This is a genomic window from Proteiniclasticum sp. (assembly GCF_032054185.1).
Lineage (GTDB): Bacteria > Bacillota > Clostridia > Clostridiales > Clostridiaceae > Proteiniclasticum.
Genome location: NZ_DAMBTF010000012.1, coordinates 1 through 57671, shown reverse-complemented (window position 1 = coordinate 57671; position 57671 = coordinate 1). Strand labels below are relative to the sequence as shown.

54 protein-coding genes and 1 riboswitch (1 of these 55 running past the window's edge) are annotated in these 57671 nt (G+C 43.1%); of the genes, 3 read left to right on the top strand and 51 right to left on the bottom strand.

Annotated features, from left to right (window positions below):
• Positions 1-1017, top strand: the 3' portion of a protein-coding gene (locus RTX25_RS08490) for a M20/M25/M40 family metallo-hydrolase (protein ID WP_312652694.1). It extends 630 nt beyond the left edge of the window; only the last 1017 of its 1647 coding nucleotides appear in the window; its start codon lies beyond the left edge, outside the window; the stop codon is at positions 1015-1017.
• Positions 1018-1118: 101 nt separating this feature from the next.
• Here the strand turns inward: RTX25_RS08490 and RTX25_RS08485 are convergent, their stop codons facing one another.
• From RTX25_RS08485 to RTX25_RS08300, 38 genes are all read right to left on the bottom strand, one after another.
• On the bottom strand, positions 1119-2105 hold the full coding sequence (locus RTX25_RS08485) for a permease prefix domain 1-containing protein (protein ID WP_312652693.1): 987 nt from the start codon (positions 2103-2105) through the stop codon (positions 1119-1121).
• 2 nt (positions 2106-2107) lie between these two features.
• Positions 2108-2437 (bottom strand): PadR family transcriptional regulator, encoded by a 330-nt coding sequence (locus RTX25_RS08480; protein ID WP_397428535.1) that lies wholly within the window; start codon positions 2435-2437, stop codon positions 2108-2110.
• 147 nt (positions 2438-2584) lie between these two features.
• The gene (accA, locus tag RTX25_RS08475; protein ID WP_312652692.1) at positions 2585-3385 is read right to left on the bottom strand and encodes a carboxyltransferase subunit alpha; all 801 of its coding nucleotides are present in this window, start codon (positions 3383-3385) and stop codon (positions 2585-2587) included.
• A complete protein-coding gene (accD, locus tag RTX25_RS08470; RefSeq protein WP_312652691.1) occupies positions 3386-4252 on the bottom strand; it encodes an acetyl-CoA carboxylase, carboxyltransferase subunit beta in 867 nt (288 codons plus the stop codon).
• A gap of 6 nt (positions 4253-4258) precedes the next feature.
• Positions 4259-5593: an acetyl-CoA carboxylase biotin carboxylase subunit gene (accC, locus tag RTX25_RS08465; RefSeq protein ID WP_397428534.1), complete on the bottom strand. Its 1335-nt coding sequence runs from the start codon at positions 5591-5593 to the stop codon at positions 4259-4261.
• A gap of 9 nt (positions 5594-5602) precedes the next feature.
• Positions 5603-6025, bottom strand: coding sequence for a 3-hydroxyacyl-ACP dehydratase FabZ (gene fabZ, locus RTX25_RS08460; protein WP_312652689.1), 423 nt, complete (start codon positions 6023-6025; stop codon positions 5603-5605).
• On the bottom strand, positions 6022-6507 hold the full coding sequence (gene accB / locus RTX25_RS08455) for an acetyl-CoA carboxylase biotin carboxyl carrier protein (protein ID WP_312652688.1): 486 nt from the start codon (positions 6505-6507) through the stop codon (positions 6022-6024). Before accB ends, fabZ begins: the two co-directional genes overlap by 4 nt.
• Positions 6507-7733, bottom strand: a complete 1227-nt coding sequence (fabF, locus tag RTX25_RS08450; protein ID WP_312652687.1) for a beta-ketoacyl-ACP synthase II — start codon at positions 7731-7733, stop codon at positions 6507-6509. The genes accB and fabF overlap by 1 nt, the downstream gene beginning before the upstream one ends.
• Before the next feature lie 13 nt (positions 7734-7746).
• Positions 7747-8478, bottom strand: a complete 732-nt coding sequence (gene fabG, locus RTX25_RS08445; protein ID WP_312652686.1) for a 3-oxoacyl-[acyl-carrier-protein] reductase — start codon at positions 8476-8478, stop codon at positions 7747-7749.
• Positions 8468-9400 (bottom strand): ACP S-malonyltransferase, encoded by a 933-nt coding sequence (locus RTX25_RS08440; protein ID WP_312652685.1) that lies wholly within the window; start codon positions 9398-9400, stop codon positions 8468-8470. The genes fabG and RTX25_RS08440 overlap by 11 nt, the downstream gene beginning before the upstream one ends.
• 39 nt (positions 9401-9439) lie before the next feature.
• Positions 9440-10366, bottom strand: coding sequence for an enoyl-[acyl-carrier-protein] reductase FabK (gene fabK, locus RTX25_RS08435; RefSeq protein WP_312652684.1), 927 nt, complete (start codon positions 10364-10366; stop codon positions 9440-9442).
• Between the two features lie 10 nt (positions 10367-10376).
• Positions 10377-10601, bottom strand: a complete 225-nt coding sequence (gene acpP / locus RTX25_RS08430) for an acyl carrier protein (protein ID WP_312652682.1) — start codon at positions 10599-10601, stop codon at positions 10377-10379.
• Between the two features lie 54 nt (positions 10602-10655).
• Positions 10656-11621, bottom strand: a complete 966-nt coding sequence (locus tag RTX25_RS08425) for a beta-ketoacyl-ACP synthase III (protein WP_312652680.1) — start codon at positions 11619-11621, stop codon at positions 10656-10658.
• Between the two features lie 313 nt (positions 11622-11934).
• Positions 11935-13251: an O-antigen ligase family protein gene (locus RTX25_RS08420; RefSeq protein WP_312652678.1), complete on the bottom strand. Its 1317-nt coding sequence runs from the start codon at positions 13249-13251 to the stop codon at positions 11935-11937.
• Between the two features lie 215 nt (positions 13252-13466).
• A complete protein-coding gene (locus RTX25_RS08415; RefSeq protein ID WP_312652676.1) occupies positions 13467-13841 on the bottom strand; it encodes a YbaN family protein in 375 nt (124 codons plus the stop codon).
• A 135-nt stretch (positions 13842-13976) separates the two neighbouring features.
• Positions 13977-14258, bottom strand: a complete 282-nt coding sequence (locus RTX25_RS08410) for a hypothetical protein (protein WP_312652674.1) — start codon at positions 14256-14258, stop codon at positions 13977-13979.
• 127 nt (positions 14259-14385) lie between these two features.
• Entirely contained in the window at positions 14386-15141 is a 756-nt protein-coding gene (locus RTX25_RS08405; RefSeq protein WP_312652672.1) for a MerR family transcriptional regulator, read from the bottom strand.
• A 102-nt stretch (positions 15142-15243) separates the two neighbouring features.
• Positions 15244-15948: a hypothetical protein gene (locus RTX25_RS08400; protein ID WP_312652670.1), complete on the bottom strand. Its 705-nt coding sequence runs from the start codon at positions 15946-15948 to the stop codon at positions 15244-15246.
• Between the two features lie 281 nt (positions 15949-16229).
• Entirely contained in the window at positions 16230-19097 is a 2868-nt protein-coding gene (locus RTX25_RS08395) for an SH3 domain-containing protein (RefSeq protein ID WP_312652668.1), read from the bottom strand.
• 307 nt (positions 19098-19404) lie between these two features.
• On the bottom strand, positions 19405-20256 hold the full coding sequence (locus RTX25_RS08390; protein WP_312652666.1) for a metallophosphoesterase: 852 nt from the start codon (positions 20254-20256) through the stop codon (positions 19405-19407).
• Between the two features lie 17 nt (positions 20257-20273).
• Positions 20274-21056 (bottom strand): CAP domain-containing protein, encoded by a 783-nt coding sequence (locus tag RTX25_RS08385; protein ID WP_312652755.1) that lies wholly within the window; start codon positions 21054-21056, stop codon positions 20274-20276.
• 165 nt (positions 21057-21221) lie between these two features.
• Positions 21222-22232, bottom strand: coding sequence for an HAAS signaling domain-containing protein (locus RTX25_RS08380; protein ID WP_312652664.1), 1011 nt, complete (start codon positions 22230-22232; stop codon positions 21222-21224).
• Positions 22229-22573 (bottom strand): helix-turn-helix transcriptional regulator, encoded by a 345-nt coding sequence (locus RTX25_RS08375; protein WP_312652662.1) that lies wholly within the window; start codon positions 22571-22573, stop codon positions 22229-22231. Before RTX25_RS08375 ends, RTX25_RS08380 begins: the two co-directional genes overlap by 4 nt.
• Positions 22574-22695: 122 nt before the next feature.
• Positions 22696-23400, bottom strand: coding sequence for an MgtC/SapB family protein (locus RTX25_RS08370; RefSeq protein WP_312652660.1), 705 nt, complete (start codon positions 23398-23400; stop codon positions 22696-22698).
• A gap of 243 nt (positions 23401-23643) precedes the next feature.
• Positions 23644-24333, bottom strand: a complete 690-nt coding sequence (locus RTX25_RS08365) for a hypothetical protein (protein ID WP_312652658.1) — start codon at positions 24331-24333, stop codon at positions 23644-23646.
• A 4-nt stretch (positions 24334-24337) separates the two neighbouring features.
• The gene (locus tag RTX25_RS08360) at positions 24338-24661 is read right to left on the bottom strand and encodes a PadR family transcriptional regulator (protein ID WP_312652656.1); all 324 of its coding nucleotides are present in this window, start codon (positions 24659-24661) and stop codon (positions 24338-24340) included.
• A gap of 855 nt (positions 24662-25516) precedes the next feature.
• Positions 25517-27550 carry a penicillin-binding transpeptidase domain-containing protein gene (locus RTX25_RS08355; protein ID WP_312652654.1) on the bottom strand — a complete coding sequence of 678 codons (2034 nt, stop codon included), beginning with the start codon at positions 27548-27550 and terminating at the stop codon, positions 25517-25519.
• A gap of 41 nt (positions 27551-27591) precedes the next feature.
• Entirely contained in the window at positions 27592-28482 is an 891-nt protein-coding gene (locus tag RTX25_RS08350) for a phosphotransferase (RefSeq protein ID WP_312652652.1), read from the bottom strand.
• A gap of 179 nt (positions 28483-28661) precedes the next feature.
• On the bottom strand, positions 28662-30335 hold the full coding sequence (gene hcp / locus RTX25_RS08345) for a hydroxylamine reductase (protein WP_312652650.1): 1674 nt from the start codon (positions 30333-30335) through the stop codon (positions 28662-28664).
• A 165-nt stretch (positions 30336-30500) separates the two neighbouring features.
• Entirely contained in the window at positions 30501-31871 is a 1371-nt protein-coding gene (locus tag RTX25_RS08340; RefSeq protein ID WP_312652648.1) for a condensation domain-containing protein, read from the bottom strand.
• 28 nt (positions 31872-31899) lie between these two features.
• On the bottom strand, positions 31900-33273 hold the full coding sequence (locus RTX25_RS08335; protein ID WP_312652646.1) for a condensation domain-containing protein: 1374 nt from the start codon (positions 33271-33273) through the stop codon (positions 31900-31902).
• Between the two features lie 32 nt (positions 33274-33305).
• The gene (locus RTX25_RS08330) at positions 33306-36539 is read right to left on the bottom strand and encodes an FtsX-like permease family protein (RefSeq protein WP_312652644.1); all 3234 of its coding nucleotides are present in this window, start codon (positions 36537-36539) and stop codon (positions 33306-33308) included.
• A 2-nt stretch (positions 36540-36541) separates the two neighbouring features.
• A complete protein-coding gene (locus tag RTX25_RS08325) occupies positions 36542-37246 on the bottom strand; it encodes an ABC transporter ATP-binding protein (RefSeq protein WP_312652753.1) in 705 nt (234 codons plus the stop codon).
• An 86-nt stretch (positions 37247-37332) separates the two neighbouring features.
• Positions 37333-37872 carry a 4'-phosphopantetheinyl transferase superfamily protein gene (locus RTX25_RS08320; RefSeq protein WP_312652642.1) on the bottom strand — a complete coding sequence of 180 codons (540 nt, stop codon included), beginning with the start codon at positions 37870-37872 and terminating at the stop codon, positions 37333-37335.
• Between the two features lie 32 nt (positions 37873-37904).
• On the bottom strand, positions 37905-38135 hold the full coding sequence (locus RTX25_RS08315) for a phosphopantetheine-binding protein (protein ID WP_312652640.1): 231 nt from the start codon (positions 38133-38135) through the stop codon (positions 37905-37907).
• Positions 38119-39837 carry an AMP-binding protein gene (locus RTX25_RS08310; protein WP_312652638.1) on the bottom strand — a complete coding sequence of 573 codons (1719 nt, stop codon included), beginning with the start codon at positions 39835-39837 and terminating at the stop codon, positions 38119-38121. Before RTX25_RS08310 ends, RTX25_RS08315 begins: the two co-directional genes overlap by 17 nt.
• A 468-nt stretch (positions 39838-40305) precedes the next feature.
• Positions 40306-40788 carry a hypothetical protein gene (locus RTX25_RS08305; protein WP_312652636.1) on the bottom strand — a complete coding sequence of 161 codons (483 nt, stop codon included), beginning with the start codon at positions 40786-40788 and terminating at the stop codon, positions 40306-40308.
• A gap of 114 nt (positions 40789-40902) precedes the next feature.
• Entirely contained in the window at positions 40903-41457 is a 555-nt protein-coding gene (locus RTX25_RS08300; protein WP_312652634.1) for an HDIG domain-containing metalloprotein, read from the bottom strand.
• A 258-nt stretch (positions 41458-41715) separates the two neighbouring features.
• Here RTX25_RS08300 and RTX25_RS08295 point away from each other — a divergent pair, with 258 nt between their 5' ends.
• Entirely contained in the window at positions 41716-42948 is a 1233-nt protein-coding gene (locus tag RTX25_RS08295; RefSeq protein ID WP_312652632.1) for an aminopeptidase, read from the top strand.
• Between the two features lie 108 nt (positions 42949-43056).
• Here RTX25_RS08295 and RTX25_RS08290 read toward each other — a convergent pair whose 3' ends face one another.
• The 5 genes from RTX25_RS08290 to RTX25_RS08270 form a co-directional block, all read right to left on the bottom strand.
• Positions 43057-43320 carry a metal-sensing transcriptional repressor gene (locus RTX25_RS08290; RefSeq protein WP_312652630.1) on the bottom strand — a complete coding sequence of 88 codons (264 nt, stop codon included), beginning with the start codon at positions 43318-43320 and terminating at the stop codon, positions 43057-43059.
• A 13-nt stretch (positions 43321-43333) separates the two neighbouring features.
• Positions 43334-43564, bottom strand: coding sequence for a heavy metal-associated domain-containing protein (locus RTX25_RS08285; protein WP_312652628.1), 231 nt, complete (start codon positions 43562-43564; stop codon positions 43334-43336).
• 63 nt (positions 43565-43627) lie between these two features.
• Positions 43628-45919, bottom strand: a complete 2292-nt coding sequence (locus RTX25_RS08280; protein WP_312652626.1) for a heavy metal translocating P-type ATPase — start codon at positions 45917-45919, stop codon at positions 43628-43630.
• Between the two features lie 73 nt (positions 45920-45992).
• Positions 45993-47051 (bottom strand): magnesium/cobalt transporter CorA, encoded by a 1059-nt coding sequence (corA, locus tag RTX25_RS08275; protein WP_312652624.1) that lies wholly within the window; start codon positions 47049-47051, stop codon positions 45993-45995.
• A 116-nt stretch (positions 47052-47167) separates the two neighbouring features.
• Positions 47168-47821, bottom strand: a complete 654-nt coding sequence (locus tag RTX25_RS08270; protein ID WP_312652622.1) for a DUF6977 family protein — start codon at positions 47819-47821, stop codon at positions 47168-47170.
• Positions 47822-47975: 154 nt separating this feature from the next.
• Here RTX25_RS08270 and RTX25_RS08265 point away from each other — a divergent pair, with 154 nt between their 5' ends.
• A complete protein-coding gene (locus tag RTX25_RS08265) occupies positions 47976-48932 on the top strand; it encodes an NADP-dependent oxidoreductase (protein ID WP_312652620.1) in 957 nt (318 codons plus the stop codon).
• A gap of 121 nt (positions 48933-49053) precedes the next feature.
• Here RTX25_RS08265 and RTX25_RS08260 read toward each other — a convergent pair whose 3' ends face one another.
• The 8 genes from RTX25_RS08260 to RTX25_RS08225 all read right to left on the bottom strand — a co-directional run bounded on the left by RTX25_RS08260 (position 49054) and on the right by RTX25_RS08225 (position 57477).
• Entirely contained in the window at positions 49054-50076 is a 1023-nt protein-coding gene (locus RTX25_RS08260; RefSeq protein ID WP_312652618.1) for an ATP-grasp domain-containing protein, read from the bottom strand.
• A gap of 274 nt (positions 50077-50350) precedes the next feature.
• A complete protein-coding gene (locus RTX25_RS08255) occupies positions 50351-51091 on the bottom strand; it encodes an amino acid ABC transporter ATP-binding protein (RefSeq protein ID WP_312652616.1) in 741 nt (246 codons plus the stop codon).
• 4 nt (positions 51092-51095) lie between these two features.
• Positions 51096-51851 (bottom strand): amino acid ABC transporter permease, encoded by a 756-nt coding sequence (locus RTX25_RS08250; RefSeq protein ID WP_397428537.1) that lies wholly within the window; start codon positions 51849-51851, stop codon positions 51096-51098.
• A gap of 92 nt (positions 51852-51943) precedes the next feature.
• A complete protein-coding gene (locus RTX25_RS08245) occupies positions 51944-52768 on the bottom strand; it encodes a transporter substrate-binding domain-containing protein (RefSeq protein ID WP_312652614.1) in 825 nt (274 codons plus the stop codon).
• Between the two features lie 160 nt (positions 52769-52928).
• Positions 52929-53109, bottom strand: a riboswitch (Lysine riboswitch).
• Between the two features lie 155 nt (positions 53110-53264).
• On the bottom strand, positions 53265-54611 hold the full coding sequence (locus tag RTX25_RS08240; RefSeq protein WP_312652612.1) for a metallophosphoesterase: 1347 nt from the start codon (positions 54609-54611) through the stop codon (positions 53265-53267).
• Positions 54612-54660: 49 nt separating this feature from the next.
• Positions 54661-55392, bottom strand: coding sequence for a DUF3307 domain-containing protein (locus RTX25_RS08235; RefSeq protein WP_312652749.1), 732 nt, complete (start codon positions 55390-55392; stop codon positions 54661-54663).
• Between the two features lies 1 nt (position 55393).
• Positions 55394-56059: a SatD family protein gene (locus tag RTX25_RS08230; protein WP_312652611.1), complete on the bottom strand. Its 666-nt coding sequence runs from the start codon at positions 56057-56059 to the stop codon at positions 55394-55396.
• A gap of 263 nt (positions 56060-56322) precedes the next feature.
• Positions 56323-57477, bottom strand: a complete 1155-nt coding sequence (locus RTX25_RS08225) for an AI-2E family transporter (RefSeq protein ID WP_312652609.1) — start codon at positions 57475-57477, stop codon at positions 56323-56325.
• Between the last annotated feature and the right edge of the window lie 194 nt (positions 57478-57671).

Genomic DNA, 57671 nt, shown 5'->3' with positions numbered 1-57671 from the left:
CTTCTTGACCCTAACCGTTATCTCTATGCCGGAACGGTCGGAAAGCTTATGCCGAGCTTTCTTGTTGTGGGTAAGGAGACTCATGTTGGAGACCCATTCGGAGGGCTGGATTCAAATGAACTGGCAGCTAAGCTTGTGGAAAAGATCAATCTCAGTGTAGACCTGTCCGACGAATATATGGGGGAAACCACAGTACCTCCTGTAACCCTCAGACTCAAAGACTTAAAACCGGAATACTCGGTTCAGACAAACCGGGAAACCAGTGTCTATTTCAATTTCTCCACCCATATCAGCACACCTGATGTGGTCCTTAAGAAGCTCAAAAAAGTTGCTGAAGAATCCTTCGAAGAGGTCATAAGAAAGCTCAATCTAGAATACCTCACCTTCACGAAGAAAATGAATCTTCCCCACAAGCAGCTGCCCTGGAGGTCTTCAGTCTATACCTATGATGAGGTCTACGATGCAGTACTTAAAACTGAACCGATGCTAAAAAGCCTACTTGATGATGAAGCCAGGAAGATCATGAAAAGCGGTGTAACCGATGAAAGAGAAATTTCTCTTCATCTGGTCAGAAAGCTTCATACCCTCTGGGGAGAAAAAGACCCTATGATGATCCTCTACTTCTCACCTCCCTATTATCCACATATGGCGGTAACCGGAAAAACGCCTGAGGAAGTCCGGCTTCTAAAAATTCTGGATGATCTTGCTGTGGAAAGAGATGTCCATCCCATAAAGGCAAGAAAGTTCTATCCGTATATCTCGGATCTCAGCTACTTCTCTCTTCCTGAAGAAGAGTCTGTAGAATCCCTCAAGCGCAACATGCCGGGCTTCGGCACAGCCTATATCCTTCCTCTGGAAGAGATCAGAGAACTTGATCTTCCTGTAACAAACATCGGGCCATACGGTTTTGATGCCCATCAGTATACAGAAAGAATCGAAGTCGATTATTCTTTCTATACCCTTCCCGATCTAGTCCTTAAGACGGTCCTTGGCATGCTGAGAAGCGAACAGCAATAAACTTAAAGAGACATAAATCTCACATGGGATTTATGTCTCTTCTCATTCATCCGGTTTTTTTAAGACAGAACAGATCCGAATCAATCAGACAAGTTCTGTTCTTATCGGTTCCTGTTTTTGTCAATAAGAGATGCAATACCTACGACTGCAGCAAACAGAAGTCCTGCAAGAGGCCAGATGATCCATGTGAAGCCCCAGTTGGCTGTGGTAAAGCTCCAGTAGAGATAGATGAGTACGATGATCGGCCAGTAGACATTTCCGATGACTTCCGCTTTTCGGCTTTTAATTCTTGCCTCATCCGAATAGTCACCCTTTTTCAGGAGAATTTCAAATGAGGAGTACTTCACACCGGCGGTGATGAACAGAAAGACTGCAACACCGACAATAAGGAGCATAGCCCCGACACCCATAATGAGGATGTTCTCCCGAACTTCCAGTACGCCGAATATGATGAGCGGAACTACACTGAGGATACAAAGTACAACACCTATGGTCACCTTTGTGGCCATGATCATACGATTACGCTCCTCTTCGGTTTTCACAAAACTCTGTGTCTGGTAATCCAGAATAAATTCGCCGTTCTTGTCCAGATCGTATCTTCCGAACTGTACACCGCTCATGATGAATAGTCCGACTGCTACCGCAACCATGGAGAAAAGAATCATAAGTCCTATGGCAAGACCGCCATTATAGATACCCAATATTTCTTCGTTCTCAGTGGTGGACAGAATGATGAGAACAATCGGCGACCAGATAGCCAGTAAAACACCGATACCTACTTTATAGGATGCGGTTATTCTGTTTTCGATGAAATCCTTTGCGGTGTCGACGCTGATCACTTTTCTGTCAGGACGGATTTCCGCTTCTCTTAAAGCTTCCGATAGACCCAGTTCTTCGGCCACCTCATTCAGATTCCCGAAATCCGAAATGACAATACCCACGGCTTCATTCTCGGTTCTTCCTTCATTCTTAAGCTCGATGTACTTGTCTTCCATCATGTTCTGAAGCTCTTCCTTTGCTCGAAGAACCTCCTTGCTTCGGGGTAGAGTCATAAACATATTTTCCAGATAGATTTTGATGGTTTCCATTATTATTGTCCCCTTTCTATGAATTTCTCAATAACTTCCTTGGTCAGATCCCATTCCTCACATTTTTCATGATAATATTCTTTTCCAAGTGGTGTAATCTCATAATAAGTCCGCCTTTTACCGCTGGTCTCGCTTCCGAAAAATGAAGTGACATAACCGTTCTTTTCGAGCCTTGTGAATATGGAATAAAGTGTGGTTTCTTTCATGATATACTGTCCGTCGCTGTTCTCTTTGATCTTCTTTGCCAGCTCATAACCGTAGGACGGCTCCTTGAGCAGAAGATAGAGAATCATGGTATCGTTGTATCCTCTTAGGACATCCGAACTGATCAATGCGATCCCTCCTTAAAAGTATTTCATCTGATGTAGTACTTTTACTCTATCAGATGTAGTACGACAGGTCAAGTACTTTCAAAAAATAAAATGAGACAGAAAAAAATGTGTGTTTCACATTCTCTCTGTCTCATGGTTGTATTTCGTTTATTCCGGCTGCCACATGACTTTTCCGAAAGCCCTGAAGCGCTGATACCGTCTTTCCAGCAGTTCTTCAATCTCAAGCTTTCCGGTATTCTCCATAAAATCAGTGAGGATTCTGTTCATGTCTTCATACACTTTCAGAAAGTTTTCATTGATGTCATCATATTCTTTTACAATGCCTTCAATGATGCCCAGATCCAGAAGATCGTCTGAGGTGATTTTCATGATTTCGCTTGCTTCCTTCGCTCTTTTTGAATCCTTATAGAGTATGGATGAAAATCCTTCAGGAGACAGTATGGAGTACACCGCATTCTCCAGCATATAGACTTCATCCGTAGAGGCGAGAGCCAGTGCGCCTCCGCTGCCGCCTTCACCTGTAATGAAGGAGATCATGGGCACTTTAAGGGTTGCACTTTCATAGAGACACCTCGCTATGGCTTCTCCCTGCCCTCTTTCTTCCGCTTCCACAGCGCATCCGGCTCCTTTTGTATCAATGAGCATAATCACCGGTCTTCTGAACTTCTCGGAAGCTTTCATCATTCTCAGGGCTTTTCTGTACCCTTCAGGATTCGGACTGCCGAAGTTCCTTACAATGTTCTCTTCGATATCTCTTCCTCTTGTAATGGCAATGACCGTTACAGCTCTCCCTTTATAGAAGGCAAGACCCGAAACAACTGCCTGATCATCTCCGTAAAGCCTGTCGCCTTTGAACTCAGTGAAGTCTGTAAAAAGAGCGGCTATGTAATCCAATGGAAGCGGTCTGTCCTTGTCTCTTGCTTTTAACACTCTGTCCCATGCACTCATCTATCTACCTCCATGCAAGAGAAGAAGCTTATGAAGATAAGATTTCATCTCTTTTCTTTTAACTACAGCATCAAGAAACCCGTGCTGCATGAGAAACTCTGCGCTCTGGAAATCCTCGGGCAGTTTTTTTCTTATGGTTCCCTCAATCACACGTCTCCCAGCGAAACCGATCAGTGCTTTTGGTTCTGAAATGATGATGTCCCCAAGCATGGCAAAGGATGCGGTCACCCCTCCTGTTGTCGGATCTGTTGGAACAGAGATATAGAGAAGACCTTTATCGGAATGTTTTTTGACGGCAAAGGATGCCTTGCTCATCTGCATGAGAGAAACAATCCCTTCCTGCATCCGCGCTCCACCTGAGGCGGAGAAAATGATGAGCGGAAGACTATGGAACTCTGCAAACTCAGCAAGAGATGCGATCTTTTCACCGATGGCTGCCCCCATACTGCCCATGATGAAATTTGAGTCCATGACCCCAAGAGCCGCCTTGATCCCCCCGATGGTGGCGTACCCCGTAATGACCCCTTCTTTCAGCCCTGTCGCTTTCTGCACTTTCTGTATTTTCGATTCGTAATCGGGAAAATCCAGAGGATTTATGCCTACGATATTTCCGTTGATTTCACGAAAAGTGGCTTCATCCGTAATGAGTTCTATTCTTTCCCAGGCGCCCATCCGTTCGTAGGTACCGCACTTGGGACAGATGAGACTGTTTTTCTTCAGATCCTCTTTAAGAACCAGCTTTTCGCAGCCCCTGCACTTATGCCACATGCCCTCAGGAACAGAAGGTTTTCTGTCTGCTTTTTCTTCCGTGACCACAGCATGGGTATGAAGGGTAAAATAATTTCTTTTTTTCTTGAATATCGCCAATTTCTTTTACCCCCTAAATCGGTCCAAGGTCAGTGTATGATAGTTTCCGGTTTCAAAAAACGGATGACTGAGTATCTCTTCCTGGTAAGACTGGTTGGTGATGATGCCCTGAATGGTCAGCTCATATAGTGCGCTTCTCATTTTCAGAATGGCCTCATTCCTGTTTTTTCCATGTACGATGATTTTTGCCACCATGGCATCGTAATAGGGAAGGATGGCAGATCCGTTATAGCATCCGCTGTCGACTCTGACACCGTTTCCTGAAGGAAAGTGAAGAAAATCGATTGTTCCCGGAGATGGTGCAAACCCATTGTCGGGATCTTCCGCATTGATTCTGCATTCAATGGCATGACCGGAAAACGAGATCTCCTCTTCGGTGAAGGAGAGCTTTTCGCCTAGTGCGATTCTGATCTGTTCTTTGATGAGATCAACTCCTGTAACCATTTCGGTTACGGGATGTTCCACCTGTATTCTCGTATTCATTTCCATGAAATAGAAATGACCGTCACTGTCCATAAGAAACTCGATGGTTCCCGCACCGAGATAGTCCGAGGCTTCAGCAAGAGCCACTGCGCAGCTGCCCATTCTTTTTCTCAAATCATCTGATAGACTTGGTGATGGAGACTCTTCAAGGACTTTCTGCTTTCTTCTCTGAAGTGAGCAGTCTCGTTCCCCAAGATGCACGGTATTTCCGAAACTGTCGCGAAGAATCTGGAATTCGATGTGTCTGGGTTCCTGAAGATATTTCTCAAGATAGACACCATCTTCTCCAAAGTTTGCCAGGGCTTCATTCTTTGCACCGGAAAAAGCACTCTTCAGCTCCTCTTCCCTCTCAACGATTCTGATTCCTTTTCCGCCACCACCAGAGGAGGCTTTTACGAGTATCGGATAGCCGATTTCTCTTGCTGAAATGAGCGCGTCCTCATAGGTATCCACTTCTCCGTCTGATCCCGGCACAACCGGAACCCCTGCCTTTTTCGCCATGTCTTTCGCCATGGCTTTGTCTCCCATGCATTCCATGGTTTCCTCGCTGGGTCCTACAAATCCGATATTGCATTCTCTAAGAAGTCTTCTGAACAGCGGATTTTCAGAAAGAAAGCCATATCCAGGATGGATGAGACTTACCTCTGAGAGCACTGCAGCGCTGATGATATTTTCCATATTGAGATAGCTGTCTTTGGAAAAATTCTTCCCGATACAGTAAGCCTCATCTGCAAGTTTGACATGCAGCGCATCCTTATCCGCCATGGAATAGACCGCCACCGTCTCGATATTCAGTTCATGAGCCGCTCTAAGAATCCTTAAAGCGATTTCTCCTCTATTGGCTATGAGTATCTTCAATCTGACCACCTATCCTAACATGAATATTAATTCCGCCTCGCAGACGAGTACCCCGTCCACGTAAGCTTTTCCCTTACCTTTGCCATATGAACTTTTCAGTCTGTCTATGGTCACTTCCAGTCTTAATGTATCTCCAGGTACAACCTGTTTTCTGAACTTCACATTATTCAGTCCACCGAAAAACGGTGTCTTGTCCTTATTTGCCTCTAAAGTGAGGATGCCATAGGCACCAGTCTGTGCAAGAGCTTCCACGATGAGTACACCGGGCATGACCGGATACTCGGGATAATGACCTTTAAAGAACTCTTCGTTGTAGGTCACATTCTTAAGTGCCGTACAGCTTACGCCAGGTTCCACTTCGAGGATCCTGTCGATGAGAAGAAACGGCGGTCTATGAGGCAGCACTTTCATGATTCCATTGATATCGATCATCCGTTCTCCTCCTCTATCAGGAACAGCACCTTCCCGTAATCTGCCATGTCACCGTCTTCAAGAAGAACCTTCGTTATGGTTCCGCTATGTGGGCTCCTGATTTCATTCATGATTTTCATGGCTTCAAGAATACAGAGCACATCACCCTTCTTCACTTTCTGTCCGAGCTTCACAAACGTTTCATCCTTCTCAGATGGTCTGCTGTAGAACGTCCCCACAATAGGTGATGTCACCTCAGTCAAGTTTTCTCTGTCAGGCTCCATCTCTGTCTTCACTTCTGCAGTCTCTTCTTTTCTCTTCTTTTCCTGCATGGTCTTATCCGAATCCTCTTTTATCCTCTGAATGGAAGGTTTAGTCAAAGAAATCTCTGAGCCGTCATTTCTTGCCGCTTCAAACTCGTCACCCTTCAGCCTTACTTTCAGTGAAGAAAGATCTGAGACTTCAAATTTTTCAAGAAGCAGAAGTATATCACTTAGTTCCATTATTTACCCTCCCATTTCTTAAAGAGCAGCGTTGCGTTGTGACCGCCGAATCCTAATGAATTGGACAGTACATAGGACGCATTAGCCAAGAGCCCTTCTCCGATGATGATGTTCGCTTCGATCTCAGGATCGATGTTTACTGTATTGACTGTAGGTGGCAGATAGCCTTCTCTCATACTGAGAAGAGAAACGATGGACTCAACAGCGCCTGCGGCACCCAGAAGATGTCCTGTCATGGATTTTGTGGAAGACACAGGTACCTCTTTTCCAAAGAGACTCACGATGGCCATGGACTCCAGTCGGTCGTTCATCGGGGTGCTGGTTCCATGGGCATTGATGTATCCTACCTGATCGGGTGTAATCTCTGCTTCTTCAAGTGCCTTTTTCATAGCCATCTGCGCACCCTTGGCTTCAGGATGAGGTGCAGTGATGTGGTAGGCGTCAGACGTCGAGCCATAGCCCACAACTTCGCCGTAGATCGTTGCACCTCTTAATAGAGCGCCATCCAGGCTTTCAAGTATCAGCACGCCTGCACCTTCCCCCATGATGAACCCTGCTCTGTCCTGATCAAAGGGAATTGAAGCCTTGAGCACATCATCCGTCTCGTTGAGCGCCTTCATATTGGAGAATCCTGCAATGGCCATGGGTGAAATCGATCCTTCAGTACCCCCTACGATAGCGGCTTTGGCATAGCCGTGCTTGATTGCTCTGAAGCCCTCTCCAATGGAGTGTGTACCTGAAGCGCATGCGCTCACCGGTGCATAGGAGGATCCCATGGCGTTGAATCTCATGGAGATCTCTCCTGCGGCCATATTGACGATATTCATGGGAATAAAGAACGGTGATACACGACCTGGTCCCTTTTCCAGATACTTCTCCATGTTTTCTTCCATGGTATGCAGTCCGCCTATCCCTGATGTGATCAGCACACTGACATCAAACGGGTCATAAACCCCCATAAATCCTGAATCTTTCACCGCTTCCTCTGCTGCAACAACAGCCAGCTGAGTGAACCTGTCCATTCTTCTTGCTTCCTTTTTCCCGATGACCTCGGAAAGATCGATTCCTCTGACTTCAGCTGCAAGATTCGCCTTGAACTCTGAAGCGTCAAAAGACTCTATCGGTGCGATTCCGCATCTTTTAGAACGCAGACCTTCTGTAAATTCTCTGATGTCATTTCCTATAGGTGATACAACACCCATTCCCGTAACTACTACACGATTCATAAAAGAATCCCCCTTACATACTCATCCCACCATCAACGGCAATGACCTGGCCCGTGATGTAGTGGCTTTTGTCACCTGCCAGGAAATAGGCAAGGTGAGCGATATCTTCAGTCTGTCCAAGTGTTCCTTTAGGAATATCCATAAGGATTCTTTCCTTCACTTTGTCGCTCAGGACATCTGTCATGTCTGTCTCGATGAATCCCGGCGCGATGGCATTACAGGTGACGTTTCTCTTGGCCAGCTCTTTGGCTACAGACTTAGTAAGACCGATGATGCCTGCTTTTGAAGCCGCATAGTTTGCCTGTCCGGCATTTCCGCGTACACCGACCACCGATGAGATGTTGATGATGCTTCCTGTTCTCTTTTTCATCATGACTGCACTTGCTGCTTTTGTCATATTGAAAGTTCCGATGAGATTGACATCGATGACTTTTCTGAAATCATCCGCTTTCATTCTCAGCATAAGATTGTCTTTTGTGATCCCTGCATTATTTATGAGCACATCGACAGTACCGAAAGCCTCTAGAGTTTCCTTCACGATCCGGTCCGCATCCTCTTCAATCGATACATCCCCTTTTACGGAGATAAATGACGCTTCCATAGCTTCAAGCTTTGCGATGAGTTCAGCCGGCTCCTTTGTGCTGTAATTGACCACAACGTTATGGCCTCTTTCCGCAAAGTAAAGTGCACAGGCTGCACCGATTCCTCTTGAACTTCCTGTTATGATACAGGTCTTATTTTCCATTTTGATTCTCCTTTATCACCTGGACGGTTTTTTTGAATTCCTCAACATCATTGATTGTAAAAACCTGCCCTTTTATCTTATTCTGTTTCAGAATGGAGCCTAGAGCCTTTCCTGGCCCCAAAAGGATATGAATGTCACGTTCACTGCTCTCAAGCTTAAAGAGGCAGGAATCGAGCAGGACAGGCTTATGGATGTGGTGCATAAGAATCTCTCTAATGTCGTCCTCTTCGCTGTAGAAGTCTCCCTTGAGATTGGACAGGACAGGCAGTTTCGGCCTGTTGAATGTGAAAAGATCAAGATAGTCCTTGAATTTAACCGCCGCACTTTCCATAAGGTCAGTGTGGAAGGCTCCGGAAACATTAAGAAAAGTGATTTTCTTTCCGCCGTATTCTCTTATTCTCTTTTCGAACTCTTCCTTAAGTTCGAGCTTTCCGCCTATAACGTTCTGGTTTTCCGCGTTGCAGTTTGAGATAGTAACACCATCAAGTCCTTTCAGCGATTCTTTCACCGCCTCTCTTGGCATGAAGGAAACCGCTGCAAGAAAACCTCTGTTCTCAATGGACGCCTTCTGCATGAGGTATGATCTTCTCTTTAGAAGTCTCATGGTGTCCTGTCTGTCCATAACACCGGCATAGGTAAGCGCTCCATATTCTCCCAGGCTAAGGCCAAGAACATTGTCTGCCGTTATTCCTTCTTCACGCAGAAGCTGTGCGATGCCATAGCTCATGGTGAAAATCGCAAGCTGAGCATTTTCAGTTTCGCTGAGCTTTTCATCCTCATTGAGGACTGAAACAAGATCCGTTCCGCAGATCATTCCCGCTTCTTCGATCAGTATTCTGTATGAGCTGAATTTTTCATAAAAATCTAGCCCCATGATTTTAAACTGGGCACCTTGCCCGGGAAAGTGCAGATTTATTTTCATTTTCTTCTAATAGGCAGCAGTATTCACTGCTGCCTCTCCTTATTTCTCATATGTGATGTATTTCGATCCTTCAAGAAGAGATGCGAGGAGTTCCTCACAGGTTCCTTTTTTTCTCACAAGACCTGCAATCTGGCCTGACATGAAAGATCCTTTTTCAAGATCGCCAAGGACAACTGACTGGTATAGCGATCCTCTTCCCAGTGATTCGTACTCTTCCATGGAGCCTCCGTTCTTCTCCAGTTCCTCAAACTTTCTGGATAATCTGTTCCGAAGAACCTGAACGGGGTGGCCCGTGAATCTTCCCGTTACGGTTGTGTCGATGTCACTTGCTTCAATGATCATATTCTTGTAGTTCTCATGGGCTTTGCATTCCTCTGCAGGAATGAAGTATGTCCCCAGCTGAACGCCCTCAGCACCTAAAGTGAAGGCTGCATCTACACCCCTGTAATCTGCAATGCCTCCGGCACCGATGACCGGAATACTCACTGCATCCGATACCTGAGGAAACAGGACCATACTGGAAAGTTTTCCGATATGTCCACCCGCTTCGTTGCCTTCTGCAACTACAGCATCAGCACCGAGCTTTTCCATTTTCTTCGCCAGCGCGACGGAAGGTACAACCGGTATGACTTTTATGCCCGCCTCGTGAAAGGCTTTTATGTATTTACCGGGATTTCCTGCTCCTGTTGTGACACAGGCCACTTTTTCTTCGATAGCCACTTGTATGACCTCATCCTTGAAAGGACTAAGGAGCATGATGTTCACGCCGAAGGGTTTATCCGTCAGTTCCTTCGCGGTTCTGATTTCTTTTCTGATGATTTCGCCTTCAGCATTTCCCCCGGCGATGATACCAAGACCACCGGCATTGGAAACGGCTGCTGCAAGCTTTCCATCAGAAATCCATGCCATTGCCCCCTGGAATACAGGAAACCTGATTCCGAGGAGCTGACAGACTCTATTCTCCATGCTGCACCTCTTATGAATTGACTTTGGATTCTATATGATCGACCACGTCTTTAACGGTTTTCAGTGATTCCGACTCTTCCATAGTGATGTCGAATTCTTCTTCGATCTGCATGACCAGTTCCACAAGGTCCAGGGAGTCGATGCCCAGTTCTTCAAAACTGGATGTCATTGTTACCTCTTCTTCACTGAGGCTCAGTTCCTTAACGAGTATTGCTTTCACTTTTTCAAAAATCATGATGATTCCTCCTAAATTTTTTTTATTATGACAATATAAATTGGTTAACGATAATTACATGTTCCACTCAAGGTAGACAGCGCCATAGGTCAGGCCTCCGCCGAATCCCACAAGAGCGATTCTGTCTCCGTTTCTTAGCGCATGATTCTGATTCATTTCATCCAGCGCGATGGCTATGGATGCTGCTGAAGTATTCCCGGTCTTTTCGATGTTGATGAAGAACTTCTCCATGGGAATGTCCAGCCTTTTAGATGCCGCTTCTATGATTCTAATGTTTGCCTGATGCGGAATGATATGGTCCAGTTCGTGGATATTGCCGTTTCCTCTTGCTACAGCGGCCTTCATTGCTTCAGGAAGGATATTCACGGCAAACTTGTACACTTCTTTACCGTCCATATGGACGAGATGCTCGAACGGCTTTTCTCCGGTAAGCACATTACTGACCGGGAAGGTTCCGGTATTGAGGCAAGCTGCCTTTGTACCATCTGAGCCCGTGATGATTCCTTTTATACCGTCGCCCTTTGTGAGGACTGCAGCCCCTGCTCCGTCTCCGAAAAGAACGCAGGTGGATCTGTCTTCAAAATCGGTGATCTTGGTCAGCACCTCTGCCCCGATAACAAGGATGAATCCCATGTCGGGAAGGTTCAGAAGAGCCTCAGCAACCTCAAGACCATAGATGAATCCGGTACATGCCGCATTAAGGTCAAGGCAGGATGCATTTACAGCACCTAGTCTTGCCTGAACATAACAGCTGGTGTTCGGTACCAGTGATTGAGGTGTTGTAGTCGCAACGAGGATATAGGAGAGCTCCTTCGCTCCTATTCCTGCATTTTTCAATGCCCGGGCTGCAGCTTCATAGGCCAGGTCCCCGGTATTTTCATCACTTTGAGACATATGTCTTTCCTTGATACCGGTTCTTGTGACAATCCATTCATCAGTGGTATCCACATATTTTTCCATCTCTTTATTCGTTACGATGCTTCTAGGCAGGTAACTTCCTGTTCCTATTATTCTTGCCACTAAAGAACCCTCCAAACTCATTTGATTGTTAAAATATTTGACTCTCAAACTATATACTTATATTTCAACCTCTTCAATGCATCGATTCAAGGCATTTAACCATCATATGCTCTGTTTATCTCCGTATTCCTTTAATATCATACATGATTTCATTTTCTCGGTTTTTAAAAAACTTATAAGATTTGAGTGATGCCCTATGATTTGCCTTATTCTGGTATCCGGTTGAACTTCAACGGTATTCCTGGAAATCTTCAGCATAAAAAAAAGATGCCCTTAAAGCATCTATTTCATGATTATCCGGTTTAAGCAGATTTTAAGCACCATGTTTTACTACGTAAGTCTCCTCTGTCTCCACGATTCCCGCTTTTGAGGTCAGGATACCGAGATAGGCGAAGAACACATAATACACCATGACGACCTGTATGTTGAAGAACGCCTGAACCATATATCCGATTATCGCAGCGAGTAAAGGCACAAAAGCAGGATGCAGTTTCAGTCTCGAAAAGCCCTTCTTAACGGATAGGAACACAAATCCGAGATATGCTGCAAGTGACAGAAGTCCTGAGGAGACAGCAATATTGAGATATTCGTTATGGGACTTGTCCCAGTTGACATACTTTCCGAAATCCGAAATGATTTCTCCCCTGAAATATGTATTCATGGCAATATACATGGTATCCAGTCCATAGCCGAAAAGCGGTCTCATCTTGATCAGTTCGATGACCTTCCCCCAGACATAGACTCTCATGGAACCGCCCATTGCGGCTCCCTCTTCCCGTTTTACAATTTTGGAAAAATCATAGAATACTGAGAGAAACCTGACCATAAAGATATTATTGGACGTAAAGGCAAAAAACAGAATCACCGCAAGAGATGAGGACAGAACAATGATCACCTTCTTGATTTCCGCTCTTTCAAAACCTCTGCTCACCTTGTGGATGACGAGAAATGCGATAAGCGATATAAAAGCACCGATCCATGCCCCTCTTGTCTGGGTGCATAAGAGTCCAAGAAAGAGAATATTGTAGGCAAACAGTCCAGACTTCCAGCCCTTGTAAAAATATAGATAGATTGGGATCGGGATGGACAGAACAAGATATGATCCCAGGAAATTCGGATTACCCATGGTCGCAAAAGCTTTATTGGTCCATTTCAGTCCATAAAGATCTGCAGGTATAGGATCGATATTATAAAACTGAAGTATTCCGTAGATGGCTATGATCATCGAGGTCACGGTAATCAGCGGAAACATCACTTTCTCCACATTCTTAGCATTTCTTGCAATGAGATAGCTGAAAACATAGAGTACAAAAGCAATAAATCCATCATAACGGTAAGCTGAACCAACAAGTGAAATGGACGGATCCATCGAGAAGAAGATTGAAATGACCACTAGAATAAAATACCCTCCCAGAAAGCGGTTTTCAAGGGTGTCTTCCATAAAGGTCACACTGTCTCTTCTTCTTATACAGATGTAGAGGAAGAGAATGGAGATGATGGAGAGAAAGATCAGTTTTGTCCATGAGGTTTCGAGGGTTCCGTCGATGGGAATGAGTACAAGTGGAATAAATCCTATTACGAGATAGAACAGTAAATTTTTGACTTTAATCATTTCAGTATCTTTATTCATATTGCCTCCAGCGCACATCAAGTATTGAATATCATTATAAATATGTATCATCATTCTATAATACACGAATAACGGTCTTATCATACATTATATTCAGTTCTTGTTCCAGTAAATGACATAATCGTTACACAGCCTGGTTTCGGACTGCTGTCTCGATGAAACTCTATCTACAAAAAAAGACATACCCATTAAATAGTATATCTTGATTCATGCTTTTATCCTTCTGCCTGTTCCTTTATGGTTTTGATTCGGAAGAAAAAGTAGTAATAAAGGAACACGATCATTCCGCCCATGAAAATTTTACCGTAGATATTAGGCATGGCAATAAGTGACAGAAGCATCATAGTCGTTGACAATGTGAGCAGTGACGCTTTCGTCTTCCTGGTCATGGACCGGTTTTCATAGTAGGTCTCCAGATACTTCTTATAAAGCTTCGTGGCGGTGAACCATCTTTCGAAACGCTCAGATCCCCTTGCAAAACAGGCGGATGCCAGAAGAAGAAACGGTGTTGTGGGAAGGACGGGTATGACCGCTCCAAGGGCACCTAATCCGAAAAATATGAATCCCAGGGTGATGTAGATAATCTTCAAGTCAGGAACCTCCTCAGGTGATATTTCTTCAATCACTGATTTTTTATTTTTTAAGTATGCCACAGCTGATAATCATTGTCAATTTGTATAAAATAAAGCCTGCAGGTAATCTGCAGGCTTGACTCAGTATTCTCATCAGAATTTTCGCATATGATCGTCACCGACAGTTCTGTTCATTTCAGCCAGACGATCAAACCCTTCTTCCTCTTCTGCAGCAAACCGGTCCTTCATATCAAAACCGCCTTCTAACGTAGCAAGTTCATCTTCATACATAGCAACTCTATCTTTCAGGTATCTGATTTTCTTTCTGAGAAGCCTGATTTCTTTGTAGGTGTTCTTTGGTTCCCTATTGTCCAGATTCTCCCATTTTTCGCCCAGCGTCTCTTTTTCCTGTGGAGTTTTTGTCCCTATATTCATGATGCGGACACTTTCGTGTCGTTCACCTCCTATACCATAAAAAGTTGCGTCATAGCTATTAAATACAGTATATAAGGTGAAGATAAAATCCGTAGAAACAAAGTATGAACGGACCTTTAATCCTTTCTTATTTTGTGAAAACGTTTATACTGTCTCTCAGAAACTCTGCAGCCCCTTCTTTATCCTTGTCATAGTAGACTTTAAATCTTTCATCTGCTACATACATCTCTGCAAGGCCTCTGTGCGCTTCTTTGTCGTAGACAGGCCAATATATGGATATCCACTCCTTGTGAAGCTTTGCAACTTCCTGGGCAGCTTCTGAAGAAGGATCACCTGTTTCCATCGCCACATACAGCTTTTCGATGATTTCGGCACCTAAACGTTCAGCTTTCTCATAGGTTTCCTGTGACTGATTCTGGTATTTCCTGTTTGACTCCTCAACCACAACCTCACCATATTTCTCTCTGATCTCTTTTCCATATTTTTCCTCGTTCACTTTGAGATTTTTTTCTTTTAATCCCTGAAATTTGTCCTTGTCTTTCATTTTTGTCTCTCCTTTCATTTCCCGGATACTCTCATCCAGATTAGTAAGCATTAGATCGATCTGTTTTCTTTTGGCGATGAGTTTTTCTTTATGTTCCACAAGCGCTTTTTCCCGATCATAATTCTGTCTGCTCATGATTTCGGAGATCTTTTCCAGGGGCAGTTCAAACTCCCTGTAAAAAAGAATCTGCTGAAGCCGGTTGACTTCTTCCTGACCGTAGATCCGATATCCGGTGGAGCTTACCCTCAATGGAGAAAGCAGACCGATTTCGTCGTAATATCTCAACGTCCTGCTGCTGACTCCTGCCATTTTACTGATTTCTTTGATGCTGTATTCCATTTTTACTCACCTCCATGTTTTCATGATATACCTTAACGTTACGTCAAGGTCAAGCGATTATTTTAAAAAAGAGCAAAAAAATTAAGACCTTGAAACAAGGTCTTAAATTGCCATAAATAGAAAGATGATGATCAGAACAGGAGAAATCATCCAGGAGTATTTCTGCATTTTCGTATACATAGCTGGAAGCTCCACTTCACCTTTAAATTTCAGGTTTTTCAGTCTGAAGAAGAACTTGGGAAAGAATACGTCTACCATGAGCGAGCTGAGTATCAGCGCAGAAAAAATAAGCATGGACAGATTGCCCCGATATCTTTCATTCAGCCGGTTAGCAAGTATGACCAGAAGAATCGGATCCGGATTCTTTGCACTGTACTTTTCATTTGTTGCAGCCTTATACCCGTAATAGGAAATCGTATCACCTGCACTGGTTGTAAGAATTCCTTTTTCACGATCGAGTAATCCACTGAAGATCACTAAATTGTTCGAATCGAACAATCTGATCTTCTGACCGTCCTCTGAAGATTCCATGACATACTCGCTGCTCTCTCCATCCTGAGAAACTTCAATGAGCTTATCGGTTATTTTCATGGTCGTCAGATGAATTTCTGTTTCGCCGTACTCTGTTCTGCCTATATACTGTGATGTAAGTCCTTTGATTTCATTTTGCTCATGCATGAAACTGCCATAGTAGTCTACACCTGTCTGGAAAAAATTACCAAGGTAAAAATAAAGCGCAATACCCGCAATCAGTACCATGCAGAGAATAAAGATCTTTTTGTTTTTTATATTTAAATTCATTTTCATGTTCATATATCCTTCATTTCAAGTCGTCCAACTTTATCATTATAGCATAAGTTGTTTGTAAGGGAAATATCACTTATGAATCTCCAGATGATTTGTGCTTCTCGCTTTGATGCAATATTCTGATATCCATTCTTCCTGCTTCTGGCTTTGCTGGACTCTGTTTAATCACTTATTATTTTATTCACAATTCCTTAACATCAGCATAAATATGTAATAAAGAGTCAGATTTATTATAAAAATCCGGATGGAAAAGCCGGCATATCATTGCCGGCTCATAGGCTCTATTCGTTTTTAAATGTCGGATACATGAAGGTCAGATTCAGCTTGACATTGTTTTTCGCTTCATAGCTTTCAATCTGAGTTTTGATTCTTCCCGCCTGCTTCTGTGACCAGCCGAGATCTGTCGCATACTCATGTTCCATATTTTCAGGGAAGTTGAATCTCATCTTGAATAATGTGTTCTGGTTGTTGTTTGCACGGTTGATGTAACCCTGACTGATCCACTTGGCTCCACCCAGGATTGCCTCATCAACAGAGAACCACTTTTCAGTATAAGCTTTCTGCGCTCCCCATAGGTTAGCATTGACGTCCCATGCTCCGATACCGAAGACATTGTAGACAAGTTTTGTACGGTCAGCTTCAGGAATTCCGCTAGGGACAATGCTGGTCGCATCGCCGAATCTGGTATAGGTATCTGTGACATACTGTCCTTTTGCAAGAGTAGATGTTCCTCTGCCTGTTTCATGAATTGCATGTGCAATCAGGTAGAACGGGTTGACCCCATAGGTTTCAGCAGCGGTCAGGAATGCCTGTCCTTTATTCTCAAGTACACCCATACCCGTCAGTATCCCATTCAGCTCTGCTGCTGTAATGGTGAGATCTCCTGCCTTGTATTTAAGATTCATGAACATATATTTGTCGGTGTCATTGAAGAGATAATTTCCCGGATCCATATGATACTGGATCTGATTCAGTGTCGCTGTAGCGCTGGAGACTTTAGGTGCGACACTCTTCTTGCTTTCAATTGCAGCATAGTAATCTCTCGTATTCACCTGAGCTTCAGGGATAAAGTTTGCTGTGTCGGTACCTTTAAGGACTATGGTCTTAGCATATACCGATCCATCTTTTCCTGTAAGTTCAATTCTCACTGAATTCATTTTAGCTGGAACAAGATCTGCCGCTTTCAGGATGAAGGAGTAATTTGCATTCTTATACCCTGTATAGGTAGTGTATGCACCTGTTCCCGCTGAAGCTGCGCCATAGGCAGCTGCACCTTTGTTTACTCCATTGACATAATAGTTCACGCCACTTACGCCATCTGAGTTCAGTGCATAGCCAGTTACTGCTACATCGGAACCTGGAACGCTCTGACCATCTGTGAGTCCGGAAACGGCAATCACAGGTCTGGGTTTGGTCATATAGAAAGTGGTTGTGACTTCTTTCACTGAACCATCTAGAGCTGTAGATCTGACCACCAATGTATGTCTTCCTGCTGAAAGAGTGGATTTGTCTATAGTCAGGCTGAATCCGAGATTACTCAGTGTATATCCTTCCTTATAAAGATCATTGAGTTCAGGTCTTTCATATCTGGTCACTGCGACTGCTTTTCCGTTGACGGTTGCGGTCACATCTCTGACGCCATCTTTAGTTACAGCTCTACCCTTTACGGTTACATTCACATTGTCATAAGTAGCTTTCAGATCATCAAGCAGTAGTACTGCCGGTTTAGCAACGACTACAGGATCTTCCACAGGCACTTCCGGAACGGTAGGCTGTGAAGGTTCTGGAACCATTGTATTCAGGTAGGCAGATGAAACCCATCCGCTCTTTCCATTATAGGATACATTTGACCATCCGTTTGCTGTGGAGTAGATAGAAACACTTGACCCTTTAGGTATTGTCAGAATGATTCCATGCGTAGTACCTGCTCCGGATCTCATATTGAGATTCTCCTTAGTTGTACTTGTACCGATTATTACTGGTACTGAAGGAGATGGTGTCGGAGTAGGTGTTGGAGTAGGTGTTGGTGTTGGCGTTGGAGCTGGAGTTGGAGTTGGAGTTGGTGTCGGCGCTGATGGTACCAGTGCTGTCAGATATGTTGTGGAAACCCATCCGGTTCTCCCGTTATAGGTCACTCTGGACCAGCCGTTAGAGCTCGAAAGTACAGATACCTGGCCACCCTTAGGTATGGTCAGAAGAATTCTGTAACCTGTTCCTGCTCCACTTCTCATATTCAGATTTACTGTCGTTTTGCTGGTGCCGAGGACTCCAGGAGCAGGCGCTGGCGCTGGTGTAGGAGTCGGAGCCGGCGCAGGTACTGAAGGTGCTGATGGAACCAGTGCGGTAAGGTAAGTGGTGGAAACCCATCCTGTCTTACCGTTATAGGTCACTCTCGACCATCCATTTGAAGCTGATAATACAGATACCTGTCCACCCTTAGGTATAGTCAGAAGAATTCCGTAACCTGTTCCTGCCCCACTTCTCATATTGAGATTCACTGTAGTTTTACTTGTACCCAGGACGCCTGGTGCTGGTGTCGGCGCTGGAGTTGGAGTTGGAACCGGTGCTGGTGCTGGTGCAGGTGCAGGTGTATTCTGATATGAACTCAGATACGCACTGCTTACAAAACCGGTCTTTCCGTTATATGTCACCTTTGACCAGCCGCTGGTACTGTATATCACGCTGACCTGTCCACCCTTTGGAATCGTCAGCATGATTGCATAGCCTGTTCCAGCCCCTGTTCTCATATTAAGATTAACCGTAGTTCTTGCAGTTGAGACTGCAGGTGCAGGACTGGTTGTAGGGGGCGGTGTAGTGGCAGCAACCTGGAAACTCACATATGCAGGATTTGCAGAAATATATAATCCGTTACTGAGCTTATACATCTCTTTGCCGCTTACGTTGAGTTTCTGCACAGCAGTGAATCTGGTACCGCTGCTAAACACCTTAGATCTTGCCGCCCAGTCTGGGCTTGAATAAGTCCAGATGGAAGATGCCTTGACAACGACAGTTCCCTGAGTCTGGTTTATGACGGTTGCGGCTTCGACAACTACTGGTGCGGAATAATCCGAAACGACAACGGAAGTCAGACCGACTGTTAATGCTATACTGGTTTTTAAAATAATATTTCTGACATTCTTACTCAGCATATCCTTTGTACCTCGCTTTTTCTTTAACTAAAATAGACGCAGTATCATAAATCGTTACAACATTGAACCATGTAGTATGTTTCAAAAGATAATGATTATCATCTTCTTATATCCTGTATACTTCTCTACCATAGATTATACCATCAGTATGAATTTTTTGTGCATAGTTGTGAATAATTTTCGCCAGAAACCAGTAAATTCACAAATTGGTTAAATGTTCAGGAGATAATTTTAATATAATTTATGCGCACATAATAACAGCACGATTCTCAGTAACGTATATACCGAAAATCATGCCGCTTGATATCTATTTTTCTTTAACCCTTTTACCGACAAGCGTCACGCAGTAGAGAGTCGGTGGGTTTAGCACTCTCATCTTCGCTCCACCTATTCCCGGACTTACAATCATATGCTTTCCCCCTAAGGTGTAGTGCCCTTTATCATATTTTGGCCAGAAAGAACGATCTGGAGACAAGAGACCACCCACCAATGGCACTCTGATCATCCCGCCGTGGACATGACCCGAAAATGTGATATCCGCACCAAAGTCTGCATAAGCTTCAAAATACAGCGGATTATGGGACAGGAGTATCGAGAATCCTTCTGCTGGTTCTCCGATTCTTTTTACGATTTCCTCCCTGTTTAACTGTAGATTGCCCAGATCATCATAGGTCTGTCTCAAGAATTTATTAGGCAGATTGAGTCCATAAAGAGAAATCTCCTCCTGATCTTTCTTCAGAAAGACTTTTTCATTCTCTAGAAATCTGATTCCTGCCTTATTAAGATCCGCCAGCAAGGCAAATTTTTCCTGTCTGCTTAATTCTTCCTCATGATTACCATAAATATAATATGAGGGGTACTTTTTACTTAAGCCGTTTGCGAGATGAAGAAAACTGTCTTTACCAATGGTTCTTTTATCAATCATATCTCCTGTATAGAATATGACTTCAGGACTGATCTTTTCTACAGCCCTGATCAGTTTTTCGTTCCCATTACCGTAATTAGAATTATGCAGATCAGAAATATGAAGAACCCGATAGCCATGGAATGCTTCAGGGATTCTATCAGACTTAATCTCCAGATTTTTTACTGAGAAAGTATAATTGTTCGTGTAATAGATCAGCGCAGCTGAAGCCGCTATACCCATAATATATTTCATAAGTTTATATCCTTTTACTAATTTCCAAAATGTTGAGTACCCAAAAGAACCTTGTACCCTTTAAAATATTTACCGGATTCATTTGAACGGACCACACCCACTCCGATGAATCGGTGAGTCGGACTGAGCATCTGTCGATTGTGACCATCAGAGTTCTGCCAGCCCACAAAAAGCTCTTCCGCTTCTATGTTGTTGACGAAGCCTGAATTTGATACAAATGCCAGATTCTCCCCGATCCCTACATATTTCAGACCAAGCTTATCCCACATAAGATAATCAAAAGGTCTGCCTTCAAGATTCGGGTTGTCATGACTGAAGTAATCGTGCTGCAGCATGGCAAGTGATTTATATCGGGCAGACTGAGACAGATCTTCTCTTCTCTCCAGCGGATGCAGATTATTTTCTGCACGATAGGTATTCAGTCTTTCCAGTATATAGTTCTCCGCTTCCACATCAAATTCATAGTCATGATACTGAGGAAGATCTGAAAACGCCTCATCCATTTTACGGCTGACATAAGTCATGCTGCCGGGGCTTTGAGTAATTGTCTCAGGGTTCTCACCCTCGATCTGATCATCTTCCTGATCATCATTAAAATCATTGATATAATCAGTGAACCTGTCGATGACATCATCTACAGAATCGCCTAGCCGGTCAAAAAAGTCATTGCTGCGTTCTTCAATCCTGTTGATGAAATCTTCAAAGGTGTTCATCTCATCCTCGATTGATCTTCCACATCCTGACACACTTAACCCAAGCAGAATCAACAGGAAAATAGATAGTGTCTTTCTTTTTTTCATCACTTTACTGCCTCCTCACGCCAATGGGTACTTTGTACTTATTCTAAACCAATAATGTTAAGAAACCATGAAAAGCAGCTTAATAATTACTGGAATAAGCAAAACTCCTTTCTCATGCCTAAGAAAGGAGTGTATAGGGATATGACTTTTATCGATAGAATCAAATCATTTTCTACCCAGTCTGATCGAATCGTCTTTTCTGAATCCGTTATAGAGCGATGTCCCGATTTCAATAAGTGTCATTACGCAGACAAAGGCTATGAGTCCGCTTATTAGAGCATCTATGCTGGTCAATCGGTTTACTCCAACATCTCCGATGATCTGATTGAGATCGTCTATGAATTCGGGATTGATGATATCTCCACTTAACAGGATCAGCGCCATAACACCAAGACTGATTAAGGCATCTACAGATGAGAGTATACCCAGAAGCTCATTCCATCTACCATAGATCAGTTTCAGTGTAGAGACGAATATGGAGAATGCTCCGGCTAGAAGTATGATGAACATATACCGGCTGACTGCATCTGCGTTGAATGCCCGAACAGGTTCCTGACCGCTTCTATAGATTGCAATGAGATCATTTCTGAATAGAAAAATATATATGGAGAAAATGGTAAACACTAAAGTGATAATCATCTCCACTTTTGAGATCTTTTTTCTGCTGACTGCCGGTATATCTTTAAGGCTGCTCACTTTGAACGGTTTATCTATGGAACTTCTGATTTCATCTATGGAGTCTGTTCTCTCGATGATGATGAAAAACAGAGTCACCCAGAATGCAAATCCCAGAAGCACGCTGAATATGGTTCCGAATCCACCGGCGATCACCGAAATGACATTACCTAGAGAGTTGATTTCTTCTCCCTGAGTCGCAAGATCGATGGCAAAAACAATTATCCCAAGCACCAGTGCAACCACCATAATGACCTTCATCACTTCGATGTAGGCGTGATACACTCTTGGTCCGATAATATAGTTGTCCTTGCCCATATAGGAGACCGCGAGGTCATATGGGCTACCCATTTCTTCCAGGACATGTACAATATTTTCCTCACTATGATCACCTTCAAGCATATCTTCGATGTTGGCTCTTAATTCTTTAGCAATCTCTTCCCGCTCTTTTTCAGGAAGATATTTTACGACTCCATAGACATATTTATCGATATGATTCATGATTCTTCCCCCTTCAATATTCTTTCCATGATGGAAACGGATTTTTCCCATTCATTGTTGAGCATCTCATATACATCCTGACCAAAAGTACTCAACCGATAGTATTTTCTGGGTCTGGATTCTGTTGTATCCCATTCACTGTCAAGAACTCCCTGTTTCTCCAGTCTTCGGAGCAAAGGATAGAGCGTGTTAGATTCAATGGGAATACCCTTCTCTACAAGCTTTTCCAGAAGTGAGTATCCATATTCAGGATTTCTCAGCTGACTGAGCACTGCAAGGGTCATGGTTCCTCTTTTCAGTTCGACAGTGAACGAACTGATAAATTCATCTCTTTTTTCCATTATCATCACCTGAACTTATTATACTGTACGTCACACAATATAGTCAATACTATAATGATTTAATTTCATTTTCACCGCAAAAAAATCCAGACTCTCGTCTGGACTCTTGCTTTGTGTATGGATTAATGATCATCATCAACTTCCTTGATTTCAAGGATATGATCATTATGCGCCAAGTCTCTCATCACCTGGTTAAGATTGAGTGAACGTGGAAGATTGATCGTATAGATACAGCTCTTTACACCATCGACTTCACTGGTCAGAAAACGCAGATTCACCATGTGGATATTCTGTTTTTCAAAGTACTCATCGATATAATCAACTGCTTTAGCTCTTTTGATAAAATCGACTTCCAGCTTGACATCTGCTTCTCCATGGAAAAGCTTGTGCTGTACTTTCTTAAGGGAAATCAGTACGATGACACAGATAATAAGTGATGCGATGCTGATCACATAATATCCGTATCCGATGGCAAGCCCCAATGTTGCAACAACCCAAAGGGTGGCTGCGGTAGTCAGGCCTTTAATGGATCCCTTGTTATGGATAATTGTCCCTGCGCCGAGAAAACCGATACCGCTGATAACCTGGGCACTCAGTCTTCCGTAGTCTGCGCGAAGAATATCCTTTAAGTTGGGATTGATCAATACCCTACGAATGATTTCTTCATTCATGTTCACTTGAATGAGAGCAATGACACATGCCCCGATACATACCAGGATATGTGTTCTGAAACCTGCCGGACGGTTTTTATATTCCCGTTCATAGCCAATGGAACCGCCGGCAAATACGGCAATGGCGAGCCGTAGAAGGATTTCTTCATAAGCCATTATTGCTCACCTCTTTTATAAACTAATGCTCATTATATCCTATTTCATCAGTTATGTAAACATTTACTCCGTTCGCCGCACATTGATAACAGCCGTTTCCCCAGATCTGTGTCCTGACTGATATAAACTTTTGATGCATTTTCTATTGTTGGAAACCGTAAACCCCAAACCATTAAAAATGAGCTTCTTATGAAACTCTTTCCTATAAGCGCTAATTCAGGATTTATGAAGACTATATCCAAACTACTTTGTAATCAGATCATCTATAAAATTATTCTTTCCGATTGAGAGCCTGTTTATATTTTTTATGTTTAAATAACTCAGTATGATATAGGATAACCCTGAAACGCCTATGATCAGACTACCGTTTACTGGGACTGTATTGACGTTGTCAACCAGCAGAAATGTAACTCCAGCTAATCCCAGAAAAAACACCAGTGATATAAACGAAGGGATGTGTTTTGCATAACCTTTCCGGACACTGAAAAGTGGTGTGACAATTCCTTCAGTGATGAATACGATTAATGTCATACCAAAGTAAAGAGGGAATATAATACTGCTTGATTCCCAGCTGAAACTGCTGTAGGCGCCTATGGATAAAAGACTGAAACATATAAAGAAATTGCCTGAGAGTTTAAGCAGAAACCCTGTGATAATTTCCCAGATACTTGGTCCGGCACTATTTTCAATAATATCCTTAACAAATCCGGTAAAATCACTGTTGACTGACTGCTCAAGACTGGATCCTCTAAGTTCCAGTTCCTGGGACATTCCAATTAGATCTCGTATAATCACCTGTGCATCATAAGAATTGATTTTGAAAATTGACATACTTTTCATGATGCTGTTTATGTTTTTTCTGTCCCCTTCTTTTAATGACATTAACTGTTTTGCATTTTCATTTTTCAGCAGTCTGACTTCACTTTTAAACATGGTTTCACTCTCCTTTTAATATTCGATCTACAGAATCTCTGACATCGTTCCAGACCATGATGAACTCTCTTAAAAACTCCTCCCCGATTTTTGTCATGAAATAATACTTGCGCTTGGGACCAAGCGGCGATTCCTTATAGACTGATGATATGATGCCCTTTTTTTCAAGCCTAACCAGTATCGGATAGATTGTTCCTTCCTTGACATCTTCAAACCCGAATCCCTGAAGCCTCGAGACAATTTCATAACCGTAGGTTTCTTCCATACTGATTATTTTTACAATACATCCTTCTAATGTTCCTCTGTTTAGCTGAGACTGATCAATCATTTTTTCACCTACCTTGTACTACCTAATAGCTTAACTACATTGTACAACCAAGTAGCTATGCTGTCAATATGATCATTTCTCTCTTTGTACTTTATTTCTCTATTCAATCGGATATCCTTTAAAACGAATTCGCTAAGCTGCACAGATCATCCAATTTTACTTTGCGGACCCGGTGAGCGGATCGTATCAAGAGCATCTGAAAATACGCATACTCATACCTGATGAGTCCATCATACGAAATAACGAAAATTCAAGCTAGAACCAGTAATAATTAGAATATTCAATCAACAATCTACTGGTTACGTATAACAGGCATTCTTAGACTTATATGCCCTCCCGATTTCTTGATAAATCCCCGCTTTTTCTATAAAATAATAGTATGAAGAGGAATAAACCTAATTAGGAGCAGTGATTCAGTTTAGGCATTCAGCTTCGAGAATTCTCCAATAGACTTTTATAACCTTAATTACACATAATCGACTATTTATTAAGTGTAATATCCGGTATCTGAAACGAAATTGGATGAATTCGATGGGTAACTTGTATGCAGAGTCTCGAGTCTATAAGAAGATGCTTAAAATGCATCGTGGTTAGACAAGAAACGTCAAGTTAAACCCAAAACAGAAAGGAGTGTACCATCATAAGTACACCAACAACCCAGACTCAGCTAGGATGGTTATTTGAATAATCAATTGCTTTATGTTTTATTTAGTCTATTGATTAAGAGAATGCCATCCTAGCACTGTTATGTCCGGAATAAACACAGTATAAAAGATATTCGAATTAAAACGGATGCGTGACCTTTAAAAAAGGAAACTGCATCCGTTCTTTTAATGTATATCTGATTAAGTCATTCTACTTCTGGCCGTAGGTTGCGATGAAATCACGAGCCAATCTTACAGCAACCAAGCTTCCTCCTCTACCTTTCACCTTCTCGATCATCACTGTTGTGATGAAAGGTTTTGCGGAATCCTTGTCGATAACAGAGAACCAGCCGATTTCTTCCCGGTTTGCCCCCTGGCCGACTTCTGATGTACCGGTTTTGCCATATAGAGAACGTCCTTCAATATAGGCTTCATGACCCGTTCCGTTTGGATCTGAAATTACATTCCCCATGTATCCAAGGACTTTCTCAGCTGTTTCTTCACTTACAACACCGGTTTCCACTACAGCTTTCTCATCCATAAACAGCTTAAGCTCTTTCATGGCTCCACTATCTGCGATGGCTGTATAAGCCTTAGGCAGTGTAAGCGAATGGAACAGTATCTGTCCCTGTCCGTAACCGGAATCTGCAAGAAGCATATCATTTTCCAGTGTTTCGTCATTTGTGATCTGTGATTTTTCGAATCCGAATCCCAGCTGATTTTCCTCACCCACACCAAATTTCTGCATACCTTTCATAAAGGCATCGGCACCCATATCAAGAGCCATCTGGGCGAAGAAGATGTTATCGGAATAGATAAATGCCTTCTCGATATCTACAGGCACACCAGGATCTGTCACTCTTGTTACGCTGTAATTTCCCCAGGAAGGATCAGCCTGCCAGTCTTTACCGGCGATATCAATCACTTTCCCCTCATCAAAACCTTGCGTCTCCAAAGCGATGGCTGCAGTCAGCGGCTTTATGGCTGAACCCGGTACATAACGTCTGGTGAAACGGTTCATGAGCGGATTTTTCGGATCATTAAGTAGAGCATTATATGAGGCATTGGAGTGTCCGAGAATAAACTGATTCGGATCATAGGAGGGAGAACTCACAAGAGCCTCCACTTCACCTGTTTCGTAGTTGACGACGGTTGCTGTACCCATTTCTCCGTTCATTCTTGCATAGAGTTCTGACTGTTTCTCAATATCGATGGTCAGCACAAGATCTTTCCCCTTATTGTTCATGAACGAGGAAAGGACTTCCTTCACATTGCCGTTCTCATCCACAAGAACCACTTCTGTACCTTTCTGCCCTCTCAGTTCTTCTTCATAAAGAAGTTCAAGTCCGGCTCTACCCACTCTAGTATCGATGGGAAAACCGAGAGGTTCAAGCTCTTTATACTCTTCGGCACTGACAAGTCCAAGATATCCGGTAAGATGTGCAGTTGCCGCTTTATAAGGATAGACTCGGTCTTTGACCACGCGGTAAATGATTCCTGGATACTGACTGATCAGTGAATCTACCCGATTCTTATCATCCATGGAAACTTTCAGCATATCCACAAAAGTGTTATCTTTCACCCAGCTGAGCCCAAGACGCTTATTGATATACTCCTGTGTCAGCCCGAAGGTATCCGCCATAGCCTTTATCGCTGAAGCTTTTCCGGCCCCGAGATTTCCGGGAACCATCCCCACCCATAGCACTTCTCCATTTATGGCGATGGGTTTTCTGTTCCGGTCAAAGATTTCACCTCTTAGGGGTCCAACTTCTCTTGTTTCTACCTTATCTGTTTTCTTGAAGTTCTGATAGACAAGATCTGGTGAAAATGAAACTTTATAATTGTCGTTTCCTTCTTCATCCTCTTCTCTTACGACTTTTACATCCGTACTGTAGCTGATTTCCTCCTCCTGAACTTTCATCATGAGATTCATTGGAATTCGAGCACTTTCTTCGCCAGATACCTTTCTTTCCATATCGAAATCATTCATTCTGCTTTCCATTTTCGCTTCCGTTATGGGAATGGATTCATAGATGCCTTCATAAATCGAAAGGTATTCTTCCTGTGTGATGGATTCTCTGCTTGTCGCATCAAGCAGACTATACATCTTTTCAAAATCCATAGATTCGTAAGCATCCATATAATCATACAGGGTACCTAAAGGATCATGTGACTCTTCCTCCTCGCATCCAGCAAGAATCAGAAATAACGGGATCATTATGATAAGCACGAAAATTTTCTTCATTCGTTCTCTCCTCCTCTGTCGCGTGCCAGTGATATGCTTGGTCAGATACGAAGCAGCTCCCGATACCATTTCGGGAGGGGTGAAGACAGATCTTCGTAGTCTTTAAGCGTAGCATGGATCATGTCATAGACAAAACCCAGACTCTCAGGTGAATGCTCCAGCGCCCAGGAAATGGATCCTACCGCATTGGTGAGTACATAGAGTTTCAGCAATGACCAGAACTTCTGGGGCGGTACGCCCTTGAAGTACCCATGAAGAATTCCTCTTGCGAATTCTCTGCTGAAGCTGCTGTTCATGGTCATACGGTCAAATTCCTGATAGGGATCTCCAAAATCATAGCGGTTGAAATCGATGATATAGAGTTTTTTATCCCTTATGATCATATTACCGAGATGATAGTCCCCATGCTGAAGAACAGTCGGTCGGTCATCCAGAAGATGCCTGCTGTTTTCAAGGTAGTCGATATGTTGATCAAGTTCGGGGATATTGTGACCGCTCTCTCTATAGGATTTGATCTTAGCGGTAATCTTCCGGTTGTAATAGGTGGAAAAATCGGGGTCTTTTCTTCCCGGTACACTATGGATATCCTTGAGGATGCAGCCTGCCTGTATACCCAGATCGTAAAGTTCAATCGGTGTGAGCTCGGAAAGGACGGATTTCAGATCCTCACCCTGCAGATAGCTGTATAGGATATAGGAAAATTCATCACTTATTCTGCCATAACCCACTGGTCTTATGATCTGCTCGTCCGGCGAAATCATAAGCATGGTCTCATACTCAGCTTTCTGCATCTCAAGAGATTTTCCTTTACAGAGTCTCAATGTATATGCTTTCGGTCCCTTTCTGAGGATATATTTCCGATCTTTGGACCAGCCTCCTGTCAAAGGCTCAATCTGATATCCCGGAAAGATTTCCTGAATTTGTGTGTGCATACCAGATCACCCCTTTTCTCATCGTATTCTGCATACTTTGTAATACCATTATATCATTCCTGTACATGGATATTCTTAAACCTTCTATGACAAATTTATTGCAGAGTATATATAACTCTGCATTATAATAAAGCTGCAGAAGTTTCCCTCTACAGCTTTTATATTGACTGGTTTACCTGTTAACCTCGGATCATCTTTTCACCGATGATGTCGGCAAGATCTTCCTCAGGGGTCGTGATCGGTTTAAGGTCGTAGTTCTGATGCAGGAAGTCATACACATTTCCTGAAACAAATGCAGGCATGGAAGGCCCGAGCCTTATACCCTGTACACCGACATAAAGCAGTGCAAGCAGATCCGCAACCGCCTTCTGTTCGTACCACGTGATGATAAGCGACAGAGGCAGATCGTTCACAGTGACACCGAGTTTGTCTGCAAGGCCCGCAGCAATCCTGATGCCCGAATAGGTATCATTGCACTGTCCGATATCCAGAACTCTTGGGAAACCGGCCACTTCACCAAATTCCAGTTTATTGAAACGGTACTTTCCGCATGCAAGAGTAAGAATGATGGAATCCTTAGGTGTACCTAATGCGAACCGTGTGTAGTAATCTCTTTCCGGTCTGGCACCATCACACCCGCCGATGAGGAAGAATCTGGAAATATCCCCTCTTTCTACCGCTTCAAGGATTTTATCAGATAGTCCAAGAGTGGTCTTATGACCGAATCCCACCAGAATTTCCTTGACCGGTTCGTCTTCAGGGAACCCGCCTAGGGCGATTGCCTGATCGATCATCTCGGTAAAGTCCTTGGTTCCGTCTTCCTTCTTAGGAATATGTCTTATCCCTTCCCATCCGACAACATTTGTGGAATAAATCCTGTCCACATAACTCTTCATCGGTCTCATGAGACAGTTAGTGGTCATGAGTATACATCCGGGCAGATCAGAGAATTCTTTCTGCTGAAGCTGCCATGGACCGCCATAGTTACCAACAAGATGCGGATACTTTTTAAGTCCGCCGTATCCGTGAGAAGGAATCATTTCTCCATGGGAGTAGACATTTACGCCTCTCCCTTCAGTCTGCTGAAGCAGCATATCAAGATCCTTCAGATCGTGACCGGAAATGACTACGAAAGGCCCTTTCTTCACATTGACATTCACCTTATGAGGTGAAGGCGGTTCGTAACTCTCGTTATTTGCGCGGTCAAGGGTCTCCATGACATTGTATGAGGCTTTTCCTGTTTCAAGAAGAAGTGCGATGTTGTCTTCCAGAGACATCGAATCATCTGTCAGACGGTCAAGTGCTTTGAAAATGAACCTCGATACATCTTCATTGACGTAACCGAGAAATCCCGCCTGATGAGCATAAGCAGAGATACCCTTCAGCCCGTATTTGATGATTTCCCTTACACTTCTGACGTCTTCATCGATTTTATCATTATAGAAAATCCTTGCACGGGTGGTATCAGCCATGATTTCTTCATAGGTTTCGCTCAGCCTATAGTTTGCCTCATCATTCAGAAGTTCTCCGTTGAATCTCATCCTGAGTTCTTCCTTGATTTCCTGAGATTTTTTCAGCTGTCTAAGGTGATCTTCAGGATCGAAATTCACGTTGGTCAGAGTCATGAAAAGTGAATCCTCCACAAACTCGATGAGGGAAGGCTCGAGACTTTGCCCCATATCCAGAAGCCTTGTGGCATAGTTTGATATACCTTTCAGCTGAAAGATCAGAAGATCCTGCATATTTGCGATTTCCGCGGTTTTTCCGCAGACACCCTGTATGGTGCATCCTGTACCTTTTGCCGTCTGTTCACATTGAAAACAGAACATTTTCGTATTCACACGTTCGTCCATAAATCTGCCCCCTTTAGTTTTATGCTCATATCATATCAAAAGATCGACAGACAATCCCGTGAAAACGATTATATTAACAGAAATCTAACATAATCATAATGAATTGTCGTAAAGATATCATTGATTCTGATCTTTTCTCGTTGTTCAGGCTCAGCACTTTTACCTTCAATACATTTTATAGAGTTCTTCCAGAGTTATATCCGGATTCTTAGCACCTTCCAGCATCACTTTCGTCATGTACCTGTGCACATCCTTGATCCTTTCCTTTGGGATCACATTGGACATGTATTCGTAATAACACTTCAGCCCTCCGGTTCCGTCCCCATCCATGATGGTAAGATAGAAAGGCTGAGAAACTGCGCCGTTGCTGTACCATCTCGACTCGATTTCGGGACCGTTTCCGACACTCATGGGTACTGGCTGGAAAGTCATAGAAGCAGAGCGGTATGACTGACCGGGTTTACAGGGCAGAAGAGATTTTTCCAAATCGAACATTTCCATCGGACTGAAATCCGCATGTCTGTAGAGTTCATTCTGCTTATCAAACAGCATCCTGCAGCCATCTATAAATTTGGTTTCTTTGGGCATAATGGTCCTGAAGTGGGCGAAGTGGACTCTTGTCCCACCGGTCATCTTTTCCTCAAGTGTTCCTCTTCTGGCCACGACATTATAAGTGCTGACATCTTCCTCATGACTGTTGACCTTGGCCAGATAGGTACGAAGTCCCATCTGGAACATCACTTGAAGACTCGGAAATCTGTTTTCCTCAAGAAATCTGTTCATTTTCTCGATATCTTCCTTATGTATCCAGTGCAGATCATGACCTGAAGTTGAACGAAGATAGAAGGCGCCGGCATATCTTGCATGTTCGTTACCTTTTTTCTTCCTGTATTTTTCAAGAACCTCACTTCCGTTGATATGCGTGAATATAGGTTCTCCGCAGCTGAATTCCCTTTTCCAGTATTCAAGAGATTTCTGATACTGCTCTGTCTGCCTGTACATGACCTCTTTTTTCAGCACTTCCTCATATGGTCTGACATCCTTGGGCATAGAAGTCCCATTCTTCATGGCATAGTAAATTTCCATGCAGTCCTTATAGAACATACTGATGGCCCAGGAATCCATAATCAGATGATTGATGACGCTGAAAATTCCGCCATAGCCTTCCGGTGTTCTGACAATGAAAAATCTCGCCATCGGCGCATCATAGATTTCCAGTTTTCTGGAGCCCAGTTTAAGGAATGTCTTCTCCATGGTATCTCGAGACTTTCCTGTAAAATTCAGTCTCTCGATACACTCCGCTTCCCGGGTTGTAAAATACTGTTTGGGTTCTTTGTCCTTAACAAGTCTTATACCGAAGCTGTCCCATCTCTTAATGCCTTTTCTTACAGCATCTTCAAGGACATCCAGATCCAAGGCTTCTTTCACTACAAGTGATGTAGGAATATTGACGATGGATTTGTGCATTGAGTATTTTCTCGATAGGAATATCGACTGCTGACTTGGTGTTAATGAGTAATAGGTTCGCTCTTCCATTTACTGAATCTCCTTTTCAATCATGCAATTAATACAACTGATACAGTTCCTCAAGTGTCAGTTCAGGATGCCTTGCACCTTCAAGCATGACCTTCGTCATGTACCTGTGCACATCTTTTATCCTTTCCTTTGAGATGACATTGGACATATATTCGTAATAGCATTTGAGTCCGCCAGTACCATCTCCATCCATAACGGTAAGATAGAACGGCTGCGCTACAGCACCGTTGCTGTACCATCTTGTCTCTATTTCAGGTCCGATTCCGATTTCCATGGGCACAGGCTGGAACGTCAGGGAACAAGCTCGGTATGACTGTGCCTGGTTGGCAGGCAGAAGGGATTTCTCGACCTTGAACATTTCCATGGGACTGAAGTCCGCATGTCTGTAGAGTTCATTCTGCTTGTCAAAAAGCATCTGGCACCCTTTCGCGAAAGTCGTTTCCGGTGGCATGATGGTTCTAAAGGCCACGACATGAGCTCTTGTCCCTCCTGTGGATTTTTCTTCAAGGGTTCCTCGTCTAGCAACGATGTTATGCATGCTCACATCTTTTTCATGATCGTTCACTTTAGCAAGATAGGTCCTGAGCCCCATCTGAAAAAGAACCTGAAGGCTCGGAAATCTGTACTCTTCCAGAAAGCGTGACAGAGTATCGATTTCCTCTTTGGAGATCCAGTAGAGATCGTGTCCTGAAGTGGATCTCAGATAGAAGCTTCCTGCAAACCTTGCATTCTCGTTCCCTTTCTTCTTCCTGAACTTCTCAATAACCTCGCTACCGTTGATATGGGTAAACATGGGTTCTTCCCTGCTGAACTCGGTCTGCCAGTATTCAAGAGCCTTCTGATACTGTGGCGACTGGCGGTACATCACCTCTTTTTTCAGCACATTCTCATAGGGCACAACATCTTTAGGAAATGCCGTGCCATTCTTCCGTGCATAGTAGATTTCTATACAGTCCTTGTAGAACATGCTGATGGCCCAGGAGTCCATGATCAGATGATTGATGACACTGAATATTCCCCCATAGCCTTCAGGTGTTTTCAGAATATAGAACCTGGCCATAGGTGCTTCATAGATTTCCAGTTTCTTTACGGCAAGTTTTGAAAATGTCCTTTCCATGGTTTCTCGGCTCTTTCCTGTGAAATCCAGTCTTTCGATACTTTCCACTTTTCTGTCCGTGAAGTACTGCTTAGGGCTTTCCTTGTCTTTGACAAGTCTCAGTCCGAAACTGTCCCATCTTTCAATTGCCTGTCTTACCGCATCTTCCAGAATATCCATATCCATTTCTTCCCGAATGATGAGCGAGGTCGGAATATTTATGATCGATTTGTGCATCGAATACTTACGTGAGAGAAATATTGTGTACTGACTGGGTGTTAGTGGGTAATAGGTTCGGTCTTCCATGATTTTTCTCCTTTACTGATGAGCAAGCTTTGCTACTCCACCGATTTCAGTGACTCGACCATCTTGATGTTTGTCAGCTTTCTATACATGAAGAGATTAACCAGTATGCCAAATATCAGCGTGATGAAGAACGAATAGATAAAACTCCTGCCGGAGATATAGTTTCCGAACATGACCCCATCCTGTTCAATGGATCCCATGATGGCACGATGAAGGAATATCCCGACAATGAGCCCGAAGATTCCGCCGATAAGTGTCAGAATCATATTCTCACGATATACATAGGCTGATACTTCGCGGTTATAGAATCCCAGAACTTTGATGGTGGCGATTTCCCTGAGTCTTTCACTGAGATTGATGTTGGTCAGGTTATAGAGGACAACAAAAGCAAGTAGAGCTGCGCAGATGATGATGGCAAAGACGACAGCATTAAGACTCACAACCGAATCCTCAAACTTTTCGGCGGCATCTCTGTAGTAGGCTACAGAGGCAACTTCTTCCCTATCAATGAGCGTTGTGCCAAGAGCGCTTTCCGCTTCACGGCTGTCCTCATATAGTCTGATGAAAAGAGCATTGTCATCCGGTTTCAGTCTGAAGATCTCCTCGTAGTAAACAGGATGGATATAGATATAATGGAAGACATAATTTTCCGTAATTCCTGAAATCAGAAGCTTTTTCATAGCCCCGTCTCCATTGTCCACTGAGATTGAGTCTCCCTTCGATACACCAAGCTCTTTGGCAAGCTTCTCGTTGATGACGATTCCGGTCTCAGGCAGACTGATGGCATCTCCTGATGCTCGTTCTCGAAGTCTGATGAACTTTCCGAATGCTTCCGGATCATATGGAGAGATCATGGTTACCGCGATATCCTCATCTCCTTTTACCGTGGCATTAAGCTGCGCCACCTGGATATAGGACTCTACAGCCTCATCCTCTTCAAGTGTTTCTCTCACATTTCTCCTGTCAAGTGTTGTGGATGTGGGTTCAAACTTCATATTGAGATTGTATGTGAAGATTTCCTGATACTGTTTCACCACGACCTTGCTGATGGAATTGCTGAGGCCAAACCCGGCGACAAGAAGTGCCGCACATCCTGCTATTCCTGTAACGGTCATGATAAAGCGTTTTTTGTATCTGAAGATGTTTCTCATGGTGACCTTCTGGGAGAATGAGAATCTGCTCCATATGGACGTCATTCTTTCCAGCAGGATCATTTTTCCGAAATAGGTCATTTTAGGTCTCATGAGCATTGCGGGTACTTCCTTAAGTGTCGATCTTGTGACCACATAAGCCGTCATCGTGGTGACCAGGAATCCGGCAAGAACGGTCAGAAAGATCAGAAGTGTCTGCCTTGTCTCAAGCATAGGCGGCAGATTATACATCATGGACCAGGAGTTGAAAATGATTTTCGGAAAGACCTGTATACCGATAATCGCACCGAGAATGCCTCCGAAGATGCTTGCGATGGCAGCGTAGTTCACATATTTGAAGGCTATGGCATTATTGCTGTAGCCAAGAGCTTTGTATACCCCAATGGAGGCTCTCTGCTCATCCACCATTCTTGTCATGGTGGTCAGGCACACGAGTGCAGCCACTGCAAAGAAAAATACAGGAAAGAGACTTGCCACTGCGTCCATACGATCAGCGGTTGCGGCATAGTCCGCATAGCTGTATAGCTTCATTCTGTCAAGGACATACCAGCTGGGTTTTTGCAGTCTTTCAATTTCATTTTCCGCTCTTATGATTTTTTCCCGACCGTCCTGAAGAGCTTTCTCTCCTTCAGCTTTTTTGATGTCAAATTCTTTTTTCGCCTCGTCATATTGAATCTTTCCGTCAGATAATGTCGCCTCTGCTGCAAGAAACTCTGCTTCAGCTGTTCTTTTTTCTCTCGCCAGCTCATTTTTTCCAGCCTGAAGTTCAGTTTCTGCCGCATTCAGTTTTACCCGGGCAGAATTCAGCTGAGTTTCGGCGCTCTGCATCTGAGACTGGGCATAGTCATTAAGACCCGTTATGGTGTTTATACCTTCCCCTGCAGCCATATACAGATCATCAAGTGATGCCAGCTGCGAAGAGAGTGACTCATACTCCTCGGGGGTAGTCGCTGCTGATAAGGAGGCTGCGATGCTTTCTCTTTGCGCTGCAGCATCATTCTGTACACCTTTAAGTGACTGGGATGCGCTGTCGAGCTGTGCCAGATCGTCTCCATATTCATTGACCGCATTATTGTATGCAGTACGCCCCGCATTATATTCCGCTTTGGCATCAGCTAGCTGCCTTTCTCCATCCCTTATTCGGGCTTCAGCATCTGCGACACGAACAGCGTAATTCTTCTTTTCTGTTTCAAGAGTTGCTTCACCTTCAACAATATCGTCTCTTGCGGCTGCAAGGGCGATTTCTCCATCAGCAATCTGCTTATTGTAGTTTTCCTCTTCTTCAGCAAGTTTCTTCCTGCCTTCTTCCAGCTGTTTCATCGCTTCCGCTCTGATCGATTCCAGTCTAAGAACCGCACGGTCAGATCCCATGTTTTCAATCTGATTTCTGACCACTTCGATTTTCTTTTCATACAGACTGGAGTAGGAGTTAAGCTCTTTCACGCCATCTACAGTCACAAGAAGCTCAAGAAACACAGGATAAAGAAATTCATCTTCTACGGTCATCATAAAGAAATTCACCTTACCGCTGCCGATGTCTGAAGAGTCCTTATCAAAAGTGAGATAATAAGGCGAAGCCGCCTTACCAACGATGGTGAATTCGGAACTTGCCAGTTTATCCGAAAGATCCTCCTTCTTTCCTGAAGAAACCTGGATTTTGTCTCCTATTTCAAGGCCCAGGTCCATATTCTGACTCGATTCGATGATACATTCGCCCAGCTTCTCAGGAAGTCTGCCTTCAACAATCTTAGGCATATTGATAAACTCTCTGTCCTTGGCATTGTTTGGAATGGAATGAATACGAAAAACCAGTTCAAGTGATCCGACAGTGGCGGTTACGTCCTGGAAATACGAAGGCGCGACCTCCTTTACCCCGTCAATCTCCTTTACCGCTTCCAGATCTTCCTCAACAAAACCCATGGTGGAAAGAAGCCTGATGTCCATCATGTTGTAGGCATCGTAATACTGATCGGCGGTATATTTCATGTTCGGCGCAGCAGTTTTGATTCCGGCAAAAAATGCAGACCCGATGGCTACTATGGTAAAAATGGATATAAATCTGCCGGGATATTTGAAAATCTGTCTGAATGCGTCTTTAAGGAGTGATTTTTTCATCTCTACCACTCTATCCTTTCAATTCCCAGAGGCTCCTTGTTTTCAATTACGCTGTCCACAAGACCGCTTTTTATTTTGATGACCTTGTCACCCATGGGAATCAGAGCCAGATTGTGTGTGATGACGACCACTGTGATGTCTCTTTTTTTGCAGGTTTCCTGAAGCAGCTTAAGAATTGCTCTTCCCGTCTCATAATCCAGTGCACCTGTCGGTTCGTCGCAGAGGAGTAGCTTGGGATTCTTTGCAAGAGCTCTTGCAATGGCGACTCTCTGCTGCTCTCCCCCTGAAAGCTGTGAAGGAAAGTTTTTCTTTCTTGATGAAAGACCGACACCTTCTATCACTTCATCGACATCAAGAGGATCTTTCCCGATCTGCGATGCAAGTTCGATATTTTCTTTAGCGGTAAGGTTCTGCACCAGATTGTAGAACTGAAAAACAAAACCCACATCATATCTCCTGTAGGAAATCATTTCCTTGGGCGACAGACTGCTGAGTTCCTTTCCGTATACCGAGACTTTTCCTGAAGTCATTGAATCCATACCGCCTAGAATATTCAAGATGGTACTTTTTCCTGCTCCGGATGCCCCAGCTATAATCACAAACTGCCCTTTTTCGATGGTGAAATCAATACCTGCCAGAGCTTCGATGTCGTACTCACCCATTCGATAGATTTTTTTGACCTGTTCAAATCTGATGGTGTTTTCCATAGTGTTTTCCATGATCGTTGCCATATGTTCTTCCACTGGATTGATCAGAGTATTTTCCATAATCTTTTCCATGACGCTCATCCTTCCTAGGGTATAGTCGTTTTTATTTCTCTTAGTTCCTCATCTGAAGCATCGGATCCTCTGAGCAGACAGACTGAAGTGATGAATCCTTCTGTTCCATCCAGAATGGTAAAGGCTGCAGATGGACGGTTGGTTATGATCTTATCTCGAAAGCCAGCAATCTTGAATTTTTTGACAGGATAGGAGAATCCGCAGCCTAGAGCTTTGATGTAGCTTTCCTTGAGTGTCCAGTATCTGAAAAAATCTTCATCCAGACTACCGTGTCTCTCCAGCACTTCTTGTTCCTCATCTGAAAGAATTCTCTTTGCCGCATAGGCGTCAAATTTCCTAAGATTCTCGATATCAATGCCCACTCGATTCCTCGACAGTATAACAGTGACCGCATGGGTGCAGTGGGCAATGCTGATCATAATCTCTCTGTTTTCTTTCAGACTCGGTTTTCCGGATATATTTCTGATCACTTCTTCCTCTATAATGCCGTATTCATTGATCAGTCCGATTCTCAGAAGTTTACGAGCCATTCTGCTCTGACTTTCGTAGGTCATAAGATCTTCCCCCCTTGAATAGCAGGAGTAGATCATTTCATCATTTTCGACTTGATATATTCATCAAGTTCTCCTAGTGTCTGAATGTTTCTCAGTTCTCTTTCGTCTATTTCGATGCCCAGTTCAGACTCGATTCGACCGATGATCGAGATATAATCATAGGAGTTCAGGTTCAAGTCTCTTACGGGGTTTGTCTGCGGGGTAAGATCTTCCTCGTTTACCTCGATGTATTCCATAATCAGTTTGTTAATGATGTTGAGCATGTAACGCTACCTCCTTATCTTCAATACAGTGCCGTTTGATTTTTCTTGTGGATGTTTTTTCAAATTCCTCTTCACGCAGTTTCACGTCATGGATACGCTTATAGGCTGAGAGCTTTTTATTGAGTCTTTGTATGTCTTCCTTAAGATTTTCCTTTGCCCTGTCAATGCCTGCTTCAATGAGATAATCCTGATCGATGAAGGCCTCGGCCATTATCATGACATCCTGTCCGTCCTGAGAAAGAGGTGCATAGACCACAACTTCTTTGACATAAGGCAGATTTTCCAGGATGTGCTCTTCCAGCTCCTCCGGATGAACATTCTTTCCATTGGCAAGGATGATGAGATTTTTCTCTCTTCCTGTAATATAGAGCGCACCTTTCCGGTCAATGTATCCGAGATCTCCTGTTTTGAACCATCCGTCGCTGGTAAAGGTCTTTCTTGTGGAAACCGGATCTTTGTAGTAACCCATCATGACGTTGTCACCCTGAACCTGGATTTCACCGATTCCATCATCGTCTATATCAGAGATTCTCACCCTGTTGTCAGGAATGACATAGCCTACTGATCCGGGGATACTTTTTAAGGTACAGTTAGATGAGATGAGTGGAGCACATTCTGTGATACCGTACCCGTTATAGATGGATATTCCTAAATCATCGAATCCCTTCACGATATCCGGCCTTAGCGGTGCTCCTCCACATACGATGACTTTAAGATTGCCACCTAGGCTCTGATGGATCGGTTTAAAGAATAGTGCTCTTCTGTCTATGCCGACTTTACGCATGATGTTGCTTATCCAGACACCGTAACGCAGATGTTTGGACAGATTCGTCTTTTCTGCTTCCTTCCAGATATTTTTATATAATGACTCCACAATCATAGGTACCATCAGCGTCATACCTGGCTGATAGGTACGAAGGTTATCCTGAACATGTTTGATGCTGTCGTTGAAGCATAAAGTCATGCCTCCATAGATACAGCCTAGAACATGGAGGTTGAACTCATAGGTATGATTTATGGGCAGAACAGAAAAGGACACATCCGCGAACTTGAACATACAGAATGCGGAGTGAATGACTGTAAGCATATTCTTATGACTCAGCATAACGCCCTTATTCACACCTGTGGTACCTGAGGTGAAGAGTATACTTGAGAGAGCATTCCTATCGATTGACATACTCTTGAATTCATCATTTCCGTTATTGATTTCTTTTCTTCCCTCCTCCAGAAGATCCAGAATGGACAGAGTTTCCGGAGATTGCTCATACATGCTGATATTGATGTAGGTCTTAAGTTCTGGACATGTCCCCTTCATCATCATGACATCATCGTGAAGAGACTGAGAATAAAGAAGGACTTCCGCATCGCTTTTGCAGACCAGCTTATGCAGATCCTCTATGGACAGTTCCTTATCAAGAGGCACCACTACGCCCACACCGCATGCAACGGCCATGTAACTGACCACATAACTGTAACTGCTGTCTCCAATGAGTGCAAAATGTTTCCCTTTGAGTCCCATAGATAAAAGCCTTGTTCCAAGTGCATCTACATCTTCTCTGAACTGAATGTAGGTATAGCTGTGAATGTTTCTTCTGGTATCCATCTCTCTAAATGCATGCCTGAGTCCATACTTTTCTTCTCCACGAGTAATCAGCGCTTTCAGATTGGACAGATATTCTGCCTCGTAATAATTCTTGAGCATATCTGGTGTCCCTCCCATTATTGTTATATTCATACCGATAATAAAGGTTCATTCATGTCGATGTTTGATTAACAGCATATTGCACATAACGATAAATAATTCACTACTAAACTCATTATAGAGTTATTTATTATATAATTCTAGTTCAATACATCTGTTTACTAATATTTTACGTAATTCGACATCTCACTAAAAGAAACTTCTGGTACAGCTTCAAATCGTTTGAATTTATTTGTAATATTAATAAAACATATTTATCGTTATACGAATTATGTCATATTAAAAAGATAGTATAACATCATCGCTTACATGGTAAATAATCTTGGATATCAGAATATGACGCAATTTCAATGTTTAGAATTGCATAAAAATACTCAATAATATTAGAATTTGTTAAAGATATAACTCTCTAAATATAAACATTTTAAAAGGCCAGGATTTTCATCCTGACCCTTTCTTTCATTTCGATTACAGCTCGTCCCATCTGACTTTTTCCATTCGCTGCCGGATGGCTTCGTCTCCTACAAAAACATTCATATTGCCGCCCTGCATGGCATAGACCTCACGCACGATTCCGCCTTTTTTTCTCACAAGGTTTCCCGCAAAATCGTGAACCTGGTCGCTTCCCTTAAGATCTGGAGAAGCCTGAAAAGTAATCAGCACGACACTCTTACCTGTAAGATCTGTTATCGGATCTCTAAGGAAGGCATTGACTGCCGGCACGCTCTTCCCTGCCCATATGGGAAACATGAGATAGATCTTATCTGAATCCTTGATATCCTCCCACGGCTCACCGCTGAGTCTGGATGACATTTTGAATACCGCCTGAAGAACATTACCCCTTTTCTTCTCTTTCAGTTCAACAAGATGTGCTCCAGTCTTTTCACCTAAAAGTTCGGCCGCAGTTCTCGTATTGTTTGACTGTGAATAATAGACAATAACTGATTTCATGATTTTCACCCCAATATTTTATAATTCGTAAGCTCAGTGTAATACTTTTTCAAAATAATATAAAGCAGGCAGAGATAAGTAAATCAGTATACAGGTTTTAAAAACCCCGTATACCTATTGAAACCCAAGTGTAACTGCTGCGTTTTTCATTCCATTTATGGTTTCTTCTATAACCTCATCCAGGTCCATTGCAATCATCTCGCAGCCTTTAAGAATCACTTCGCGATTCACACCCGCAGCAAACTTAGGCGTCTTGAACTTCTTCATAACAGATTTCAGGCCCAGTTCGCTGATATTTTTGTCGGGTCTCATAAGAACCGTCGCGGTTATGAGTCCCGTAAGTTCATCTATAGTATAAAGAACTTTCTCCATATATTTTTCCGGTCTGACCTCGGTGCATATCCCATAACCATGACTTTCAATCGCTCTTATGAATTCTTCATCCGCATTTTTTCCGGTCAGGATTTCTCTTGTCTTTGCACAGTGCTCTTCGGGATATTTTTCATAATCCAGATCGTGCAGAAGTCCAATGACACCCCAGTAATCTTCATCTTCACCCTTAAGTTTCGCAAAGTGTCTCATCACCGCCTCTACTGAGTACGCATGCTTGAGCAGTGAATCACTTTCGTTATATTCTTGTAAAAGCTCCAATGCCTCTTCTCTTTCCATATTGAACGCCTCCTGTAATTCGAATTTAAGCTGATCTATACTCATCATAACGCAGCAGTGTGTGATACTGAAGTGAAAAATCAGGGATTCGTCACGATATTTCGATGAAAACATTTACAGATTGCAATATATCCCCCTTCTGATTTACTTTATTCATCATTTTAATGCATATACATATCTTTCATTTCTATTTCTTCTGACAGTATGATAAAATTTATCCATTGGTATAAAAAATATACAAATTTCAAGGAGGATATGATGAAAGATTTAAAACCCTATTTAGAAAAATACGCTAAACTCGCTGTTCATGTAGGTGTCAATCTGAAGGAAAAAGAAGGACTGGTCATCACCACAACAACCGATGGTCTTGAACTGTCAAGAATCATCGCAAAGGAAGCATACCTTGCAGGTGCAAAGCATGTGGAACTGGTTTTGAACGATGATGAGTTTACACTCATGAGATACAGATATGGTAAGGACTTCGTCTTTGAGGAATATCCTGAATGGAAAGTTACAAACACAAGAGATATCTACGAAGACAACTATCACCACTGCTTCGTTATCTCACCTAACCCTGAGCTTCTTAAGGAAGTGGACTCTGAAAAAGTGAAGACGAGCCAGAAAGTGGCAAGCCAGGCTGTGGCACCAGTCATGAAGTATAGAATGACTGGAATCACAAAATGGGTGATCGTAGCTGTTCCTTCTGTGGGCTGGGCGAAAACCATCTTCAAGGAGGATACAGATGAAGTTGCAGTTGAAAAACTGTGGGATTATATCATCAAGGCAACAAGACTTGATCACAACGATCCTGTGGCATCATGGATTCTTCATAATGAAAACCTGAAGAAATACGAGAACTTCCTGAATGATGCGGACTTTGAAAAAGTCATTCTGAAAGGACCAGGAACAGATCTTGAAGTCTACCTTGCTGAAGACCATAACTGGATCGGAGGATCCAACGACAGCAATGAAGGTGTTCCATATATGGCAAATATTCCAACTGAAGAAGTCTTCACCACACCACATGCCTATAAGGTGAACGGTACCCTAAAGGCAACTAAACCTTTAAGCGTCAACGGAAATCTTGTGGAAGACTTCGGCTTCACCTTTAAAGATGGTAAGGTTATAGATTTCTACGCCGAGAAGGGATATGAAACTTTAGACAACCTCATGAAGAACGACGAAGGTGCAGTAAGACTTGGTGAGATTGCACTGGTTCAGGATGATTCACCAATCTCCAATACAAAGATTCTCTTCAACAACACCCTCTTCGATGAGAATGCATCGGTTCATTTCGCCTTAGGCAGAGCTTACGGCTATGCCATTAAGAACGGAACTTCCATGACTCAGGAAGAACTGGACAAAAAGGGCGCGAACTTCAGTCTGATTCATGTAGATTTCATGGTAGGCGGACCAGAACTCAATATTACCGCATATAAAAAGGACGGTTCTACCGTTGAACTCTTTAGGAACGGTAACTGGGTGATCTGATTTCAATAGGCAGGCACAAATATTCAAGTAAAAAATCAGGCGGCGATTAAGTTTTTTCTTAATCGCCGCCTTTCCTTATGGTTCTGATTTCTATGGAAATCCAGATATTTATTTTGTCAGCTTATCCATAATCAGCATGATTTCACTGATTTTCTCATTCTGCTCTTCTGTACCGAAGGCACCATGAACGCAGTGGTTGATATGATCATGCAGGATTTCCGAATTGACTTTCTTCAAGATCGCCTGAGTCGCCATGAGCTGGTTGGAAATATCGATGCAATACCTGTCATCTTCAACCATCCTGATCAGACCCTCTAGTTGACCCTTGGCAGTCTTAAGCAGTCTAGTGATTTTATCCTTATCTGATTGCATCGCTTATTACCTCCTAGCCAAATATACTCTTCTTCTCTGAGACTGACACCAGTTCAAGCTCCACTTCACTTAATGCGGCTTTCATGGCTTCTTCTGATACTTCGCCAGTCATATCCACGACTGCATTCTTCTTGCCAAGATCTACCTTGGCTGAGCTTATGCCCTCAAGTGATTCAAGAGCTCTTGTTGCGCGTCCAACGCATCCCATGCAGTGCATACCTTCGATTCCTAATACTTTTTTCATTTTTCTTTCTCCTTATGTTATATTATTTTGTGCTTTTTATATTTGTTTTTTGATGTTTTTTGATTACTCTGTTACAGGTCTATTTTTCTCATGCAGCGGCTGGAAGAACTTTAGTCTCAGTGCATTGGTCACAACGAATACCGAACTGATACTCATTGCTGCCGCTGCAAACATCGGACTCAGTCTCCATCCTAGAGCGATGTAGAATACACCCGCAGCTACCGGAATACCCAGAACATTGTAGAAGAATGCCCAGAAGAGATTCTGCTTGATGTTCTTTATGGTTGCCCTTGAAAGCTGCACTGCGGTTACCGCATCCAGAAGATCGTTCTTGATGAGGACAATGTCGGCTGATTCAATGGCGATGTCGGTACCTGCTCCAATGGCAACACCTACATCTGCTCTGGTCAGTGCCGGAGCATCATTGATACCGTCTCCGATCATGGCGACTTTATGACCTGTCGCCTGGATCTCTCTGATTTCTCTTTCCTTATCCTGAGGCAGCACTTCTGCTACGACTCTATCGATGTTCAGCTGTCTTCTGATGGCTTCTGCAGTTCTTTTGTTGTCTCCAGTGAGCATGACCACATCGATACCCATCTTCTTGAAGAGTTCTATAGCCTGCTTGCTGTTTTTCTTTACGACGTCTGCTACCGCAATGATTCCGAGCACCTTTTCATTGGTTCCGAAGAACAGCGGGGTCTTTCCTTCATTGGCGAGTCTGTCTGATATCTCCTGGAAATCGCCCATGACGATATTTTCTTCATTCATCAGTTTAAGGTTACCGGCGATATAAGGTTTCCCGTCGATCAGTGCCGCGATACCCATACCTGAAACGGAATTGAAGTTTTCCACTTTCTTCAGTGTAATGTTCATTTCCTTCGCTTTTTCCACGATGGCTTCTGCCAGAGGATGTTCTGAAGGCTTTTCTATGGATGCACCGATGAGAATCAGTTCTTCCTCAGAAATGTTTCCATCTGTGATGATGTCTGTTACAACGGGCTTTCCTTCTGTAATGGTTCCTGTCTTATCAAGTACCACTGTATTGATGGAATGCATGGTCTCTAGGGCTTCAGCTGATTTAACCAGTATTCCGTGCTGTGCACCTTTACCGGTTCCAACCATGATCGCCACAGGAGTTGCTAGTCCAAGTGCACATGGGCAGGAAATGACCAGTACTGTGATGGCCAGTGACAGCGCAAATTCGAATGAGTATCCAAGGGATATCCAGACAATGAATGTCACAATGGCAATGGCGATGACTGTCGGAACGAAGATTCCGCTGATCTTGTCAGCAAGCTTCGCTATTGGTGCCTTAGTGGCATTCGCGTCTTCCACCAGCTGGATGATCTTCGCAAGAGTGGTGTCATCTCCGACTTTCTCCGCTCTGAAACGGAAATATCCGGTCTTGTTTATGGTTGCTGCAATAACCTTATCTCCTGCTGATTTCTCAACCGGTATGCTCTCACCTGTCAGTGCACTCTGGTCGACGGATGATGATCCTTCAACAATGGTACCGTCCACCGGTACGCTCTTACCTGGTTTTACCACTACGATATCACCGATGATAACCTCATCTATCGGCACTTCCATTTCCATATCGTTTCTCACGACCAGAGCAGTCTTAGGTGCAAGGTCCATGAGTTTGCTGATGGCTTCGGATGTCTTTCCCTTTGATCTTGTCTCCAGGAACTTACCGAAGGTGATCAGTGTCAGAATTGTTGCTCCCACTTCAAAATACAGATCATGAGCGAAATTGTGCACGATGTGCATTTCATTATGTCCCAGACCGTATCCTGTTCTGAATATGGCATATATTCCATAGAGGAATGCTGCCGAAGCACCGATGGCGATGAGAGAGTCCATATTCGGTGATCGCAGCCAGAGTGCTTTGAAGCCTATACTGAAGTACTTTCTGTTCACATACGCGATAGGCATGGACAGAAGCATCTGGATAAACGCGAAACTTATCGCATTTTCAGGACCTACCAGCCAGCCAGGTACAGGCAGTCCAACCATATATCCCATGGCGATGTATAAAAGAGGAATTAAAAATACCGTTGAGACAATAAGCCTTGTCTTCATCTCTTTCAGTTCATCTTCTATCGGGTTCGCCTTCGTCACCGACTGAGCGGCTCCCTTCTTATTATGGACCTGTGCACCATAGCCTGCTCGCTTGACTGCTTCAATAACAGAATCCTCTGTTACATCCTCATCATAAGCTACAGTCATGGTGTTGGTCATTAAACTTACCGTGACATTTGAAATACCATCGAGCTTTCTCACAGACTTTTCTACCGCTGCAGAACAAGCTGAACAGGTCATTCCAGTGACATCGAATCTTTTCTGTTCCATAGTTACCTCCTAACCCCACCCCCTGGGGGGTGTCTACAATTAGATAATACCCTGTCGGAAACTGATTGTCAAGTCAGAACCACTTCTTTTTTTTGAAGTAATAAACCATAAATGCTGCAATCACAACCATGACCAGCCATGTAATCAGATATCCGTACCTTGTATTTAACTCAGGCATAAACTTGAAGTTCATGCCATAGACACCTGCAATGAACGACAGAGGCATAAAAATTGTAGAAATAATGGTCAGTACTTTCATGACTTCATTAAGACGATAACTGATATTGGACAGACTGATTTCAATCAGTCCTGATAGCAGCTCCCTGTATGTATCTGTTGTGTCAATAACCTGAATGAGCTGGCTGCTTAGATCATCAAAGAACATTTTTGTCGATTTATTGAAGACAACGGATTCTTCTCTCGCCAGCCATGAGGTGACTTCGCGCAATGGCCAGGAAAATTTATGGATGAAAAGAAGATCTTTTTTTATTTTCCTGATTTCTTTCTGCTCTTCATTCGTTTTGCTTATAAGGACTTTTTCTTCGATCAGATCAATAATCTCACCCATGGTTTCCAGCACATTGAAATAGCCTTCTGTTAGAGAATTGATCAGACTGTACAGGAGAAAATCTACACCTTCGCGTCTGATCAGGCTGCCCTCTTTTCTCAGATGGTTCCGGATGCGGTCAAAGACGTCTCCTTCTTCATCCCCGAACGTGATGAGGTATCTTTCACCAACAATAAAACTAAGCTGTTCCAGTATAAGATCCCTTTCTTTATAGTAGATCATCTTTGCCACAATAAATACATAGTTTTCGTAGTCATCCACCTTGGGTCTCTGGCCTTTCTGTATGATATCTTCCTTCACCAGAGAATGAATATGAAAAATATCGCAGATGGCCTCTACAACACTTTCATCATAATTATTATCCAGGTTGATCCAGAGCTGATCTACCTCATTCTGATCGATCAGATTCTTATACTCCGATACCTCAGAAATCCGGATAATTTTCTCTTCCAGTTTTTCTGTATTATAGAGCATGATGCTGATTTTATCGCGAGAATCACCTGTTTCGTTCTTCAATTGAGTACCGGGTTCATTGGGCTGGATGAACTGACTGCTGTTTTCCATAAGAATCACCGCTTTCCGATTATTATACTTAAAATTATGACAGATTTTCGAAATAAATGTTACACAAGAAACAGCCATGGATATTAATCACCATAGCTGTTCATGAGATCTTTCAGTTAGAAGACCATTCGATAGATCTTCAGAAACGATTCATTGCTTGTTAACGCATCTTCCAGAAGATCAGCATGATATAGACTGATGAAATAGGCACATGCTCTGGCAGAACTTGCAAACATACTGTTCATGCTGTAATCAAGGTCCGTAATCATATCGTAGGCAATAATCTTTTCATGAAGTTCTTTGTGCTGATAGAGTGCGTTGATATAGATCCAGTCAAAGAAATAGTGTCGGGGTGTCAGGCTGTAAGGTTCACCTTCAAAATGGAACCCGAGAAGTCTACCTGACCCCTTCAGTCTTCTGTCTTGTGAAACCGCTCTGGATTCTTCTGTAAGAAGGTCCTGATAAGGTCCTCCTCCTTCAAACACCTTTGCGCTTTCAAATATATTCATCACCGGGTACGCCGTCCCGAGCTCCGTCCGATACTTGAGGTTCACTCCTGCGAGATCTCTACCCAGCCGTTCATTTGAGTATTTTGAAACATCCAGAATCTTACCTCCGCTTTCATATGCTCGTATGGCATGATGCATGGACAGAATTGATTTTTCTTTCTGTTTCTGGCTCTCTCCCCGGAAATGTTCATACTCGATGGTTTTCTCCACAATGAGTCCCTGGTATGAAGTTTTGGCGATAAAGTAAATACGTTTTGCCATGTCTGATTCACCTCACTTATACTTTAATTATAACTGCCCTTAAAATATATTTATTACTATTCTAATAATCTTCTGTGAACAATATGTCATAATACTAATATTGAATTGTTTTTGCTGTATATTCTGGTCATATAAACTAAAGGAGATAAATATTATGGATACAATGCGTGCCATGGTCATTAATGAGTTTGGTGATCCTTCTGTTTTTCAGGAGGTTTCCATGAATATCCCCGCCCCTCTGGAGGATGAGATTCTGATAAGAGTTCATGCTGCATCGTTTAATCCTGCTGATGCGTCTTCACGAAAAGGAAAGTTCGGAAAAATCATCAGTCTGGATGAACCGAAAGTTCTGGGGCTGGATGTTTCAGGAAAAGTTATATCGCGCGGAAAAAATGCGAACAGATTTAAGATCGACGACCGTGTCTATGCATATCTTGATATCCGTCGCAACGGTTCATATTCAGAATATGTCACCTTGAAGGAAAAAGATGCAGACCTTATCCCTGAGAATATCTCCCTGACTGAAGCGGCATCTGTTCCACTTGCTGCACTCACAGCCATTCAAGGTGTGTATGAACTAGGTGAACTGAAGGAGAATGAACGCATCCTGATCAACGGTGCCACCGGTGGAGTAGGACTTATGGCTGTTCAGCTTTCAAAGCTGAAAAATGCTCATATCACGGCAGTATGCAGCAGTGAAAGTGCAGCTCTTCTTGAGCCTTATGATGTAGAGCTCATCATCGACTACAGGAAAGAAGAAATACTTGAAGCCCTTCTTGAGAAGGTTGATGTATTCTACAATCTTGCCCCGTTAAGCGCTGAAAAGATGAAATCCCTTTTCTCTTCGGTCAAAGATCATGGACGATTTGTCAGCACTTTAGGCATCCCTGATGATCTGGATGAAAAGGATATGAGCATCAAAGTGATCAGTCAGCAGACAAAAAGAGGTGGGGAAAGACTTAAAGTCATCTCAGATCTTCTGAAAGATGAAAAATTGAAGCCTGTTGTGACCTCAACCTGGACTTTTTCGGATATCCCCACAGTCCACAGACTCCACGAGGAAGGCGGTCTTCTCGGGAAAGCGGTCATCATCATTGGGCATGATGAGTAACCTTAAAATACCAGCATCATAAAAGATGGAAAAAAGCGAAAGCTTTTCTCCATCTTTTATTACTGTCTACGATTGCCGGTTAGCCTTTTCCCATTCTGAGTAAAGAGCGGATCAGTGTTTACTATATGACTTCATTGATGTTTGAGACCAGTTCCTGCATAGGATCGACAAGGATTCTCTCCTTCGCGATTTCAACTATACTGAGCACAAGTTCCTGATAGGTCTGTCCTTCAGCATAGGCCATTTTCACGATGTCACTGATTTCACTGTTGAGACCTGGTAGTGAATTGATTTCTATGACATAGGGAATTCCATCCTTAAGTCTGATGTCCACTCGCGAATAATCCCGAAGCCCCAGGCTTTGATAAGCCTTGATGGCTGTCTCTTCGATTTTTTTCTTCATCCTGTCATCCAGTCTTGCAGGCAGATGATAAGTTACGAAATCTTCAAATTCGAATTTCGCTTCAAAGCTGTAAATCTTATTCATCCCTTTCGGAAGCCTTGACAGATCGATTTCCATAATAGGAAGAACCCTCAGATTTTCACGGTTCCCCATGATTCCTACAGTGTACTCTGCGCCATCAAGGTATTCGGTGATCATTACAGGCGGATTGTAGCTCTCCAGATTCTCAATGACCTTCCTCCTCAGATCTTCCATGTTGTAGACAAGCGAGTCATCCTTAATCCCACGACTTGAACCTTCATCCTTCGGCTTAACCAGCACCGGGAATTTCAGGCTCAGATTTTCCACTTCTTCTTCACTTCTGACGGTATAAAAACCGGGTGTCGGAATATCTGACGCTTTGAAGATCTTCCCTGAGAAAATCTTATTATAGGCAATCCCATGAGGGATAGGTCCTGAACCGGTATACGGTATACCTTCAGACTCAAGCATCGAAGGAAGCTGGGATAATCTGGATTCGCCTCTGATTCCGTTGCACAGATTAAAGACTAAATCTACATTTTCCATTCTTAACTTCGTAATGATATCTTTATCATAAACGAGAAGCACTGTATCGTATTCTGTCTGTAAAGCTTCTTCGACAAATGCGGCAGTCGATTTCTTGATCTGATCTTCCAGTAAACCTTCTTCGTTCTGAAGAATCTTAGCTCTTGGTTTGTCCATTACGATTCCTATTTTCATATTAAGATTACCTCCTATAAGTTTAAGCAAAGTCTTTCTATTGAAAACCTTAACATAAACATATGAATCCAATGTTAATCAATTGTTTAATTATTTTGTGTAAACGCCTGGAAATTATGTATGTGACCAGTGAAACCACATAAATCAAACAATGTTTATGATTTAATCGCTGAATACTTTAAATTATACAATAAAAAGAGCAGCAGAATTTTCCATATGTATTCCAGAAAAGAATACAAATGGAAGATTCTGCTGCTTAAAGATTATCTGTTATTCAGTTTTCCTTCAGTGTTCTCTGAAGGAAAGTTCTCGTTCTATCTTCCTTTGGTGCATTGAAGATATCCTGAGGATGCCCCTCTTCTACGATTACCCCTTCATCCATGAAGATGACACGGTCTGAAACATCTCGTGCAAATGCCATTTCATGTGTGACCACAATCATGGTAAGTCCTGACTCGGCCAGATCTTTCATGACCTTCAGAACCTCTCCGACCATTTCTGGATCTAGAGCGGAAGTCGGTTCATCAAATAGTAGTACATCCGGTTCCATGGACAATGCTCTGGCAATTGCGACTCTCTGCTTCTGTCCGCCTGAAAGCTGCTTGGGCTTTGCATGAACGTACTGATCCATGCCAACCACCTTGAGATATTTAAGTGCGGTTTCTTCCGCTTCTTTTCTGCTTCTGTTCAGCACTTTCATCTGGCCTACGACACAGTTAGAAAGTACATTGTGGTTTTCAAAAAGATTGAACTGCTGGAAGACCATACCGAGTTTTGTACGGTATGCACTGACACTGGATCCTTCTTCAAGGATGTTCTTTCCCCTGTATAGAATTTCTCCGCCACTGGGTATTTCAAGAAGATTGATGCATCTGAGCAGTGTGGATTTTCCGGATCCTGATGCTCCGATGATGCAGACAACTTCTCCACCATCGACCTTGAAGTTGATGTCCTTTAAGATTTCGCGCTCTCCAAAGGACTTTCGAAGATGTCTGATGTCTATGATATTTTCCATTTTCTTACTTCCCCCTCTTTTCGCTCTTTCTTATCTGATCTTCCGGTTCAAGCACTTGCATCTGATTCCCGGTGAGGATATAGTTTGCAGGACCATCCATTCTTCTCTCGATCAGTCTCAGAATTCTGGTTACCGAGAAAGTCATGACCAGATAGATCATCGCCGCAACGATGAAGGTTTCCATATACATATAGTTTACACCCGCTACAGACTTAGTCGCAAAGAACAGTTCAGTCACCGAGATGACATTCAGCACCGAAGTATCCTTGATGTTGATGACAAATTCATTTCCTGTTGCAGGAAGAATATTTCGGATAACCTGAGGCAGCACTACATTCATCATGGTCTGGAAATGGGTCATACCAATGGACTGGGCAGCTTCATACTGACCTTTGTCGATGGAGAGAATTCCTCCTCTTACGATTTCCGACATATAAGCACCGGTATTGATGGTTACAATCAGAATGGCGGCAAAGGTTCTGTTCATATCTATTCCGTAAGCCTGAGCTACGCCATAGTAGATGATCATGGCCTGCACAATCATAGGTGTTCCTCTGAACACCTCGATATATACCGACATCAGTCCGTTGATGACTTTCAGCACAATACGCTTAAGCCCTCTCTCCGGTTGGGGGATTGTTCTTATAATTCCTATGATCAGTCCAAGACCTGTACCTAAGATGGTACTGAGTATGGAAATCTGAAGGGTGGAAAGTGCTCCTCTAAGGAACATCTCCCAGTTGCTCACCATTATGTTCATAAGCGTTTCTACAAAGTTTATTATCGAATCCACTGTAAATATATCCTCCTCATGGAAAAACTGGCTCCAGCCAAGGAGCCAGGTCATTCTGATTAGTTCTGTGAAGGCTGATTGAGGATCGCCTGATCCATTATGCTCTGCTGCTCTTCTACAGGTAAGTCTCCAAGTATTTCATTGATACGTCCGATCAGTTCTTCGTTTCCTTTTCTGATTCCTACTGCGATGGCTGTATCATCTGGTGATGTTTCAAATCCGTCTGTAAGTTCCACAAATGTGAACTTGTCATTTGCTGCGGAGGCGCTGACCGCTTCCGGTCTTTCTGTCACATAGGCATCGATGACTCCAGATTCCAGAGCAACTCTTATGGCTGAAAAATTATCCATGGCAGTCTGTTTTTCAACACCTTCGATCTGGTCGATGACATCATAATGGAAGGTATTCAGCTGAGCTGTAACTTTAGCTCCAGAGAAGTCAGCAAGGCTTGTCGCATTTTCGTATTCGCCGCCTTTAGCCACTACCATGACAAGATCTGACATGTAGTAGTTGTCGGTGAAATCGATGGATTCTTTTCTTTTCTCGGTTGGTGACATGCCCGCGATGATGGCATCTATTGTTCCGGACTTAAGTGCCGGTACAAGGCCGTCCCATTCGACTTTGACGATGACAAGATCTTCGCCAAGGCCTTCAGCGATTTTTTTCGCCACTTCCACATCATATCCTGCCGCATATTCCTCAGTACCTTCTATTTTAACTGCTCCGTTTGAATCATCATTCTGTGTCCAGTTGAATGGTGCATAGCCGGCTTCCATACCTACTTTAAATACACCGTCTCCTTCAGCATCGATCTTTGTTCCGCATCCGGCCAGAATCAGTGATGTGCTCATGATAACCATTAATATAGCTAATATTCTTCTCATTTTATACTCTCCTTCTTTTGTAAGGATACTTGTATACCCATACCTATACTACTTATAAAAATACATTTCAACCATTTAATAGTGAATTTTTTTGTAATAAAAAATACCTGAGACGAACTCAGGTATTACAAATGCAACCCTAGATCCCCTTTCTTTCCCTTGATAAGATAGCTCAACCTTATGACCTGGGTTGGCCATAAGGACAGTCCGGCAGCTCTTAACTGCAAGCCCAGCATGTGACAGTGAGGCTGTCATACACTTCGGCGACATTTCCTCTTCCACGGGATCTTTGCTTCCTCAGCTACTCCATGGTTCTTAAATATCGCTCCTCTACCTCATCTGATAAAGATGAGGTCACTATTAAATTGTTGACTCTATACTAACGTACTTGTTTTTTTGTGTCAACCGTATTATGCAATAATAATGAATCTGTCATCAATCTATGCATTTTACTGGAGATGTAAATCATTTCATATGCTTTGAAATTCAAATATTCTTAATGCTTTCTTGCCGGAATTGAGAGTCTATTGTCATCAGGTCCGATTTCATTCAGAATGCGGTCCATATAATATGCTGATCTGTCTTCCGAATATTTACTCATGATTTTAAGTCCTTCATGGCTCAGCATCTCTTGGGTCACTTTATCTTCATCCCCTCCGAAATACAGAACATTAAGTTTTCCGATGGCCTCAGCCATCAGATCGGCATCTTCTTTCGTAGCATTGGACTCTTCCATGAAACGTGCATGCATTCTTGTCACAGAAGCTTTCTCAAAATAGTCTCTTGACCAGTCTTCAAGCGATCTGAATTCCTTCAGACTGCTTCCAGCCATGACATCTCTAAGATCAGTTCTGGCACTCTCGTATTCCATGCTGAGATCCGGCAGGACGCGTAACATCCCATATTTATGTGGATACACTGAAAGTGCATTTGTTGAGATTTCATAAAAAGGTTCTTTTTCATCTGTACTCTTAATATCCTGAATATGAATATGACCGGTGAGGTTCAGGCGGACACCATGACGTCTTACGATGTTGAGATATTCCTCATTATTGTCGATGATATAATCTTCGACAGCGATGGGGCTGTGAATAAGCGCATTATGATGACTCACTGTGATGACTTCGGCACCCTTTACTTCAGCAGATGAAAGAACCTCCTTCATCCAGGTGAAAGTCCCGAGACTGATGATTCCTCCGGTCTCCGGATAATTGAGCTCGATGTTCCGCTTGTATTTGCTGGTATCCACAAGCAGGATCCATACATCATCCGACGCCTCAGCGACATAACTGAGAGAATGTTCGTCACGCATGAATGCTTCACTGAATCCGTATTCCCCGTAGATTTCACTGAACTCCATAGGTGTGACAGATTCCACTTTGGTCTGTTTTGATCCGATGAAGCTTCGTGCATGAGGATTATTGATGTCATGATTTCCAGGTGTCACAAAGACCTTTGTCCCAGCATCTTCTATCTCTTCTAAAGCATCTGCTAATGCAAGATGACTTTCCTTATCTCCGTTATTGGTGAGATCTCCGCTGAGAACGAGGACATCGGGCGTTTTTTCCACCACATCATTTTTGAAGGCATTGAGGATTTTGTCTATGTGGTCGAGGTTCTTCCCGTCACTAACCGCAGTATACCTCTTATAAGCTTCACCCTTGTCGTTCATAACAGGTGCAAGATAATGGAGATCGGATGCCACATAAATATCTGTACCTTCATCCGGCAGAGCCTGCACTTCATCAGGTGTATCAACGGTTTTAACTGCATTTCCGCATCCGGATAGAATGAAAGACAGCATCAGAATAGAAGCAGTGATCATCAGTTTATTATTCTTCAAAATTTAAGCCTCCTGGCGTTTATGCGATTTTACCCGAATCTCTTCTTGTTCAGCCCTTATAGAAAACGATGGCATCAAAGGCGATGAAATAAACAATCAGCGTAGTCATTATACTAAAAAGTGTTCCAATAAGATAGTATTCTGCAAAAACCGGATCTTTTGATATTTTATCATATCGGGCAATGGACTTAGCCGTCATAATGAGTCCGATGGATGCATATTGTCCGAGAGCAAGAAAGATCAGCATGAGTATCCGCTCAAGGGATCCGATTACTGCGCCAGCTCCATGAATGGAAACAGGTTTCTCCTCTTTCGGCGAAAATCGGCTGAACAGCATTTTGAATGTGATGTTGGCGGGCTTGAAGATGAGCAGGATTGCGAGCATCCATCTCAGATAGAGTAGGAATGAAAGCTCTTCACTGAATCTGAACATTTTATCATCATAGAAGAGCTCTGAAATGACGACAAGGGTAATGATATGTAAGAGCTGATCGATGATATAACTGTTTCTTTCCGTCACGTATTTCATGAATCTTCTGCCTCTGTATACTTCCACCTGACTTTTAAGAAGATCAATCAAACCATGAATAAGTACGGAGAGTATAAACACAGATGCAATATTTCTATGCAGAATGAAGAGGGAGAAAAAAGGTATGGCATAAATCAGGCTGTGCCTCAGTGTATACCTGATATTTCCTCTCTTTCTGATGGACATGCCATTGCTCTGAAGATAGAAGTCTCCGATGACATGGAGGATAAGAAGCGGGAGAAAAAGTGCCATGCTATTCAACTGCCTCACCCCATTCCGCTTCCATGAGCTGAGAGATTTCTCTCCGTGCTCTGATGTAGTTGTAATAACCGCTGCTCTGGATACGCTGATTCAGTGCCTGACTGGTGAGTTCAAGCAGCTCCGCCAGCTCGATCTGTTTGACCTTCAGACTGTGTCCGTAAGTCAGAATGGATTTCTCGACTACTTCAGCCTGTGTTTCTCTCCATCTGCTTTCAATATAGTCGCAGAGCCTGAGCGTTTCATTCATGACCTTTACGAGGTTTATGTTCTCGTCTGCCCGAATCATGATCTTTGCATTACCGTAGTCGTTATCCTTATGGATTTCGGAAATAGCCTCCCTTGCATTCCAGTAGGCAGGACCATCTGCACCGATACTGAGCTTATTGATTCTTGTTTTGATTTCCCCAATTCCTATGCCGAAACGGATATCCACCTTCTGCATGTAAATTTTGATCTTATCCACGATCTCTATGACACGGCCGCCTTTTTTAAGAAGCCCCTGAAATTCATCCCCGATGGTGATTGTAAAATTCGATGCAATGTCTGATTCATATTCTTTATTGATGATCTCGAGAATCTCTTTCAGATTCTCCTGAACAGCAAAACGGTTTTCTAATTTCTTTGAGGCGATGATGTCGCCTATCACTGCAAAATACATAGATCTCCTCCTTACCTTTTATTCATTATACCATTGATAAGTTAATTTTCAATATTATAACATTGAAAATATACAAATCACGGTTCTAATGAATATGTCAATGTTATAATAGAACGTTTGTTCTATTATAACATAACTCGTACAAAAAACGAACAGTAATCTTTAAGGGAAGATTCTGTGCAGACGAAAATTTGAAGGCAGCAGAAAATCCCGCAGAATGTTCTGCGGGACTGCAATGATCATTATTAGCCGGTTCTATTTCATCAGCTGTATTTTCTCTCGTCGATTTCTTTCTTTTCCAGCTCCTGAGCGACATTACGCTTGATGAGGACATACATCACCGAGCAGATGGGCACTGCAAGCAGAATACCGAGCACCCCGAACAGGCCTCCGCCTACCATGACGGCAGCAAGAACCCAGATGGCCGGAAGTCCGATGGAATTGCCCACAACCTTAGGATAGATGAGGTCACCTTCGATCTGTTGGAGAACCAGAAAGAGAACAATGAACCAGAGTGCCTGTGTAGGGCTGCTGACAAAGATCAGGAACGCTCCGATGAACATGGCGATGAATGCACCGACTATGGGAATCAGAGCTGTAATGCTTACAAGGATTCCGACCACAACCGCGTAAGGGAATCCGAAAATAAACATGGAAACCACAAACATCATACCAAGTATTATGGCTTCGGTGAGCTGACCTGTAACAAACTTCTGGAAGATATCGCTGATCAGTGCAGTGACACCCATGAACTGGTCTACCCTCTTCTGTGGAAGATAGGCATAAAGAATTCTTCTGATCTGTCTACCCAGATTCTCCTTATCCACCAGAATGTATATGGCAAAGATCAGTCCCAGAAGGACATTCAGTGCACCACCAAGGAACTTGGACACAAAATTGACGGTAAAGTCTGCCAGACTGTTGCCGCCGACCATGACGGCATCAAGTACAGTTTCCCCGATGTTTTCAAGCGATAGATCAATGTTCACCATATAGTCTTCAACCATAGGGAACCTGACCAGCATATCATTAAGCCATGCCGTTGCATCCTTGATGAATCCAGGCAGCATGCTGGCAAGATTCTCGAAGGTCATTGCGATTTCAGGGATGACAATGAGCAGCACAAGCGCTATGACTGTAAACAGGCTTAGAAACGTCAGAATCAGACTGACTGCTCTTCTCATCTTTCTTTTTTTCATCTTGTGAAACAGTTTTTCCAGCACATTCATGTAGATGTTCAGAACAAATGCAAGTGCAGCTCCGATAAAGAGAGGCACCATGGGTTTTAATACCGTTGCAGTCAGGGTCATGATGAACGGAATATGTTTAAGTGCCCAGTAAAAGAGTATTGCCGAGAATATGATATAAATAATGCTTTTTGAAGTCTTTTTATCCAGTATCGAACCCACCTCTTTCATGCCGCTACCCTTATAATACTTATGATAGCGAAAATATACGTTATTTTTAATTATACTGTAGATTGGATGAGATTGACATAGAGATTCTTGAGGAATAATCTGTACGTTCATGAAAAAGAAGGCAGCCTCTGCTGCCTTCTCAGACTGTAGACAAAGCGACCATTTCCATACGGAAATCGGTCGCTTTTTGCATT

Excerpts from the sequence above, each read along its gene's own strand:
- RTX25_RS08365 (WP_312652658.1), bottom strand. The coding sequence starts at position 24,333 with ATGTTTAAAAGTGAAGTCAGACTGCTGAAAAATGAAAATGCAAAACAG.
- RTX25_RS08300 (WP_312652634.1), bottom strand. The coding sequence starts at position 41,457 with ATGGAAAGAGAAGAGGCATTGGAGCTTTTACAAGAATATAACGAAAGT.
- RTX25_RS08225 (WP_312652609.1), bottom strand. The coding sequence starts at position 57,477 with ATGAAAGAGGTGGGTTCGATACTGGATAAAAAGACTTCAAAAAGCATT.
- RTX25_RS08245 (WP_312652614.1), bottom strand. The coding sequence starts at position 52,768 with ATGAGAAGAATATTAGCTATATTAATGGTTATCATGAGCACATCACTG.
- fabG (WP_312652686.1), bottom strand. The coding sequence starts at position 8,478 with ATGGAAAATAAGACCTGTATCATAACAGGAAGTTCAAGAGGAATCGGT.
- accB (WP_312652688.1), bottom strand. The coding sequence starts at position 6,507 with ATGGAACTAAGTGATATACTTCTGCTTCTTGAAAAATTTGAAGTCTCA.
- RTX25_RS08370 (WP_312652660.1), bottom strand. The coding sequence starts at position 23,400 with ATGGCTTATGAAGAAATCCTTCTACGGCTCGCCATTGCCGTATTTGCC.
- fabK (WP_312652684.1), bottom strand. The coding sequence starts at position 10,366 with ATGGAGAATAGAGTCTGTCAGCTCCTCGGAATCAGGTTTCCTGTATTC.
- RTX25_RS08265 (WP_312652620.1), top strand. The coding sequence starts at position 47,976 with ATGGATACAATGCGTGCCATGGTCATTAATGAGTTTGGTGATCCTTCT.
- RTX25_RS08260 (WP_312652618.1), bottom strand. The coding sequence starts at position 50,076 with ATGAAAATAGGAATCGTAATGGACAAACCAAGAGCTAAGATTCTTCAG.
- RTX25_RS08350 (WP_312652652.1), bottom strand. The coding sequence starts at position 28,482 with ATGCACACACAAATTCAGGAAATCTTTCCGGGATATCAGATTGAGCCT.
- RTX25_RS08305 (WP_312652636.1), bottom strand. The coding sequence starts at position 40,788 with ATGAAATCAGTTATTGTCTATTATTCACAGTCAAACAATACGAGAACT.
- corA (WP_312652624.1), bottom strand. The coding sequence starts at position 47,051 with ATGGAAAACAGCAGTCAGTTCATCCAGCCCAATGAACCCGGTACTCAA.
- accA (WP_312652692.1), bottom strand. The coding sequence starts at position 3,385 with ATGAGTGCATGGGACAGAGTGTTAAAAGCAAGAGACAAGGACAGACCG.
- RTX25_RS08355 (WP_312652654.1), bottom strand. The coding sequence starts at position 27,550 with ATGAAGAAAATTTTCGTGCTTATCATAATGATCCCGTTATTTCTGATT.
- RTX25_RS08280 (WP_312652626.1), bottom strand. The coding sequence starts at position 45,919 with ATGGAACAGAAAAGATTCGATGTCACTGGAATGACCTGTTCAGCTTGT.
- RTX25_RS08285 (WP_312652628.1), bottom strand. The coding sequence starts at position 43,564 with ATGAAAAAAGTATTAGGAATCGAAGGTATGCACTGCATGGGATGCGTT.
- RTX25_RS08440 (WP_312652685.1), bottom strand. The coding sequence starts at position 9,400 with ATGAAAATAAATCTGCACTTTCCCGGGCAAGGTGCCCAGTTTAAAATC.
- RTX25_RS08295 (WP_312652632.1), top strand. The coding sequence starts at position 41,716 with ATGAAAGATTTAAAACCCTATTTAGAAAAATACGCTAAACTCGCTGTT.
- RTX25_RS08485 (WP_312652693.1), bottom strand. The coding sequence starts at position 2,105 with ATGGAAACCATCAAAATCTATCTGGAAAATATGTTTATGACTCTACCC.
- RTX25_RS08400 (WP_312652670.1), bottom strand. The coding sequence starts at position 15,948 with ATGAAAATGAATTTAAATATAAAAAACAAAAAGATCTTTATTCTCTGC.
- acpP (WP_312652682.1), bottom strand. The coding sequence starts at position 10,601 with ATGATTTTTGAAAAAGTGAAAGCAATACTCGTTAAGGAACTGAGCCTC.
- fabZ (WP_312652689.1), bottom strand. The coding sequence starts at position 6,025 with ATGATCGATATCAATGGAATCATGAAAGTGCTGCCTCATAGACCGCCG.
- RTX25_RS08340 (WP_312652648.1), bottom strand. The coding sequence starts at position 31,871 with ATGGAAGAGCGAACCTATTACTCATTAACACCAAGTCAGCAGTCGATA.
- RTX25_RS08315 (WP_312652640.1), bottom strand. The coding sequence starts at position 38,135 with ATGCTCAACATCATTAACAAACTGATTATGGAATACATCGAGGTAAAC.
- RTX25_RS08335 (WP_312652646.1), bottom strand. The coding sequence starts at position 33,273 with ATGGAAGACCGAACCTATTACCCACTAACACCCAGTCAGTACACAATA.
- RTX25_RS08410 (WP_312652674.1), bottom strand. The coding sequence starts at position 14,258 with ATGAATATAGGGACAAAAACTCCACAGGAAAAAGAGACGCTGGGCGAA.
- RTX25_RS08395 (WP_312652668.1), bottom strand. The coding sequence starts at position 19,097 with ATGCTGAGTAAGAATGTCAGAAATATTATTTTAAAAACCAGTATAGCA.
- RTX25_RS08310 (WP_312652638.1), bottom strand. The coding sequence starts at position 39,837 with ATGCTCAAGAATTATTACGAGGCAGAATATCTGTCCAATCTGAAAGCG.
- hcp (WP_312652650.1), bottom strand. The coding sequence starts at position 30,335 with ATGGACGAACGTGTGAATACGAAAATGTTCTGTTTTCAATGTGAACAG.
- RTX25_RS08320 (WP_312652642.1), bottom strand. The coding sequence starts at position 37,872 with ATGACCTACGAAAGTCAGAGCAGAATGGCTCGTAAACTTCTGAGAATC.
- RTX25_RS08255 (WP_312652616.1), bottom strand. The coding sequence starts at position 51,091 with ATGGAAAATATCATAGACATCAGACATCTTCGAAAGTCCTTTGGAGAG.
- RTX25_RS08380 (WP_312652664.1), bottom strand. The coding sequence starts at position 22,232 with ATGAATCATATCGATAAATATGTCTATGGAGTCGTAAAATATCTTCCT.
- RTX25_RS08390 (WP_312652666.1), bottom strand. The coding sequence starts at position 20,256 with ATGAAATATATTATGGGTATAGCGGCTTCAGCTGCGCTGATCTATTAC.
- RTX25_RS08330 (WP_312652644.1), bottom strand. The coding sequence starts at position 36,539 with ATGAAAAAATCACTCCTTAAAGACGCATTCAGACAGATTTTCAAATAT.
- RTX25_RS08235 (WP_312652749.1), bottom strand. The coding sequence starts at position 55,392 with ATGGCACTTTTTCTCCCGCTTCTTATCCTCCATGTCATCGGAGACTTC.
- RTX25_RS08290 (WP_312652630.1), bottom strand. The coding sequence starts at position 43,320 with ATGCAATCAGATAAGGATAAAATCACTAGACTGCTTAAGACTGCCAAG.
- RTX25_RS08230 (WP_312652611.1), bottom strand. The coding sequence starts at position 56,059 with ATGTATTTTGCAGTGATAGGCGACATCATCGCCTCAAAGAAATTAGAA.
- RTX25_RS08250 (WP_397428537.1), bottom strand. The coding sequence starts at position 51,851 with ATGAACATAATGGTGAGCAACTGGGAGATGTTCCTTAGAGGAGCACTT.
- RTX25_RS08405 (WP_312652672.1), bottom strand. The coding sequence starts at position 15,141 with ATGGAATACAGCATCAAAGAAATCAGTAAAATGGCAGGAGTCAGCAGC.
- RTX25_RS08270 (WP_312652622.1), bottom strand. The coding sequence starts at position 47,821 with ATGGCAAAACGTATTTACTTTATCGCCAAAACTTCATACCAGGGACTC.
- RTX25_RS08385 (WP_312652755.1), bottom strand. The coding sequence starts at position 21,056 with ATGAAAAAAAGAAAGACACTATCTATTTTCCTGTTGATTCTGCTTGGG.
- RTX25_RS08375 (WP_312652662.1), bottom strand. The coding sequence starts at position 22,573 with ATGGAAAAAAGAGATGAATTTATCAGTTCGTTCACTGTCGAACTGAAA.
- fabF (WP_312652687.1), bottom strand. The coding sequence starts at position 7,733 with ATGAATCGTGTAGTAGTTACGGGAATGGGTGTTGTATCACCTATAGGA.
- RTX25_RS08360 (WP_312652656.1), bottom strand. The coding sequence starts at position 24,661 with ATGATTGATCAGTCTCAGCTAAACAGAGGAACATTAGAAGGATGTATT.
- RTX25_RS08420 (WP_312652678.1), bottom strand. The coding sequence starts at position 13,251 with ATGAATAAAGATACTGAAATGATTAAAGTCAAAAATTTACTGTTCTAT.
- RTX25_RS08325 (WP_312652753.1), bottom strand. The coding sequence starts at position 37,246 with ATGGAAAACACCATCAGATTTGAACAGGTCAAAAAAATCTATCGAATG.